The following is a 57671-nucleotide window of genomic DNA, read 5'->3' on the forward strand; positions in this document are numbered from 1 at the left end:
CTTCTAAGCTATCAAGTATTTTAGTCTGCACTTACACTCTCTTTACTGGTAGGTAATTTTGTAATAACTTTTGTCAATATAAGATTATTTGCCAAAACTATCTCTCCGCCATCAGCAGTAGCTAAACGAGTATATAAAAACCCAATTGAACTTACCACGCCTACAATTCCACCAAAATCAACATTTTCACCAACCTCAAAAGGCTTACTAAATGCAAGCATTATTCCAGAGGCAATTATGTTATATGAACTCTTCAAAGAAATCGAAACACCGAATACTATACCAGTTAGCATCCCTGTAATAGGTGAGATTGGCACACCCAGCCTAGCTAACGCAACGACTATCACAAGCATTAAAAACACAATATTTACAAAACTTGCTATCAACTGTGAAACTGTTGAATCATATTCCTTAAGAATTTTGTAGACAAATGACTTAATATATTTTGAGGCAATATAACCCAAAACTAAAATAATTCCCGCTACGACGAGATTAACCCATAAAGAATCACTAATTTCCGCTACTATCATTTCCTTCTTCCCTTATATATTTTTTTGTTTTAGTAAGCACTAGTATAGCAAACACGCTCAAAACTATCGAGATTGAAGAACAAATCATCTCTTCTACTAGTACATCATAACTGTGTTGAAATGTTAAAGCACGAAACATAAATACTATATTATGAACTATAGATAATGCCATGCAAATTGCAAATGCAGAAATACATATTGTAAACCTATATAAAAATGCAGATATGGTAAACAATAATAAAAGTGGATATACATAAATATGAAGTATATCTATCGATAATTGGTAAACATTCGCTACACAATCAGCATCATAGTCTACTGTTGATAGGTATATCAACCCAAAAACTATGAAAGTCGCAAATAATATTGGACTATCCTTAGAGAATACTGTAGTTGAAAAGGCTAGATAGCGTCTCTTAGAAAATAACAATCCCAATATAGTAATAATAGCTGCACCAGAAATAAAACCATCATATGAGAATGTATTTTGTAGAAATATATGATTAACAATATGTCCGTAAATAGCCAAAGAACTCAAAAAGCCAACAAGACAAAACCAAAACGGAATATCCCAAGCTTTTCTTTTAACTACGATAAAATATAATATCACACATGAAGAACACAAAAAAAATGTCAGTATCAATCTTATAAAATCATCTGCAACCATTAGACTATATTGAGTCTCACACATATATTAAAATACCCCCTTCAATCTAAGTAATAAGTATACACCTGTTGCAATCGAACAACCTATCACAGGTCCAACAATCGGCACCCACGCATAGCCCCACTGTGAAGAGCCTTTACCTTGTATTGGCATAATAGCATGAAAAAGCCTAGGACCGAAATCACGAGCTGGATTTATCGCATAGCCTGTAGTACCTCCAAGTGACATACCTATCACAATAACCACAAACGCAACAGGTAGACCACCTAAAGCACCCATATCTATAGGGTAAGCAGTTACAACACTTGGGTCTCCCACATGCATTACCACTCCGTGCATTGTCAGTATAGCAAACACAAGTACAAAAGTTCCTATAATTTCACTGGCTAAATTTGATGGTAAATGCTTGATAGCTGGTGAAGTGCAAAAAGTTGCAAGCTTTAAATCAGTATCATCAGTAGCACTATAATGCGGATAATACACTGCCCATACTAAAGCTTGCCCAAGCATAGCTCCAAGTATTTGGCTAACTATAAAAGGTGCCACCCACGCCCAAGAAAATTTACCTGCTAATGCAAGTGCAATAGTTACAGCTGGGTTTAGATGAGCTCCACTTATAGGACCTGCAACAAGCACCCCTAAAAATACTGCCAACCCCCATGCAAATGTGATAACTATCCAGCCACTATTGTGCGATTTAGTTTTGTTCAACACAGCTCCAGCAACTACTCCATTACCAAGAAGTATCAAAATCATTGTACCGATTAGTTCGGCTATGCAAGCTTCTAGCATTTGCGCTCCTTATTTATACAAACTATCCACATCAAAATTCTCGGCAAACTTTTTAAATTGAGCGACTTGCTCTTTTTGCCAAGCTCCGCCTTTGCCTAATTCATTTGCGATTAGCTCTGCAACTAGTGGTGCAGCTTCAATACTTGCTTTAATGTCTAAGAATGCTGCTCTAGTTCTGCGAGCAAGTACATCCTCTACAGTCTTTGCTTTTTCTACTCTAGCTTGGTAAATAACTTCTGCTTGATAGTAAGGTAAATCTTCATGCAATAATTCAAAGTTATTTAGTTCCTTTTGAATAGTTTTAACTTCATCAGCCATACTACCGTATACACTCAAAGGATAACTCTCTTTTGTTTCGCAAGCATCTACAAGCAGCTCATCTGAAGTCTTGGATATTTTCTGTGCTATCTTGCCACTCTCGATATGATCAAGTACATCTTGCCCCATGCGTCTGAAAATAGTCCATTTACCACCAACAACTGTTATCAAACCATTATCTGACTCGACGATCTCATGCTTACGCGAAATCTTAGCAGAATTTTTAGCTTTCTTAGGAGAAACTAATGGTCGTTGCCCACAATAAACTGATTTAATATCATCAACTGTAGCCTTTTTTTTAGCATACTGATTGAATGTCTCTAAGATAAAATCAATCTCTGACTTTTCTGCTCTTGGCTCTAAGCTTGGGGTTTCTTTTTTAATATCTGTAGTACCAATTATTAGATGCTCATGCCATGGTAATATAAACAACACTCTACCATCATCTGTCTCTGGGATTAAGATTGCGTGTTCTGTTGGGAATTTCTCACGAGCTAAAACAATATGCGTGCCTTGAGCAACAGATACAAATTTATGAGACTCTTTACTTTTTGCAAGACTAATAGTTACATCACTAAAAGTACCTGTAGCATTTATAATATGTTTAGCAGTAAATTCTGTAGTTTCACCACTCAAAGTATCTTCTGCTTTTACAGTATCGACCTTGCCATTTTCTGAGCTAGTTATGCTTTTGACTTTACTATAGTTAAGAGCTGTGCCACCCTTAGACTCAAATGTCTTCATCAAAGAAACTAGCAATCTAGTATCATCAAATTGTCCATCATAATACACAAGACTCTTCATAAGCTTAGAGTCATCTATGTTTGGTAGTTGCGCTAAAGTTTGTTTCTTGTTGAGATTGTAACTTTTGCCTATCTTGTATTTACCTGATAAAAACTCATATAGTTTTACACCAATAGTGTATTTGATGGTTTCAAAATAACTACGCGTTGGTATAAGGTAAGACTGTCTATTTGTAAGGTGTGGAGCATTATGTAAGAATGAATATCTCTCTTCAAGCCCTTCTTTCACCAAAGCAAAATCAAAGTTTTCAAGATAGCGTAAACCACCATGTATAAGCTTTGTAGATTTGGAAGAAGTACCTTTACCAAAGTCCTGAGCTTCTAAAAGAAGGGTTTTATAGCCTCGTGAAACTGCTTCTACAGCACAACCAAAGCCTGTTGCTCCACCACCAATTATTATTATGTCGTAATTGTTTTTCATTTGTTTATTATTTTCCGTTATATCCGATCATTTTAAAAAGAGTCTTGTCATTCCCACAAAGGTGGGAATCTCTATAATTCGGCTCAAGGCAATTCTAAATATAGATCCTATGGTCAATCCATAGGATGACAACCTTTTTGTATTACTCAGCCCAAGCCATACTTCTTTGTACTGCTTTTTTCCAGCCTTTATAATCGTGAGTTACAGTATCTTCATCACGCTCTGGCCTGAATACTTTGTCTGTAGTTAATATAGTTTTTAGTTCTTCCTTGTCTTTCCAAAAACCAGTAGCAAGACCAGCTAAAAATACCGCTCCAAGACCTGTAATCTCATTAATCTTCGGTTTAGTGATATTTGACTGTAAAATATCTGCTTGGAATTGCATTAGGAAACTATTCTGTACTGCACCACCATCTACGCGCAAACCTTGTAAATCAAGACCCGTGTCTTTTTTCATACAATCAAGTACATCTTTTGCCTGATATGCAACCGCTTCAAGTGCTGCTCTGATGATATGCTCTCGCCTTGTATCTCGAGTAATACCCACAATAGTGCCTCGAGCATACATATCCCAATATGGTGTCCCAAGACCTACAAAAGCTGGCACTAAATACACACCATCTGTAGAGTCAATTTTTGTCGCATAGTACTCACTATCTTCTGCAGAACGAATAAGTCCTAGCCCATCACGAATCCACTGAATAACTGCGCCAGCTATAAATACACTACCTTCAAGTGCATAAGTTGGCTTACCATCTTCTGCCCATGCAATAGTTGTAAGAAGTCCCGCATCAGAGAAAACTGGCTTGTCGCCAACATTCATAAGCGCAAAACACCCTGTACCATAGGTATTTTTTGCCGAACCTTTTTCAAAACAACAGTGTCCAAAAAGTGCTGCTTGTTGGTCTCCTGCAACACCTGCTATAGGAATCCTTGCCCCACCTAAAGTACTTTCATGAGTATAACCAAAATCACCACTTGAAGATCTAACCTCTGGTAACATTGATTCTGGAATACCAAGATGTTCTAAAATTTTCTTATCCCACTTAAGCGTATTGATATTAAAAAGCATAGTTCTTGAAGCATTTGAATAATCTGTGGCGTGAACCTCACCTTTTGTTAGGTTCCAAATTAGCCAAGTATCAATTGTTCCAAATAGCAAATCTCCATTTTCAGCTTTTTCTCTAGCTCCTTCAACATTGTCCAATATCCATTTAACTTTTGTCGCAGAGAAATAAGCATCTACAAGTAAACCCGTGTTTTTGCGTATATATTCGGCGAACTCTTTATCTTTGTTTATTTCATCACAGATACGAGATGTTCTACGGCACTGCCATACAATTGCATTATATACTGGTTGACCGGTATTTTTATCCCAAACAACAGTAGTCTCTCTTTGGTTTGTAATACCTATAGCCGCAATATCTCTAGGAGAAACTCTAGCATACTCTAATGCTTCTCGAACAATACTACTTTGAGATGCCCATATCTCCATAGGATCATGCTCTACCCAACTACTTTGCGGGTATATCTGGGTGAACTCTTTTTGAGCTATCTTTCTTATGTTACCTTGCTTATCAAATATAATTGCTCGTGAACTAGTAGTTCCCTGATCAATTGCTAGAATAAATTTTTCTGACATGAAATTACCTTTTGAATATTGTATAAACTATATAGATTATATAACTATGGTCTTAAAAAACCGAATAAAAAAAATTATTTTATTGTTTTTCTTCCTTAATAAAGAAAGCAAGTAGTAACGATATAGCCATTAATATCGGCAAAATTAAAAGAGCTATCTTAAATGATTGAAGCTCCCCAAAGCCATAATCTTTTAGCGTTGAAACCATAAACCCAACAAACGGCTGTAATACAGCCCCGCTTAATGGAATAAAAAGATTTACTATTGCTAGGCCTGTAGCTATATACATTGGACTAACTTGAGAGCGTAAAATTGTGAAATTAAGCACATGTACAGCCTGCATTCCACCCCACAATACACAAAGTAGGCACATCAAAACTGGATTTACATGAAGGTAAACAATTGCAATAACTATAAAAAACCCAAGAATAGATGCTACGATAAGTAACAACTTTTCTTTATTGAGAATAGTTGCTATCACTCCCCACAATGGGCTAAATATAGCAATGCCCACAAACACCATAGAAGCAGCAAGACCTGCATATTGCTCAGAGTAGCCATCTAAACTCAAAAACCTATAACTCCACAAGTCAGCAAAAAGTGCTGTTGTACCATAGATTGTAAAACAGAAAAAACCATTTAGTAAAATCTGTTTGATTTTAAATACAACAGGAATATCTTCTACTTTAGTGTGTGTATCAGCCAAAATATCTGTGTCTTTTTGGTTATGAGGCTCTTCTCTTGGAATGAAGAGAAACACACAAACAAATAAAATCATCGATACAATGAATATGCCAGCCATAATCACTTGAATACTATAATGACTTGCTAATATTACAAGAGGTAATCCTGTCAAAGTCCCTGCTCCATACATAAGCATTTGAGTAGCACCAGTAAACATTGGGAATAGTCTTGATGGAAGCCAAATAGCTATAGCCTTTAATGAGCATAAAAATGCAAATCCTGCGCCAAATCCAGCTAAAACTCTGTATAGTATTAAGTACTGCTCAGATGTGGAAAGTGTAGCTACTAGTAAACCCATAGAAAACAAAAATGTACTACCGAGCATCACCTTTTTGATACCAAACTTATCTATAAGAATACCCGCGGGTAATTGTGATGCCACATAAGCCCAGTAAAATGCCGAACTAAAAACTCCTATTTCGCCTGGTGAAAGACTATACGGAGCCATAGAATAGCTGTGAAATAGTGAATTACCTGATGCTCTGACTATAAATTCAAGCGCATAAAAAAATGCACATAAAAACCAAACTATAAAGCCTATCTTTGTAACCTTTTGCATTTAAGCTTCCAATCAATAAAATATTGTAGTGATTATGCTGTAAAAACTGGTATATGTAAATAATACTAAAACCTAAAAATTCCACTCAAACCCAGCTTTCAGCATTTTAGAACCCTGATATTGAGCTCCATCAAACCCTGAAAACATATTTGTATTTTCTGCCATCTCTCCAGTGAGGTTATATTGTTCCTCAAAAAGCAGTCCAAAACTATCTGATACATTATATCTAGCTCCAGCTCTAGTTCCAGCAAAAGCGGCGATACGATCTCCTGGATCATATACTCCGCCTGTGTTATTTAACTCATAAGGTGATGCCCCTAAAACTGTACCACCATAAAGCTCAAATTTGTCATCCAATATTTTCTTAGTAAGTTTTGTTTCTTGGGTATAAAACTTAGAACTTTTAATTCCACCACTAGAACCTTTTGCAACCAAATTAGTTGAACTCGTATAACTATCAAGAACCAAATCATCAGCGATATCAACACCTTCAGAATCAACATCACCCATAAATATTGAAGAATTGTCTCTATCTATAACCTCATTACCTCTTTCATCACTACTACGATAAAAAGAATTATTTCCTGAAAGATAATATTTCCCAGTTTTAGGATTGTAATTATTCTCACCAAATCCATTTGCAAAAAATATAGTTACAGAAAATAAATATATAATTTTTTTCATGAAATCCCAATTACTCCAATATTAGAGATAAGTTATATTATAAAACATTAATCATGAAAATAAATTTTTTAGACAAATTAAATAGAAATATTAGATGACAATCGGCATAAAGATTATCGATTAATAAAAATTAATTAGACAAAAATACTTTAAAAAGATAAGTTTAAAGATAGTTATTACTTTAGTGCCTTTATCTTATTATGCACAAGATTAGAATATTTTTCATACTACTTATTGGAATAAGCTTTTATTGTTATGAGTTTTTTTTAAGAATTCTTACAGGAGCATATCAAGAACAAATAGTAGAATATTTCCACATTCAGAGTCATATTGGGTTTTCATTTCTAGTATCAAGCTACAACATTACATATTTACTTATGCAGATACCTGCTGGAATACTGCTTGATAGATTTGGCAGTAAGAAGGTCTTAATCGTAGCTACACTAATCTGTGGGATTGGTAACATATTATTTATTGTAGGAGGTTTTGAGCTAGCTATAGTTGGTAGATTGCTTGTAGGTATCGGTTCATCATTTGCTTTTATTGGTGTATTAAAACTAACCCTAGAGAACTTTGATAGCAAACATTTTGCACTAGTAACAAGTATTATCATCTCACTAGGCACCCTTGCTGCTGCTTTTTCACAAAACATTAGTGTCTATATTTCAAACTATGATATTTCATGGTTAAGTATTTTCATCTACTCCGGTGTATTTGCTATACCTTTAGCAATACTATTTCAAATCTTACTACCAAAACAAAACCAGTCTATACAGATGATGCCAAACTTTTCAAAGATATTTACTATAAGTAAAAAGTTATTGGCCAGTAAACCTTTGTGGAGTAATGCTACATGGGCAGGTCTTGTTTATATACCTACCGTAGTGCTAACATCTCAGTACGGTGTGCTTTATTTCAAGAACATTTATGGTTTTGACACTTTTTATAGCGCCAGTTTAATTACTGCTTTATTTATGGGTTGGGTAGTATTCTCCCCACTAAAAATTGTCTTGTGTGAAAGATTCTCTACAACTAGAATAATTAACATCTCTATGCTTTTAGCTATAGCTGTTACTATAATTTTTAGCTTGGGATTACTAAAAAATCATGTTTTGATTATAACTTTTTTATTTGGAGCTTTTTCAGCTTCTCAGGTATTAGTCTGGTACTACTTTGGTAAGATTTGTCCAAAAAATGTTGCAGCTGTTGGAATTGCAATCACAAATATGATAATCACACTAGTAACAGAATTAGGCCAATTAAGCACTGGTGCTTTTATGGACTTAGGAAATAAATTAAACATCAGCAATAGCACATCTATATCAATAACTTTTATGGTGTTTTTCATATTAGGGTTAGTTATGCTGACATATATGACTAAGAAATATATAAAAGACTAGCTGTTCATTTTATTAAAAGATGTAGCTATATCTAATATTTCATCAAGCCTTTCATCAGTATCTGCAATTACTAAAATCATGATTTTCTGGTTTAAGTCCAAATTACCTATACAGGTAATAATCACACCTTCTTCATCACCATACTTATAATCAATACCATTTGCTTTAAGATAATCATAGTAATCATTAATACCAGCACCTTTTGGAACTGGAACATTATTATGACCAACCCATGGTTTACTCTCACCATTGCGTAATTCATGAGCTAAAAACCCAGCATATATAGCGCCTGTTTGGCGAGCATTTACTTCTAAAACATAAGGCACTATTTCTCCATTAATCTCCCTTATTAGAAGATCAACACCCATAACACCTCTAGCTCCCATGTCGCGTAAAATCTCTGTAACTTGATCACAAACCTTTATCACCGCAGGTTCATCACTAAACTGTGACTTATACTTGTTACCTAAGTGAGTTTGACCATCAAGCATTTGATCACTTAGTCCCAGGCAAATATCCTGTTCTTTAGTATCGCCTATACATACTTGGAATGCTGGTGATCCTAGATTGTCTAACCACGGATCTATCATAAACACCTCTACCCTATGCATTAGCTCAAGAATATCTTTTAACTCTTTCTCACTCTCAAACCTATGAATCCCATATCCTGAGCAAGCTCTAGGCATTATTACTGCACACTCATATATACCTTGGTTCTCAAACTTTCTGTACATTTTAAGAGCTTTTTTAACATAATTGTCTGTTATAGTTGAAACTATATTTACACTTGGGACTAAAATATCTTTTTCATGTAACATTTGTCTTAAAAAAGATTTATCATTTAAAAATAAAGATAATGACTCTTGTAATCCATATTGTTTAGCGTATTTTATTCCCATAAGCTCAATTGCTGTAGCCGATGTGAATGGCACTAAACTTGTATAGCTTCGATCACTAAATTCTGGAATCTGATCTGCGTAACTCATAACTACAGTTGAAAAACTATGGCGTCCTACACCCTCTAGATATATAAAATTTTCGTCTGTAATATAATCTAATCCAATATCTGAGAAATAATCCAGCATCTGAGTAACTTCATGTTTAGCTGTATCTGGAAGGATTATCTTATGGTCTTTTGCTAAAAGGCAAAGTGTACGTGTAACATAACTACTTACAAATGAACTAACTAAGTCTGCACCATATATATCAGTGGTGTTAGGTATATGAATGGCTTTTTGCCCCCACATCTTTTCAGCTATTGTATTAGTGGTTTTTATGCTCATTTCTCACACCTCTTTTAGTTTTAATAAATCACGTGCTTTGACAACAGAGCTAGTAAATATGCTTGCCATAATTTCCAGCTTACCATCATCTATTTCTAGATTAGCAATGTCATAGTCTTCATCTTCGGTAGTAACTCTTGAAACTAAGTCTTTAGGGATATCAATACATACCGCTGATAACTCACATACCAAGTAATGTGCCACCAAATGCTCTGCTAAAATATATGGCTTATCAAACTGAACCATTATATCTCGAGCCTGAATTTCTCTATATAAACTCTTAAGAAGTTCTGTTGATGCAAAAATACCATTCCTTGCATCTCCACTAAAAAGTTCTATACTTCTTTTTTCTCCATCTTTATGACTATTTTTGTATAAGCTTATATATTTTAAAAGGTTATCTGGTGTTTCACTTATAGCCTCAGAATATCTCTCTTGAACCACATCTGGTGAATAGCTTGACATTGTATGTAAATCAATAGCTAAAGCATTATAGTTTTTTGCAACTGCTACTACATGGCATAGTTTAGCCATATATGCCTCATACAAATTCACTAATGATTCCTTAAGGTCGGGATGCTTTTCATAGTCAACGATGTTGCGAATACAGTTTGGATATAATCTACCAGCATCTAGCACTGACCTTGGAAATGACGGCTCAAACACAAGTGTACAAATACCATGCTCACGAAAAAGTTTGGCAGCTATTTGATGACTTAAAGTATGAGTCCCAAAGTCATACTCTATCGATAAAAAATCTTCAAAATCTTTTTTCTTCAAACCTACTTTATCGATAAGCTCTGGATAATCAACCTCAATAAAGTTTTTACCAAGCTCTGCATGAGGACAAGTGATTAAAAGATCGAATCTCAAATCCTCTCTTGTATAAAAAGACAATGTCGATGCTTCATAGTGCTTAGTATAAAATGGGGTATTATTTCCAGTCATATAAGATAGTGTCTCAATTTTTATTATTTCAGCTAACTTAAATTGATTATAACAACTATAAAACTAATAATAAATTTTAAAATTATCTATAATACAAACATACAAATATCTAAAATATAAAAAACATGGCTATAAAAAAGAAAAAAGAAGGATCAATACTGAGCTTTCTAGTAGTTTCATTTGCAAGTTTCTTTGCTGTTTTTATGTTAGTAATATCAATTTTTAGTTTTTATCAAATAAAGCATCAAAACGATGCCTTATTTGATTATCAACTAAAAACTGCTGCTCAAGTTATTGAGACTATTTTAAAAGTCTATCCTTTAGAGGAGCATGAAGATGCTAAACATATGATGATTGATAAAATTTCGACATCATTCCTAAATATTAAAAACTACAATCAAAGTGTAGGCTTTATTGTGTATAACCGTAAACAGAGAAAGTTAATTCTTAAAACATCCAACCTTCCTGTATTTAGAAAAAATTATGATGGAATTACTTCAACAACTGGGTTTGAATGGGTTTATACTGATAGCGATGGCAACCAAAAACACTGGTATACATACAGCTTAAAAACAGATAATGGTAATTTCATCACAGTCTTTGCTAATAATGCAGTAAAAGATAAAATTTCTCGACAAATAATTCTCAAATTTGCAGTGCTTCTTGCATCCACTTATATAATATTAATTGCTTTTATATATTACATACTAAGAACAGCTCTTCATCCACTTGAGCGTATAAATCGTAGAGTTGGACGCATAAATCCACGTAAAAATGAAAAGTTAGATGATGACATTGTCCCCTATGAGATTAAACCTCTTGTTGAGCAAATTAACTCTTTGATAAGCAAGTTCCACCAAACTCTTGAACGAGAAAAGAGGTTTTCGGGAGATGCTGCACATGAGCTTAAAACACCGATCGCTGGTGTAAAGACTCTTGTCGAGATAGCTTTAGGTTCTGATGATATCGATGAAATAAAAGTCAGATTAAATAGAATTAAAAGCTCAACAAATAGATATTCTCACATTATTGACCAGCTTTTAACTTTAACTAGAATTCAGCCAAATGAGCAAATCACTTTTGCCAAAAAGCTAATGATAAATAAAGTACTTGAAATACTTATTGCTGAAAATGCCATAAAAGCTATAGAAAAAGACATAGAAATATCTTTCCACCCTAGTGAGCATGATATTTACTGCTATAGTAATGACTACCTGCTTGGAATTCTCTTTAAAAACCTGATTTCAAACGCAATAAAATATACTGAAAATGGTGGTCTTGTTGAGGTTTATTCTCACCTTGAAAACAATGAAATAGTTGTCGAAGTCAAAGATAACGGAATTGGTGTACCTCCAGAAAATATTAATCGAATCTTTGATAGATTTTATCGTGAAACTGGAACGGGAGAAGAAGGTAGTGGTCTTGGGCTTGCTATTGTCACAGAGATTGTCCGACTACATCATGGACATATAGTAGTTAAGAACAACCCAGACAAAGGCATAACTGTAACTGTTAGAATACCTGTTGAACATAATAATATAGTAGACGAAGATGAAAACCTACAAGATAATCTAAAGTAGGGGGAATATAATAAAACTCTGTGTCATGATTTATTAGTCACATATTATTACACTAAATCCAAATCATCTTTCAACCTCTCCTTAAAATAACAAATTGGTCAGAATATAATAGGGTTCTTAAGAATAGAGATTGTATTGATTTTTGGTTAATTGATGATGCTAATCATGTGATTCAAAAGAATATTAGGAAATAAACTATATGCTAGAGAACTAAGCAGATAAAAACTTTTGTTCGTGTAATATAAGTAGATAAACTATCTATATATTTAATAGAAAAATATGAAAAATATATTACTGGTTAAAGAAAGTAATGCCAATGAAACTAGAATTGCTTTATTACCCCAAGATATTCATATATTAGTAACAAAAGGGCTAAATATATATGTGGAATCAGGAGCAGGAAATGGGGTTAATATAGATGATTCTGATTTTAAAAAGGCCGGAGCTACAATTAGAGAGTCAAAACTGCAAACCCTTTTTGAAAATATAGACATTATAGTGCGGGCTAAAAGAGCTAATAGCGATAGGGAGCTAGAAGAATTAACATATATTTGTCCAGGAACAATCATTATTGGAACACTAGATCCAAAAGAAAAAGATAGCAATCATTTAGTAAAATATAAAAAAGCTGGTTTAAAAGCATTTAGCTTAGATTACTTAGAAACAGAAAAAGGTGACCCTCTTAATCTTTTAGAGAAAATGAGTAAGCTTACGGGAGAGCTAGCTTTAGAAGATGCAATAACTAAATCTAATAAGATCAATAAGATAGTAATAATCGGTTATGGTATCGCAGGAAAATCTGCTTACACAAAAGCTCAGCAGCTAGGCTATGATATTACAGTATTTTGCACTCAAAAAGTTGATGCTTTAGCTATTAAACAAGATAATAATAAAGCATTCTTATTAGATAAAAGTCTAGACAAGTTAGAAAATAATCAGAGGACAATTTTAGTAGAAATTATGGATGCCGATATAGTTATTACTTCAGCAAGGTCTAAGTTAGGCGCGCCTCTTTTTATCACACAAGAAATGCTTCAGCAACTAAAAGATATTATAATAGTTGATTTAGCAATATCAGATGGAGGTAACGTTGAGGGAAGTAAACATGATAGAGATAGAGTTTTGGAGAATGGTGTTATAATTTCAAACGTTAGTGGGTACCCTAAAAAGAAACCTCTAATATCTAGCCAGCTTTGGAGTGAAAGCTCAAGATTGTTTCTTGAGAAACTTATTATGGGTAAAACGCCCATAATAGCTAGTGCGCGAGTAGTTTAACATAAGCTTCTATTAAAAAGTAAAGTACTCACTCTATGCTACAGTTTTCCTCAGTTTTGTTGCAAAAAACAAAATTCGCCACTAAATATATTTATTTATAAAATATGAACAAAATACAGCAGCATCAAGTTAACTAATTAATTTGTAAAAAAATTTTTTGGCTAGGGAATGTAATAAACTCTGTGTCAGGATTTATTAGTCACACATCATTGTATTAAATCTAAACCCAATTTAACTACGAAATAGTTAGACTCCAATTTGGCATAGGAATAGTCCATTTTTTCTCAGCATTCATAATTTCTGCATATAACAGTTTATCTTTCAATCTCTCCTTAAAGTGAATAGTAGGCTATTATCGTTAGAAAATCATCTTTAGTTTTTGTAAGAGTTCTGTACAGATTCAATAATATTGGTTGTATATAATCTTTTTAATCAGTTGAGTATATTTAAAATATTACAAGTATCTTTCTAGAGCTTTTTCAATATTATCATCATCAAATCTAAAGCCATTTCCTAGCAACCTCTTAGGTTTGATGTTTTGACTAGAAAGTAAAAGCTCTTCGCCCATCTGACCAAACATTAGTTTTATCATAATCTCAGGCATCGACATTACAAGCTTAGCTTTAGTAAGTTGTTTTATAACTTTGACCATATCACTATTAGAAGTAGCATTTGGTGCTGTGAGATTGAAAGTTTGATATTTAGAGTGATTATTTTCTATAACGAACTCAAAAGCTTTTACCAAGTCGTGTATGCTGATCCAGCTCATAAGCTGCTCGCCGTTACCAAACTTACTTAGCACGCCTAGCTTAGCTGTCATTGTCATTTTATCTAGCACTCCGCCATCACCGATAACCACACCAAACCTTAGTATAGAATATTTCTGTAATTTAGATGATTTCACTGTTGCTTCCCACTGATTTACAATACTTTGACTAAAGCCTTGTTCCGTAGTGTTATCAAAATATTCATCCTCATTTTGAGGCTTTGTGGAGAAGCTATAAAACCCTATTGCACTAGCATTTATAAGCCATATATCCTTATCTCCAATAAGCTCGATAAGTTTTTGGGTTGGTTCAATTCTACTAGAGATAATTTTATCTTTTACTTTATCACTCCAGCGTTTCTCCCCTATATTATAGCCACAAAGATTTATCACAATATCAAAGTTTGAAATATTATATTCATTTAAATCCTGCCAAACTATAGTGTTTTGATAGCCTTTTATGTTCTGCTTTGTGCGCGAAAGTAAAGTTAAACTATACTTTTCAGAAAGTGCTTTAGCCAAGTTTGCACCAACAAATCCTGAACCACCTGCAATTAGTATCTTCATAACATACCCCTTTTTAATTTAAAAACAAATACTTCTTATTACTTAATTATAAGCTATATAAATATTTTAAATATTACAATGCGTTAATATTACTGTGAGAAAGTTGCAATAAGGCTCTCATTATAAGAGAATATGTCTAGCTAACAAACATGGAAGGATAATCACATGGATTGGGTGGAAATTTTATCAAGAATACAGTTCGCATTTACAGTGAGTTTTCATATTCTATTCCCGGCATTTAGTATCGGACTCTCAACTTTTTTGATGATTTTTGAAGCACTCTGGCTAATCACAAAAAAAGAGAAATACTTACTCATAGTTAAATTCTGGACTAAAGTTTTTGCACTAACCTTCGGGATGGGCGTAGTTTCAGGTATTGTGATGGAATTCCAGCTTGGTGCAAACTGGGCTGGATTTGCCAAAACTGTTGGGCCTGTATTAGGCTCATTATTTACTTATGAAGTGCTTACTGCTTTCTTTATAGAGGCTGGCGCTTTGGGGATTATGATATTCGGCTGGGGCAGAATTAATAAATACATTCACTTCTCAGCAAACTTTGTTATTTTTGTTGGTGTAACACTATCTGCATTTTGGATACTATCAGCAAACTCATGGATGCAAACTCCTGATGGTGTGAATTTTGTAAACGGTCAGTTTGAAGTTTATAGTTGGTATCATGTGATATTTAATCCATCTGTAATACCTAGATTTATTCACATGCTTATCGCTTCATATCTAAGCACTTTAATGGTTATACTTGGTGTTAGTTGTTACTACATGCTTATAGATAAGTTTCATTTATTTGCAAAAACTTGTATCAAATTTAGTTTATTGACAATGCTATTCCTAAGTTTTGCTCAGCTTTTTGTCGGTGATGAGGTTGGTATAGAAGTACACAAACATCAGCCACTTAAAACTGCAGCAATGGAAGGTGTATGGGATACTCAAGAAGGTGCACCATTAGTACTATTTGCCTACCCAAGTGAAACCCAAGAGAAAAACCTCTTCGCAATTGAGATACCAAAACTTGCATCTTTAGTAAACACCCATGAACTAAACGGTGAAATGCTGGGATTAAAATCTGTAGCAAAAGAAGATAGACCTTTAGTTGCTGTAGTATTCTATAGTTTTAGAATTATGGTTGGAATTGGATTGCTGATGGTATTTATAGGTGTTGTTGGCTCATTACTTCTAGCAAAACAACGAATATATGGGCAAAAATGGTTCTTATGGTTATGTAGGCTTGCAACGCCTTTAGGTTTTGTTGCTATTATCACAGGATGGTTTACGGCTGAATTTGGTAGACAGCCATGGGTAGTTTACAATCTTGTTAAAACTCAATACTCAGTTAGTGATATTAGTGCATGGCAAGTAGCTTTATCTTTAGGTTCAATATTTGTTGTTTACTTTATTATATTTGGATATTTTTACTTCAAATACTTAGTAAAACTTATTAAAGCAGGTCCAGGAACGAATGGGGAAGAAAGGATGCCGTACTCATATTTCCAGTCTGTTGAAAAAACAAGCAAAGATAAGGAGTAAATTATGGACTTAGGATTAATTTGGCTCGGTATAATAGCTTTTGGTTTACTTTTATATGTAATACTAGATGGTTTTGCTCTTGGAGTTGGCATACTCTTCCCATTTTTCAATTCAAACCAAAGAGATATTGCAACAAGTGTACTTTTACCTACCTGGGATGGTAACCAAACTTGGCTAGTACTATCATTAGCTTGTTTCTATGGCATGTTCCCAATAGCATTTGCTTTTATATTTCCAAAGATTTATATGTCTGCAGTGCTACTTGTAGTAATGTTGCTGTTTAGAGGTATATGTTTTGAATTTAGGCTTAAAGCTTCAGAGGAAGGTATCAAAAACTGGGATAAGCTATTTTTTATATCATCAATTACAGCTACATTTTTAGAGGGCTTTATCGTTGGTGGCCTTATAGTTGGCTATCCAAAAGACTCTGTCACTTATGGCTTAATTTTTCAGGTTTTAACAGGTATTACACTTATAGCAGGTTATGCTTTACTTGGAGCTACTAGGCTTATCCTAAAAACAGAAGGAGCACTTTTTGAAAAAGCTAAACTGTATGCTAGAAAATCTTGCAGAATACTAGCTATACTAATGTTGGTTATTGGTCTTATGACTCCTCTATATATCACATTACCATTAGATAATATTTACAAAATGTTTATATTAGGTGAGTTTTTTGTACTTACAATAATCAGCTTTTTTATACTATGGAAAATCATAGACTCTAAGATTCATGCTTTACCATATTGGCTAGCTGTTACAGTTTTTATACTTACTTACCTAAGTATGCTTACGTTAATGTTCCCTTATGTAATACCTTATCACTTAACTTACATGGAAGCTCAAGCTAGTCAAACTACCCTACTATTTACGCTAATCCCAGCAATTATAATGATACCTTTACTACTACTTTACACAGGTTATGCATACTTTGTATTTAAGGGTAAAGTCAAAGAAAAACTGAGCTATTAGGGAATTTATGCAAAATATTGTAATATTTGGTATAACAGGTGCAATTGGAAATGCTGTATTAACAAAACTTTCTAAAACTTACCCTAATGCTAATATCTACGGCATATCTCAAAAACCACCCGCTTCAAAACTTGCTAACATCAATTATTTACAGTCTAATTACTCAGATGAAAAAAACATTGAAGCTTTAGCAGATAACTTTGATGAAAATTTAGACTTAGTCTTTGTAACTACAGGTATACTTCATACAGACACCATATCACCTGAAAAATCGCTAAAACAAATCTCAACTACAAATTTTGAACAAATCTTCGCAGCAAACACAATATTTCCAGCATTAATAGCTAAGTACTTCACACCTAAACTAAACAAAGCATCAAAATCAGTATTTGCTAGCATATCCGCTCGTGTAGGTAGTATTTCTGATAATAGACTTGGTGGTTGGTATGCTTATAGAATGTCTAAAGCTGCATTGAATATGTTTACAAAAACAGCAAGTATTGAACTCGCTAGAACCAACAAAAACGTTATCATAATAACCTTACACCCCGGTACGGTAGATAGCGGATTATCTAAGCCGTTCCAAGCTAATGTGCCTGATGGCAAACTTTTTACACCGACTTATTCTGCTAGCAAACTTATAGAGGTTATTGAAAGCTTAAAGCTAGAAGACTCAGGAAAATGCTTTGATTGGGATAATAAAGAAATACAACCATAAAAACATTTACATATGCATGGATGTCATTTACAATACAACATATTTACAAATATAAATATGTAAATACATGAAAGAAACCATCTCTTTTTTAAAAGTCATCTCCGATAAAAATAGGCTACGCATACTATACTCTTTGCAAGACAAAGAATTATGTGTGTGTGACTTAATGGACTTCATACCGCTGACACAAGGAGCCTTATCAATCCAACTCAAAAACCTATCAAAAGAGAGTCTTTTAGAGTCAAGAAAAGATGGAAAGTGGATTTTTTATAAGCTATCCAAAGAAATTAAGCCTTGTTATAAAAAAATACTGGATGAAGTTTTCAAAGAGATAAACGATGATGATGAAATAAAGCAACTAAGCAAAATCAGGAGAAAATCATGCAAAAATTAAGTTTTTTAGACAGATATTTAACACTATGGATTTTTATAGCGATGGGGGCTGGTATAGCATTAGGGCATTTTGTACCTCAAACTCAAGACTTTATAAATCAGTTTAGTTCTGGCTCAGGAAACTGGTTAATTGGGCTTGGACTAATAATCATGATGTATCCACCTCTAGCTAAAGTTAAATACTCAAGCTTACCGAAAATATTCGAAAATAAGAAAATTCTAGGTTTATCACTAGTACAGAACTGGCTAATTGGCCCTATACTTATGTTTATCCTTGCTATTATCTTCTTCCATAATGAGCCTGCTGTGATGACTGGGCTTATCATGATTGGTTTAGCTAGATGTATTGCTATGGTGATTGTTTGGAATGAGCTAGCAAATGGTGATAATGAATATTGTGCTGCCCTTGTAGCATTCAACTCTATATTTCAAATTTTACTATATGCTGCATACGCTTATATATTCGTTACAATTATACCTAAAATGCTTGGGCTAGAGTCACAAGTAGTTAACATTAGCATGAGTGATATAGCTAAAAATGTAGCTATATATCTTGGTATACCATTCTTAGCTGGTGCATTAACAAGATTTATACTCATAAATAAAAAATCTGAGCAATGGTACAATGAAGTTTTCATACCTAGAATATCTCCATTAACATTAGTTGCTTTACTTTTCACTATACTTCTTATGTTTGGAACTAAGGGTAATGAAATTATCGAACTACCACTTCAAGTTATAAAAATTGCTATTCCACTAGCTATATACTTTGTACTAATGTTTTTTATATCATTTTGGTTATCATACAGATTTAAAGCATCTTATGAGCAATCTGTAGCCTTAAGCTTCACCGCAGCATCAAACAACTTTGAACTTGCAATAGCTGTATCAATAGCTGTGTTTGGCATTGGCTCTATGCAAGCATTTGTTGGAGTAATTGGACCACTAGTTGAAGTACCTGTACTTATATCTCTTGTAAATGTATCTCTATGGATTCAAAAAAAATATTTCAGAAAGTAAATTTTAATCAATCTTTAAATATAAGACTATATCCTTAACCTTTTTATTCTTCACTTTATTTATCGTCAATGAAAATTTTTCATGCTCATAGTGAGCACCTGTTCTTAATGGCTCATTTATCAACAATGGCAATAAGTCTAAAATATTATCCGCATCGTATTCAGATAAATCAACATCTGCTAGTTTTTCAATCGCATAAACAGGTGCATTTGTTTTTATTAGAAATTTATTTTTTGATAAAACAATCCAAGGCTCTTTCACTAAATTAAATTCATCTGACATTCTACCTAACAATATACTCAAAAGATTATCAAGTGTGATAAAGCCGACCAAATCATTACTGTTATAAACTAATGCAAAATGTGGTTTACCTTGCTGAAACTTTCTAAGTACATCAATGAGCTGATCATGATGAGAAACTTTTAAAACAGCTCTTAAAACTTCGTCTTGATGATAATCTTCGTTAAGTTTAGACAAAATATCTTTAGTATGAATAATCCCAACAATATTTGTAGGGTCACCTCTATAAACAGGGTATCTGGTAAAGAGATGCTCTTTAATAATATTTATTTTAGCATTATTGTCCGTATCATAACCAAGACTAACCATATTTTCAACAGGTTGCATTGCATCAACTGCTTGTAGTTTTGAAAATTCAACCATTCTTAAAAGAATATCTCTATGCTCTTCTCTTAAGGGTTTTTTGAGATGACTACTTTTCAAAATAAGCTTAATCTCTTCTGCAGTATACTCAAAATCTTTATCTGTACGCTTATCTAATCTAAAAAGCTTTAACAAACCATTTGCTGTAGTATTTAAAACCCAAATAAAGGGCAACATAACCCAGTAAAATACATATAAAGGAATACAGGTTACTAGCGACCATTTTTCTGTTTGGCGTATTGCCATAGATTTTGGCATTAACTCACCAATAACTATATGTAAAAATGATATAATCAAAAATCCAATAGCAAAAGCTATAAGTCTTGTAAGCTTTACCGACTCAACTCCAAGACTAGACAGTAGTGGTTCTAGGATTTCTGAAAATGCGGGCTCTCCAATCCAACCTAATGCAAGAGATGCAAGTGTTATACCAAGTTGGCAAGCTGACAGATAAGTGTCTAAACTTGAATGAACTTTATAAAGAATTCGACCTCTCAAGCCTTTTTTCTTTTTAAGAACTTCAACTCGCGAGTATCTCAATTTAACCATCGAAAACTCAGCGACAACAAAGAAACCATTCAAAATCACAAAAGCAAATGCTATTGCTATAAAAAGAAAATTATCGTACTCGAGTGTCATTTATTGGTTTTTAAAACCTAATCCTTACATAAAATGATAAGTATATAATAACTGATTGTTGCTAAATTATTAACTAAAGTTACCGAGAAAAAAGTGTCAATAAGCTAGAGTTTCTGATTTATATCTTCAATCTCAGCATTACCCTTAGTTGTATTGATAATTTCTTGAATAAATTCAAATTTATCTATCGCATTAATTTTAACTGTCATTGTAATGAAGATATCATAACTTTGACTCACTATTTCAGCATCAAAATGCTTTATAACAGTCTCAACACTTGCTGTCTCTGTATAATCATACTTTATACAAACACTACTACATGGTTGAACCTCTATAATCTCCGCTGACTCTATAACCTTTTTTGTAGCCTGTCCATAAGCTCGTATCAAACCACCAATACCTAACTTAGTACCACCAAAATATCTCACGATAACAACTAAGACATTTGTTAAATCATGTCCTTGGATATGGGAGAATATTGGCTTGCCTGCAGAACCACTTGGCTCACCATCATCACTAAACCTAAACTGATTATTATCTGCTAGAGCATACGCCCAGCAATGATGATTGGCTGTAGGAAACTCTGCTTTAAGCTTGTTTATATGATCTAAAGCATTTTGCTCAGACTCAACTTTAAACAAATATGCTATAAAGCGAGATTTTTTAATTGGCTCGATTTCAAACTGAATATGCTTAGAGATAGTTTTATAACTATTCATAGAAATATCAAAACCTATGCGTCTATCTCACCAGCACCTTGTCTTGTTATCTCATAAGGTAGCTCTAGCATATTTACAACAGTTGTAGACTCATAGCCACAGTACTCTGACTCAACAGTCAAATCAATACTGTTCATAATCTCATCATCTAACTCGCTACAATCAGTAACCACCAAGTCATTACCAGGTAAGATAAAAGAACTGACTACTAAAGGCTCACCTAACTCATCAGCTATTGCCTGAGCAATATAATGATCACTAACTCTTATACCTACAGTATTTTTTGATTTTGTTACAAGCAGTGATGATACTTTTTTAGTTGCATTTAGTATAAAAGTAAAAGCACCAGGTGTATAGCGTTTTAAAAACCTATACGCATTATTATCAACTTTTGCATACTCTGAAATTTCAGACAAATCTTTACAGATAAGAGTGAAATTATGTGAACTATCTAAGTCGCGTATCTTTATGATTTTATCTATACCCTTTTTAGACTTCATTTTACAAGCTAGTGCATACCCAGAATCTGTAGGGATAGCTATCACACCATTTTTATCAAGAACTTCAGCAACTTCTTTTAAAGCAGCGGAATTATTACCATAACTATAAATTTCTATTAATCTCTTCATAATCTCTATAACAAACGTTATACTTTTAGCACATTATACATTACTTAAATAATTTAGCTAATTATGAATAAAATGATCAGTGACTTACTGCCTGCTATAGTTTTTTTTACCGTCTATAAAATGTATGACATATTTTATGCTACAGCCGCATTAATCATAGTAACTCTTGCTCAAGTAATTTGGGAATATATAAAGTATCGTAAAGTTGCTAAAGCACAAATTTTGGTTGCTATACTAGTAGTAATCTTTGGTGGTGCCACTTTATATTTCCATAATGAAGAGTTTGTTAAATGGAAGGTTAGTATAATAAACTGGGTTATGGGTTTTGGACTTATAATCTCTACTTATATTATGAAAGAAACTCCAATGGAGAAGTTACTTAAAGACTCCGTTGAGCTTTACGCCCACAAATGGAAAATCATCAATAACATGTGGGGAGCTTACTTTGTTTGTTTAGGGACACTTAACCTTTTTATAGCAATGTTTTTTTCAACTAATACATGGATGAACTTTAAAATGTTTGGTCTTCTTGGTTTAACATTTGCATTTTTGATCATACAAACTATATATTTATCAAAACATATGAAGAATTAGTTAGCTTAAGCTATAATTACAAATAAAATATTTCTAACAACTTTAAAAAAATATACTATGAACCAAGAAACAGAAAAACCAAAACAAAAAAAATGTCCATATAAAAAAATATTTGGAAATACCTGTTTAGTAATAATACTAGCTATATTTTGTACACTTGAGATTGCAGTTCTAGGCTTAATATTTGCAATATTTTTAGTGGTATATATCGCAATACTTATAGCTGGTGCGTGCTATCTATCTTATGTTTCTATTAGAAATATAATAAAGCACTACTCAAATAAAAGTTCTACACAAGATTAGCTGCGTAAGTTCTCGCTCCTATAAGACCTACATCGGTATTTGTAATTATATGAACAGGGAAATCTTTCATCATACTAGACATCCTACCCTTATCTCTAAACTTATCTAGAAACTTACCTTCTTTTATTTGCTCAATCAACCTTGGTGCAATACCTCCAGCGATATAAAGGCCTCTAAATGGTAAGCTTGTCAAAGCAAGATTTCCAGCTATAGATCCATAAATACTTAAAAACATATCTACAGTTCTTAATGCTGAAGGTTCTTGATGCTGAACTGCATGTTTAACTATTACAGCAGCTTTATCTGAATCTGAAACACTAAAAAGTTCCCTTCTAAGTCCCATGCATTCAGGCTGACTATATAATGGGTGTTTAACTACATACTTATGGATATTATATATACCATAACCACTACAAAATCTCTCGGGAGATATACGGTGAAATGTCTTTCTTAAAAACTTAAAAAGTTCTACCTGCTCATCATCAACTGGTGAAAAATCAGCATGCCCTCCTTCAGATTTATAGACTCTAGGCTTATGATTTTTATCATAACTTACCAAACACATTCCTAAGCCAGTGCCGGCACCAACTACAGCACACAAATTATCCTCATCATATTTACCCTTTTGAAGAGTGAAAATATCTTTTTTTCTATCTAAACTTTCAATCCCATAGCCAATAGCTTCAAAGTCATTTATCACTTTAACTTTCTCACGAGCTATACCGAGACCTTCTGCAATGTATTGCTCTGAAACAAGCCAAGGAAGATTAGTAACTTCTACTTCACCATTTGAAACAAAACCTGCAACTGCAAGACAAACTGAATCAATCTTATCTTTTAGATCAATCTCTTTCAGAAAAGTAGATATAACATCTGTTAAACAGTTAAAATTTGCGCCCTTATACTTTCTTATAGCTAAACTTTTAGTCTTTTTATTCTCAAGAATTGATACTTCTAATCTTGTATTAGTCCCACCAATATCACCAGATAAAATATACATAAATTTACATCCTTTCATTTTCGCCATCTAGCCAATACAAACATAGGATATTCTGCTATAATGACATAACAAATTATTACATAAGCTTTAGTTTAAATGTCTAAAGAAAATAAAACAACAGATTTTGGCTTCTCAGAAGTACCTTGGGAACAAAAGCAACAAAAAGTAGCTGGAGTATTTCACTCTGTAGCAGCAAAGTATGACATTATGAATGATTTAATGTCATTTGGTATTCACCGTATTTGGAAAAAGATAACTATCTCTAAAGCTAGTGTACGTAAAGGCGATAGAGTACTAGATTTAGCTGGCGGTACTGGCGATTTAGCTTATAAGTTTTGCCAACAAGTTGGCGATGAAGGCAAGGTTATTTTAAGCGATATTAACTCATCAATGCTAGAGGTTGGTAAAGAAAAACTTACTAATAGAGGTTGTGTTGGTAATATCGAATATGTACAAGCAAATGCGGAAAGCTTGCCTTTTCCTGACAACTATTTTGATTGCATAACAATCTCTTTTGGCTTAAGAAATGTTACAGATAAGGCAAAAGCACTAGCTTCGATGTGTAGAGTATTGAAACCAGGTGGTAGGTTACTAGTGCTAGAGTTCTCTAAGCCTATAGTACCAATGCTTTCTAAAATATACGATGAATACTCATTTAAAGCTTTACCATTTATGGGTAAAATCATCACTCAAGATGCTGAAAGCTACAAATACTTAGCTGAATCTATCCGTAAGCATCCAGACCAAGAAACTCTAAAGCAGATGATGTTTGATGCTGGTTTTGACAATGCAGAATACCAAAATCTAACAGGTGGAATAGTAGCATTACATACAGGATATAAATACTAAAGTATGATTGAAACTATCAATAAAGCTCTAACTTTATTACCAAAGCTAGACCCTCAAGTGCCAGCCCTTTTACTACCATTAAACGGTAAACCTCTTAGTGTACATATCTCAGATTTAGATTATACAATCACTCTTGAAGTTAAAAATCAAACTCTAACAGCAAATACACAAACTAGTAAAAATCTTTTAAGTGGTAAATTAGCTTTTATTATCGAACTTGTATTTAATAAAAACCTTCAAGAACTAATAATGACTGATAAGCTAAATTACGAAGGTAGTTTAAAAGATCTAAAAGAGTTCTATACATTTTTTGAGGCTATTGATATTGATATTATTTATAAAATATCTCAAGCGACAAGCCCAGAGTTTGCCAATATAGTAGCAAAACCTTTCACAAAGGCTAGAGAATATCTAAAAACCTCGCGTGGTGAAACTCTTATTGATATAAAAGATTATCTTACAGAAGAAAAAAAGATTTTAATCTCTCAAAATGAGATAGATATTTTCTATCGCGATATAAAGGAGCTAAAACAAGCTGTAGATAGAATAGAAGCAAAATATAAACTACTACAAGGCCAGCTCAATGATTAAGAAATTTTTTAGACTAATCTATATTTTTTATATCATTAACAGATACTGCCTACTTAATGAACCAGTACGAGCAACTAAAATTAAAAGCTTAAGATTAATACTACTGTTAAACCCATTTTACTACTCCCTAAAAATGCGTAGACTCAAGCATGGTGTACGACTAAGAGAAGCTTTAGAAAAACTCGGTCCGATATTTATAAAATTTGGACAAGCACTATCTATTCGTGCTGATATACTACCACCTGAAGCGATTAAAGAAATTGCTAAGTTACAAGACAATGTTCCTGCTTTTGATAGCAAAATTGCAATTAAACAAATACAAAATGCCACAAGAAAACCACTTGAGAAAATTTTCAAATCATTTGATGAAATCCCTCTTGCTTCTGCATCAGTAGCACAAGTCCATAGTGCAACGCTGCACACAGATGAAGAAGTTGTGGTAAAAGTTTTAAGGCCAAATATCGAAAAAATTCTTAAAATCGATACTTCATTAATGCTTATCGTTGCTAAAACGTTAGCCCTTTTTAATGGCATTAAAAGGTTTAAACCTGTTGAAATTGTAGGTGAAATCAACCAAAGTTTCTTTGATGAGCTTGATCTTGTTCGTGAGGCTTCAAATGCGTCTCAACTTCGTCGTAACTTTGAAGGTAACCCTATTCACTATATCCCTAAAATTCATTGGGAGTATACTAGCTCTTCTGTAATGGTGATGGAAAAAGTCGGTGGCGTAAGCGTCTCAGATATTGATACTCTTGATAGGCTTGGCGTAGATCGCAGGTTATTAGCAGAACGAGGAGTTCAAATATTCTATAGCCAAGTTTTTAATGATTGTTTCTTTCATGCTGACATGCACCCTGGCAATATGTTTATTGATGTCACAAACCCAGCTGATCCGAAATATATCTCCATAGACTTTGGTATAGTTGGTACACTTAATCGTGATGATCAACGCTACCTAGCAGGTAATTTTCTAGCATTTTTCAATCGTGACTATCGTAAAGTCGCAGAACTTCACATCGAATCAGGTTGGGTGCCTGCTGACACTCGTGTTGATGTACTTGAGTCAGCAATTAGAACTGTATGTGAGCCAATATTTGAGCGACCTATGAGTGAAATATCGCTAGGCTACACTCTAATGCAACTTTTTAATGTTGCTCGTCGCTTTAAGATGAATATTCAACCACAACTTACGCTTTTACAGAAGACTTTATTTCACGTAGAAGGTTTAGGTCAAAACCTATGTCCTGAGCTAAATATTTGGGACACCTCTCGCCCAATTCTAGAAAAATGGATGAAAGAACAAATGGGCTGGAGTGGCTTTTATAAAAGAACGCGTGAAAATATGCCTAGAGTAAGCGACAAACTGCCAGAATTACCACAGATGGTATTTGATATATTGCAACAAACTCAAAACAACCTAAAAAAAGAACCTAGTACCCAACACACTAATGTTGAAACTAAAAAATCAAAAAAATGGTCTTTAATACTTGGTGTTACATTACTTGGGCTTGGCTCCTTTTACGATATCTATGATAATTTAAATATTTTAATGAGTTTGCAAAACTTTATGGAGCAAAATCACATTGCCCTGAGTGTAAGTGGCTTTGGATTATTAGTTTATTATATATTCAAAAAAGGAAAGTAGAATGTCTGACTGTATATTTTGTAAAATTATTGCTGGTGAAATACCATCTAAAAAGGTCTATGAAGATAAGGATGTATTAGCATTTCATGATATAAATCCATCTGCTGAAGTACATATTTTGGTTATTCCAAAAAAACATATAGCTAGCTTAAACGAGCTTGAACCTAGCGATGAAGAAATGATGGGTAAGCTGATGCTAGCAATTCCTAAAATAGCCAAAGAAAATGGCTTAAAAGGCTTTAAAACTCTTTTTAATACTGGTAAAGAAGGTGGCCAAATGGTGTTTCATATTCATGCTCATATCTTGGGTGGCAAAATGAGTATCAAACTACCTGAATGAAGATAGATTTGCTATAGAGCATGGCCTTTATGAAATTTTCTCATGATACAATCTTCATACAAATACCGAATCTATCCTGCAATTATGAAATTAAAATATTTACTCCCATTAATCTTTCTTACTTTTGGGACGACTATTGCTAACCCAGTTCAACTTTGTGACAAAACTTCTTGTTTCTTGATCAACCCAGCAACTTTAAAGGTTGATTTAAAATCAAACTCTAAGAACTTCCCGGTCTCAGTAGCTCAAACTGAAGAAAAATTCGACATAAAACTTCAAAATAAACAAGAATTAGTCTTTGATCGCAATAATGTCAGAGTTGATTTCAAACTAAACAATGGCAGTCTTGATGTTAGCTTCTCCAACATTATAAAACTAAAAGGAACAGATAATAACTCTATTACATTCCCAATTATTAATAACTCAGACTCTTTCTTACTTCCAATGTTAGAAGGACGATTCATTCCGACCACAGATCCAAAATGGATTAATTACCTAACTTCAACTACAAATGAAAAAAACTCATTAACAGGCCTTGCAAACCTATCAATGCAATTCCTAACAGCAGGTTTTGGAGATTCAGTTCTTTACTACCAAATTAACAACCCCTTTGACAATAATTTTTGGTTTACTGGAAAAAATAGATTAGGCTTAAGCTTCTCTCATACATTTAATATTCTCAATGAAAAAAGATCATTTAGTTTTACAATTAAATTATTAAAAAATGATCCTAATGTGATCGCTAACACATATCGTGAACATAAAATAGCTGAGGATAAATTTGTAACCTTAACAGAAAAAGCTAAAATTGCTCCAAATGTTACCAAGCTATATGGCGCTCCCTTTATTTATCTATGGGGTGACGAATTAATTGGAAATAAAAATGTAAATTGGCGTAAACTCCATATATTTATAAAGCAACAACTTGCGAGTAAAACTTATAATCCCACAAAATACTTCAATACTTTACTTAAAAGATCCTCAAATAATATTTTAGAAAACTTTGCCAAGCAAAAATGGGTATATCCAGCTTTAGAAGCACAGCTTGATGATGCTTTTAAATCCCTAATTGCCGATCCAAAACTCTGGAATAAAAAAGCATTTGCTTCTACTAAATTAAACACCATAGCAACTTCTTTACTTAAAGAAAAGCAAACATCTGCTGAAATCATCGAATTAAATAAAAATCTTATTCAATCAGCCTATAGCAAATATATTGAACCTGTTAAATTCTGGGGTAACGGTGTTTCTTTAGTAATGTTAGATAATCTACAAAGTATCGGCTTAAAAAATGCTTGGCTTGGGTTAAATGATATCCAAGATGGAGTTTACCATGCAAACGTTGTTAAACAAGCTGTTGATGATGGTTACTTGATTGGTCCTTATGACTCCTATAATTCTCTACAACAACCTGGTAAGGGTTCTTGGTCAACAGGTATTTTCCATGATAAATCACTATATACAAAAGCCGCTGTAATAAAACAAAACGGAGAATACAAGACTGGTTTCTTAGGTAGAGGTCATAGTCTAAACTCTTCATTTGCAAAGCCTGAAATGAATTTACGCCTAGATGGTGCTATAAACAAAGATAAAACTCCTTTTAACTCTTGGTTTTTCGATACAGATGGTGCTGGTGATCTTAATAATGACTTTTCAACTGAGCACCCATTGAGTAAAAGGCAAGATGCTCAAAATAGGTTAGATCGCATGCAGTGGGCAGCTAATAAATATAAGCTAGTTGTTGGTACTGAAGATGGTAAAGATTATGTAGCTCCTATCGCTGTATTTGGTCATGGCTTAGTTTCTCAAGGAATATGGGATAAAGATATGCGTCGAAATAAAAATTCAAAATATTATATGGGAGGGTATTGGTCTCCTGATGGTATCCCAGATCGTTACGGCAAGCCAATACCATTAAAACCACTTTTAAGCTATATATATTATAATCCTAGTTTTGAAGTCCCCCTTTTTCAACTAGTTTATAATGATAGTATAATTACATCTGATCACTGGGAATATGCGACTTTTAAATTCCCATCTGAAATAAAAAACAACATATTAAAAACTTTTCTCTACAACTATCCACCACTATTGCATTTAGATAGGAAAGCATGGTCTGAACAAAAACCTCTGTTGAGTAAGTACCTGCCTGTTTGGTCTAAATGGCATAAAATCTTAGTACAACAACAAATGACTAGTTTCAGCTACCTAAGTAAAGATAAACTTCTTCAATGCACGAAGTTTTCAGGCGACGTTACTGTAATTGCAAATTTTGCAAATACATCTAGACAGTACCAGAAAATAAACGTTCCAGCAAAAAGTATTGTTATACTTGAAAAAAATAAAATTAAACAACGATTCACAGCTGCTAGTTTTTAGTTATTTAACCTGCCCTGACTAGCGTAACTACCGAAATCTTCTCAATATCACTACCAACTTTTATAGCCTCTATAAACTCTTTCAAAGTCGAGCCTGTTGTAAATACATCATCAAAAACTATAAGATGCTTTGCAGTGATTGGTTTTGTAAGCTCGAATACTCCAGCTATCTGAGCTACCCTTTGGGACTTTGATGATTTTGATTGTGGTTTAGTATATCTCACTCTCTTATAGTCTGTAAAAGTCGTTCTTATAGCTAGTTTATCAGCAATACTTTGAGCTATAACCTCTGCCTGATTAAATCCTCTATACAAGTAGCGTAAACGATGACTTGGCACCACAGCTATAGCATCTACAGTATCTAAATGCTTACTTGCAAACTCACTCCACCACTTATCAAAAAGCTTTTCAAAAACTGGTACGATAAGTAAATCTTTATTAAACTTAAGCTTCTGTAGTAAAAATTTCATTTCCACCGAATAACTAGAAAGATAATAGTAGTCATACTCGACATCTAGCTCTACTTGCTCTTTTGTTAAATGCAGGTTACTCGCCATATCATCAAAACAGTAATTACAAATCACTTCATCTGAACTTTGATGACATAACAAACAATTTTGCTTTGTGAATTTTTGGACTAATGATGATACAAAACTTAAAAAACTCATTTTGTTTTATATTTTAAAACCCCTTTATCGACTAATGTTCCTAAACCTTCTGGTTTAGAAAATATATAGCCTTGAACATACCTATAGCCCAAGCTTTCAACCAAATCTAAGGCTTCTTTAGTTTCAACTCCTTCTACTATCAACTTCATATCCATTTCTTTAGCTATGCTGTTTATTGACTCAAAGATACTTTTGCTTCCAACCACTCCCTGCATCAGTTTATCTAATAATGACTTATCAAGCTTTAATATATCAAAGCCACCATCCATTAATCTTCCAAATGATGAGTAACCAGTACCAAAATCATCAATAGCTAGTAGTATATTAGACTTTTTAAACATCTCTCGGGCTTCTGTTATTTCTCTTTCTGTAAATGACACGATTGATGATTCTATAATCTCAAAAACAATATCGCAGTCAGTTGATAGATTTTTTCTCTTTTGAGAAACAATATCTACCAAATCTTTAAGATGTCGCGCAAGATTTATAACACTAGGAGAAATATTTATAGAGATTTTAAAATCTTTTGGTAACTCAACTTTTTCTAAGTCTAAGAAGGTTTTATTAATTACTAGCTTATTTAGTCTATCTGCTAGACCGTTTCTCTCAATTAACTCAACTAAATTACCAATATTAGTACCACTAAAGGCTTTCGTTGAAGACCTAGCAAGAACCTCAAAACCTATAGCCTTAGATGTCTTTAGATCATGAATAGATTGGTATGTAACTCTTATATTTCCACTATCAACAATATCTTTAACTGCATGATCAAGTATTATATTTTCATAATACTCATTTTTAATATTTTCATTAAAATAACAAATATCCAAATTTCTTTTCTTAGCAGCACTCATAGCAAAATCTGCATAAGTACGTAAATTTTTATTGTCATATTGGCTTGAAACCACACCTATGTGAGTAGCCACATTTATCTCTGCACTATCTACCTGTATGGTTGTGTTGATAATGCTCGAGACTCTCTCAGCAATTTCTTTAAGCTCTGTTTGTGACTGTACATTATTACAAATTATTGCAAATTCATCTCCATCAAGTCTAGCTAATACATCTTCTCTTCTGATACGAGAGCTTTTCTTTAGCAATGCTGCAATTTTTTTAAGCACTTGATCCCCAGCACTATGCCCGTAATAATCATTAAGATCTTTAAACCTTTTAATATCAATAAGTATTAGTGCAAAACCTTCTCCCTTCTGTAAGAAATTTTCTATGGAATTATTTAATGCTTTTTCAAAATAAAACCTACTATTACACTCTGTAAGGAGATCTATATTCACTATTTTTTGTAGCTGTGAAAACTTCACTCTATCAGTTACATCTACACTGATACCATCGATATAATTTAATTCACCTTTATAATCATTTGAATAATTAGCAAACATCCTGATTGTTTTTATCTCAGAATTACAATTAAGTTTAAGGATAATATCAAATAACTGTTGTTTTGAAATAATCTGTTCTATAGCATTCCTAAACTTATTCCGATCTTCTGGATGGATTAACTCTATCCAATAATCCAATGAAACACTTTTATCTTTTGTTACTTTAACCCCAAAATATTCAAAATGCTCAACACTCCAATAAAATTTATCTTCCATAGCATTATATACCCAAGAAGCGTAGCTTGTAGCATCTATAGCATTGTATTTGGATTGCTCACGAGTTTGCTGAGTTAAATCTTGTATTAAGCCTACAAAACAAGGCTCATCTGTCTCTATTTCACTTATAGAAATTAGTAGATTTAAAAGGGATCCATCTTTTTTGACACCTGGCAGCTGAAGTGGCTGACCAAGCACCCTAGCCTTGCGAGAAGTGATATACCTGTCAACACTAGCATTATGGTTTTTAGCAATATCTTCAGGCATTAGCATTTTTATATTATGATCAAGCAGTTCACTCTTTTCATAACCAAAAATTTCACAAGCTGTACTATTAGCAACTTTGATATTTTTATGCTTATCAATAACTAATATTCCTATAGTTGCGTTATCTAAAGCAATAAAACTATCAATTATAGCTTGTGACATAAATTACTCCCATCTATAAACGATCTATGTCAATTTCAACAGGCACACTATTAATATTATAATCTGAAGGAATTTCTTCTGTAGGTTTGACAATTATTACGACCTTAGATTCTACTTCATCAAATATACTAGTACTATCTCTATTTACTTCGGCAAAAATAGGTTGCGAATCAACTTTACCAGAAAATTCAACACCATCCTGAAAACGAATTGTAACAGCAGTCCCTCGATGTACATAAGAGAGATATTTAGAGTCTAAATAAGCTCTGATATAAGGTTTACTAAATAAAGATAACATAGCTAGCTCTTGTCCTTTTTGAACAAACTCACCTTTATAAACATATGCCTTATTAACAACAGCTCTGATATTCATTTTTATATCTAAACTATCTAATTTTTTTTCTACAATAGCTTTCCTAAATTCAAGATCCCTAATATCTTTTTCATACTCACTATCCTTATCAAGACTATATTCTTGCTTATCGACCTTTACTCTTTCAAGTTCCATTTCTGCATCATGCAAAACCTGAGAGGATTTTTGCAAATCAACTAAGTTTATTACTTTTTCTTTACGTAGATCAACCATAGCTTCATAAAACTTTTTATTTATATCAACATATTTTTTTGAAGTATTATACATATGATTTATTGCACTAAGATCTTTATTATAGAGCTTTTCCTGCATACTTTCTATTTCATGAATTTGATCGTTAATTTCTTTAAGTTCAGTCTCAAGAAGAGGAGATTTTAGTTTAAAAACTTGCCCGCCTTTTTTAATTATCTCACCATCATGAATAAAGTTTTGTTCCACGAAACTATCTTCATTCGCTCGAATAAGGTATTTTTCTGTAACAACTGTTCCATGAGCGACAATAAACCAACTGCCACTAAAAATCAACCATACGATATAAACAAGTGGAGCTACAACTACAGCTACAACAGAATACCATTGCCATTTAGCTATATTTTTTCGTACAGGTGATCTCTCAACCTGCGACAATAACTTATTTTTAGGCACTTTAAACTTCATGCTGTAAATTTCACCCTACCTTTTTATTAACCCATGTTGGTGCCATAGTGCTATCTTTATGAGACTTAATAAAAAACTCACTAAATGTTGCGACTGTTGCTACAAATTTTAAAAACACAGAATAAAATGGCATCACAAACAATACATACCAAAGCTTAGCATCTTCTTTTTTTCTCTCTGATACTAACAATATAAAAGTAATAAATAAAGCAAAATTTAATACTAAATAATATATATATACTGCAACATATACAGGCACTATCACATGCACTGGAAACATAAAGGCTGTATAAATCAAACTTATTACGATAACTATAGGCTGCACAGCATGAAAAAATAAACCAGAAAACAAGGTAACAAAAAAAGTTTTCCAACCTAGATACCTAGGCAACAACCTTTTGAGGTGTCGACGAATATATATAAAATAAGTATCTCCATCCCACCTCATTCTTTGTTTAATAAGCACCCAAACTGACTCAGGTGCATCTGTATGCGAGACACTATAAGGTACATGCTTAATCTTAAGATTCTTATGCCGCTTAAATAAAAATTGTAACCTTAATGTCATATCTAGATCTTCTGCTGATCCGTTACGCCACAAAGTGGTTTTTTTAAGTAATGTTCTTCTAAAACAACCAAATGCTCCAGAAATATTGTTAACACTGTTAATATTACTTAAAGCTATCTTCGACATTTGAATGCCTAACATATACTCTATACCTTGGCACTTTGTAAGAATATTTTTCTTAATATTTCTAACTCTTATAGTTCCTGAGCATCCTATAACATCAGAGTCTGCAAATGGTTGCACCATATTACTAACCATATCATTATCGACTGAAGTATCTCCATCAAGCAATATTACTAAATCTCCAGTACTAAGCCTAAAACCTAGATTTGATGATGATGCATGTCCACCTCTTTGCCATTTTGGTACAACTTTTAAAGTTCTCTTACTATTTGGCTCAAATGTTTTTTTATAGTTCATTGCAACATCAAGAGTTTCTTTATTTACATCTGCACCATCGATCATTACTAAAACTTCGATATGTCCTTTATAAAATTGTTCTTCTAAACTTTTCAGAGTAATTAAAATATCTTTGCCTTCACTGTAAGCTGTAATAATACAGCTTACCTTAGGATAATATGGTTCTTTTTTATTTGGTGTAATTAACTGATGAAAGTAGCTACCTAAAACACTTAAAAAAATAAAAAAAGTATAGGGAGTTTCTACAAGCAATACTACTACAAATACAGATAAAAAAAGTTCTTTAGGGTTAGAGAGTAAGCCTAAAACATAATTATATAAAATATACAACTCTCCCATGCTGCTTAATCCTTATTGGCAAGCTCAATCAACAATATCTTAGCATCATGAACAACTCCTAAGTTTTCCGATGAAAATGCTTTTATATTAGTCATATCTTCAGCATTTGCTCCTTCTGATACTCGAATAGTATTGAGTTTCTCCAAGACTACCATTGCACCATCTATTGGCGTATTTGGAAGCCATATCCAAACTGTTTGACCATTTATTCTTGTAAGCATATCTGTTTTTCGTAAAACAGCTTTAAGGCTTTTTGAAACGAGTACTATTTCATCAACACTAACATTATCAGAGATATTTATCCTCAATAATGAAAATGCGTATGATTCATCCCTTTTTTGCATGAGAGATGACCATTCTATAAAGTTATAAAAAAATTCAGGGACTATATAGTTTATATTATCAAAAACAGACATCGCATAATTCAAACCGACACTAATAAAATGCTCAGCTTTTTGAGTTAATTCATAATTATGAACACTCATTTTTTTTAGTTGTTCCGTATCACACATGTTATCACAATCGATACATTCAGAAATAACATTAGGTTCTAAAAAACTAAAGTTACAACTCTTACAGTAATAATTTTCCAAAGGTTTATCGTAATCTTGACCAATATGTTTAAGTTTTGTATTACAGTGTGTACAAACATATTGTTCATTATGTAGAAACTCTGATTGAGGACCCATATTTCCACAAGTATAACAATGTATAAAGTCAGTCAAGAGAATATTTTCACTTTTACAATCAGGGCACTGTTCAGAATAAAGTATTCGTGCAGAATCACACTTTTGGCAGCAAAAATAAGATTTTACAAATTTTTTTATCTTTAAAAACTCATCTGATTTTAAATCACCAATCCATTCAGCAACATTAGTGTTATCAGTATGGAAGACCTCTATCAATGGAAAACTATAAAATGATTTAGATGCTTTATCTACTGAAGCATCTAAAGATTTCAACCCTTTTCTAGTATACAGATAAGTTAAGAATCTTGTCTGCCAGTCTTTTATCATCCTTTTACTATCAATATCTACTAGGGTTTCTTTTTTAATGGTTAATTTTTCACACACACTATTTAATTCTTCAACGCTCGAATATAGCGCATCAACATAAATTTCATAATTTTCAACAACACTAAATACAGGTAATAAATAAATCTCCGCTGAAGATCTGATTTTATTAACAATATCAATCAGCAAATCTTTTTTCTGCAAATTTAGGATCAATACTTGAATATTATTTGTTTGTATTTGACTAACCACATCTTCTTTTAGGTTAAATTCATAAATCTTAGATCCTGTTGAAGTTATCTCATTTTTAAGCTCAGAAGCACCTTTAAAATCAAAAGAGCCAAATACTCCAATATTAAAACTCATAAACTCTCTATGAAAACTAGCATATATTTAATTAATAAACTTATAAGTTTTAAAGGCAAATGTAAATAGATATTTAGGCTTTCAGATCTATATTAACAGCTCCAACACCAATATAGCTAAACTGCTTATTCAAGCAAGTACTGTAATATTCATGACAAAAGAAGAGTGGGGAGGAAATTATTATCACTTTTTTGACAATAAATCATAAGTGGTATACTCTATTTCAAAGTTCCTTTCTACACATAAAAATAAATGTTTAACTATATTTTTTTTAATCAACGACTCAAATCAAGTCGTAAATATAACACTTCATTTATAAAAAATGAAATAGCCCTAAGACTCCTGAAAAGGTTAGAATTTATAAACCTTAATCCTGAGAATATCTTTATCGACGGTTACCAAGATGAATCTTATATAAGTGTTCTAAAAGATAGGTTTCCTGAAGCAAATATTTCTAATGATTTGCTCCAAAAATACGACCTAATAATATCAAACACTACGATTCATCTTAACCCTAACATTGCAGATAAGCTTGATCAGTACTATGAAATGCTAAACCATGAAGGGATTCTTCTGTTTTCCACTTTTGGTGATAATAGTTTTAGCTCTATAAACTCAGCTTTTTCAACAGTAGACAATCTTCCTCACACAAATGCTATGATAGATGCTAAAACATGGGGAGGCATGCTTCAATCAAGCTCCTACAAATCTCCTGCTATAGAGAGTGATCTAGTTACTTTCACCTATGAAAACACGAATGTATTGTTTAATGACATTCGTGAACTTAATGAGCCTTTAGCAGATACTAAAATGCAAACCTCTCTAACAGGCAAAAACAAATGGCAAAGTTTCATAGCCGAACTAAAAAACAATCTTCAATTAGAAGTCGAAGCTTTATATGGCTATGCTGTTCGCAAAGATTCTTCTGACTTAAGACCCAAAGCGAATCCAAACAGAGTAAGTCTTGAGGATCTTAAAAAACAAATTGCTGATTTCAAAAAAGGATAAAAAGATTAATAACTAAAATTATGTACTAAATTTAACAATACATAATTGGCATAGTAGATAAATCACGCCACTCTTGATCAGAACATTTAGTAGGCTTAGCTAATGGCTGACAATATGTTCTCCATGTGCCCCCGCCATATTTTTTCAAAATTAAGCACTTTTTAAAGCGCTTTTGTTCACCATTAAAAAGACCAACTGTCATAATCTCTTCAAGAGGAAAACCATCTGCCATTTTATATTTGTAAGTATTTTCATCACCATCTTCATCCGAACCATCAGCAGACTCAAACATGCCATCTATTTTTTTGTCAGCTTTAAGTGCATCTAATAACCCTTGATAAATATTCTCTCCATCTGAATCAGAATCTAAATCCCTAGCCTTACTATAATCTATAGCCATTGAATTATTTTGTTCATGTAATTTTTTCTTAGCATCATCTAACTGTTTTATTTTTATTATTTTTTTAGGCTCTTTTTTTGGTGTTACTGCAACTTCCTCAACATTCTTCGTTAATGCATCAACTTTATCTTTACCAATTATTTTTTCAGCTTCAGCTAAAAGATGTTGGTAATCGTCTTCATAATTTGAAAGCTCACCATCTAGTTTATCAGAATCAATCTCATAGTCATCAGTATATGACGTATCTATATGAGTCAATAGATCCTCATACTTCTCATCATAACTATAGCTACTATCTTTTTCATCAGGCTGTAAACCACCAGTATTTGTAGTCTTTTTACTTATTAATCCAAGTTTTTTATCAGAATGTTCTCCCTGATAAGCTTCACTAGCAACACCCAAACCAATGCCTACAAGTAAAAATAGCGATATTAGAATAGTTTTTGTCATCTTTTTCATAAAAATAAATTACCTAAAAGAAGTATAGTAAATTTTGAGCATATAGCAACTATCGAATAGCACCATCAAATTATAATTTGTTCCTCATGCAAGCATATATTATAATGCTTGGAGACTTGTTCTTTAATATACTCAATTAAAGCTATAATATCCGATCCTTTAGCATGCCCTCTATTGACTATAATACCTGCATGTTTAGGAGAGATTTGAGCATCACCAATTGTTTTACCTTTAAGCCCTAATTCTTCAACCATCACACCCACTGGCACATTTGCTTGAGGCCGCTTAAAAACACTCCCTGCTGTTGGTTTTTGGGGTAAGTTTGCAAGCCTTCTTGAGTATATATCATCAAGTTTTGCTTTTATTTGGTTTTTAGGCTTTTTCTCAAACTCAAGCTCTGCTGATAATATACAAATATCATGATTGTTTTTAAACATCGAATACCTATACCCATATTCAATGTCAGCTTTTTGATACTCTCTAATTTTTTTAGTTTTTAGATCAAGTACTCTGACACTTTTAACAAGAGTATATATTTCATCACCATAGGCACCAGCATTCATTATCAGGGCTCCTCCAACACTTGCTGGCACATCATAAAATGTTTCAACCCCACTCAACCCTGCTTGATAAGTTGCTAAAGCTAAATCTTGTAATAGAACTCCAACTTCAACCTTTGCACTATTACCCTGTATTTTTAAATTATTAAATTTTTCACAAAACACTATAAAAGCTATCTCATCTTCGTATCTCTCTTTAGAAAAAATAATATTACTACCATTGCCTAGAAAAAATAATTTATCGTGCTTTTTAGCAATCTCAATAACCTCACTTTCTGAACTTGGAAAATAGACATGCTTAGCAACAGCATTAATTCTATATGTATTATATTTTTCTAAAGATATATACTCTGACATCATAATCCTACTCTATTTCACTCAGAACTTCTATTTTCATAAAATGCGACATATTTTCAACAAGATTGTTATAACCTCTAAATATTTGATGTGCATTATTTATAGTTGAGGATTCTTCAAGTAATGAGCCTGCCATCAAACATGCCATCCCTGCTCGCAAATCCTTAACACTCATTGTAGCTGGCCGAATTTCACTCAGTTTCTCAATAGGATTTATTCTTATAAGGTTATTATCTATCGATAAATCAAATCCCATTTTTCTTATTTGATACACATAATTTAGTCGCTCTGGATATACCGTGTCTTGAATAGTACTCGTGCTATTAGCCATCAGTAACATAATGGCATATATAGGCTGTAAGTCTGTAGGAAAATGTGGAAACGGTGCTGCGATAATATCTACACCATTTAGCGAGCTGTTTTTACCATAAAATTTAATTAAACTTTTATCACTGTCATACTCCCATTTAGCTCCAGCATTTGTAAGCTTTTCTAGGGGTTTTTTAATATTATCAGTATCGCCCGTGTTAATGTTAGTTATAGTAACATTTGTTTTATACAAATATGCCATCGTAGCATAAGTCATTGCCTGAATACGATCATAAATAATCTCAAACTCACAACCTTTAAGCTTTGTAACTCCATCAATCTCAACTTTACGACTATTTGTATCAAAATTTATATTTGCTCCACACTTATTTAAATAATCAATAAGCGTAACAACCTCTGGCTCAAGAGCAACATTTTCTAAGATTACTTTAGAGCTTCCAATTACAGCATACATGATGAGATTCATCGTAGCGCCAACAGATGGAAAAGGCATTTTGTATTCTGCATTTTTTTCTTCTTTATAGATAACCTCAATAAACTCATCACCTAAAACCACTTCAGCACCTAATGCTTCAAGCCCTTCAAGATGTATATCAAAAGGTCTTTTTTCACTAAAACTACAGCCTCCTGGAAAACCAATTTTTACACGACTCTTTTGCTTTAGCATCGCTCCTAGAAGCATTAGTGAACAACGAGTTTTTGATGTTTGATTACCACATAACTCTAACGTATCCTTTGTGATTTTACTTGTATCTATAGCTACATTTTCACCTTTCTCAACAACTTTAGCGCCTACACTTTCTAAAATCTCTTTAGCTCCTTTATAATCAAGTAAAGTAGTTGGAACATTTGAAAAAACTGTTTTTGAAGCAGGAATTAAACCTGCAAAGATAAGATGTAATAGGGCATTTTTAGCCCCACTAATATTAATAGTTATATCGTCAGCTATATTATCTAGCTTTTTTACTCTTATTGCTTTCATCTTTTACTCTCTTTGGTTTTCTATCTGCATAAGGGTTTTCAGATTGCTTAAATTCAAATGCTATTGGTGTACCACGAAAATCTAATGCTTCACGATAAAAATTCTCAAGATATTTCTTATAAGAATGAGGTAGTTTAACAACCTGATTACCATGAATAACAATCAATGGAGGGTTATGACCCCCTACATGAGCATACTTCAACTTAATACGAAACTTACCAACTACTGGAGGGTTGTGCGCATCAACAGCTAGTTGCATCAGCCTAGTAGCATCTGCTGTAGTTATTTTCCTCGTTGCGCAAGCATAAGCTGTTTCTATTGATTCGAATATATGTCCAACATTTGTACCATGTAACGCTGATATAAACAAAATATCAACATAATCTTTTAAGAAAAACAGTCTTCTATCTAATTCTTTCTTAACAAAGGCACGATCTTCTTCGCTCATACCATCCCATTTGTTGACAGCCACAACTATTGCACGACCATTTTTAACTGCGAAATTTATTAGGCTTAAATCTTGCTCAGAAAGTCCTGCTCTTGCATCAATCACAGCTACTACTACATTCGAGTTTTGGATAGCTTTTAAAGTTTTGATAACTGAGAATTTCTCAAGAGTCTCATTTATACGACCTCTTTTGCGCACTCCTGCTGTGTCAATAATTGTGTATTTTTTACCATGTCTATCAAATGGAATGCTAACACTGTCAATCGTTGTACCTGGCATATCATACACAACAACTCTATCTTCACCAAGCATACGGTTTGTAAGAGTTGATTTACCTACATTTGGTCTACCAATTAATGAGAAGTGAATACCATGGCGTTGCTCTTCGCGATGTTCTTCTGCTTGAGTGTAATCTTTATAGTATGCATCAAGTGGTTTTTTCAGGTACTTATCGATTAATTTCTGTGTATTTCTACGGTGAGCTGCAGAAATAGCAAAAACCTTGTCAAAACCGAAGCTATAAAAATCAGACATCGCAGCATCTTCTTCAACACCATCAACCTTGTTGACTACTACGACTACTTTTTTGTTTTTTTGACGCAATAAATCAGCAACATATTCATCACCGCTTGTAACACCTGAGCGACCATCTACAATAAAAAACACCAAGTCCGCCTCATCGATAGCCATTTCTGATTGTCTTGCCATAAACTCATCAAAGCCGACATCATTATCAGAAATACCACCTGTATCCACTACAAGATAGTCAAGATCATCATATTTCGCTTGACCATATTGACGATCTCGTGTAACACCCTCAAAATCAAAAACAAGAGCATCACGCGAGCTTGTCATTACATTAAATAAGGTAGATTTTCCAACATTGGCTCTACCTACAATCGCTACTAAAAAAGACATTCAGTTTATTCTTAAATTTTTCTTATTTATATACCGTAATAGTACTCTATTTGGGTATTTTTATAAAGTAATATTAAATCAGACAACTATTTCACTTCAATTTAAAATGTCTATCTGGCAAATATAATGACTCAATAAACTAAATATGGTATCTTAGTACAAAAGATAATTACTAATATAAAACAATGAAAATTACCGACAATAGCTTCGTTAAAATGCACTTTAAATTTCGTTTGAAAGATGGAACCATAGCTGAGGATACTGAGAATTATAACAGACCTTTTGTATTTCAAATGGGTCAAGGATGCTTTACCGATAAGGTTGAAAATGAACTTATAGGTTCTGAAATTGGTGACAGTAAACGAGTCGTGTTAATGCCAGATGAAGCTTTTGGTGAAAAACATCCTTCTAGTATCTACTCTGTCCCTAAGAAAAGATTCCCTAAAGATATGGAGCTTGAAGAAGGTTTAATAGTTTCTTTCAGTCAAAAAGATGGTTCAAAACTTCCTGGTCTTATTACTGAAATCGAAGAGTTTGATGTAACTGTGGATTTTAATCACCCATTATCTGGACAAATAATAGTTTTTGAATCTAAAATCTTAGAAGTTGCTGAAAATGAGGGAGAAATAAGTGAAGATATTATTAGCTAATCCTCGTGGTTTTTGTGCAGGAGTAAGCAGAGCAGTTGAAACTGTTGAAAAAGTACTTGAGGTTGAAAAAACTCCTGTCTATGTGAGACACGAAGTTGTTCATAATAAGGTTGTTGTTGACTCCTTGAAGAAAAAAGGCGTAACTTTTGTAAAAGAGATTGATGAAGTTCCAAATGATTCAGTCTGTATATTTAGTGCTCATGGAGTATCTTTAAAAGTAGAAAGTGAAGCCGCAAAAAAAAATCTAGTACTATATGATGCAACATGCCCACTAGTAACAAAAGTTCATAGAGGCGTAAGACAAGCTAGTAACAATGATGCTGAATGTGTCTTAATAGGGCATAAAGGGCATCCTGAAGTACAAGGCACTATGGGACAATATCGTAGTGCTGAAGGAGCTATTTACTTGGTTGAAAGTGAAGAAGATGTCTCAAAACTACAGATAAATAATCCCCAAAACCTTTACTATGCAACACAAACCACCCTTTCGGTTGATGAAACACAAGGGATTATAGCTAGTTTAAAGAGTAAATATCCTGCTATAAAAGGCCCAAAAAAAGAAGATATTTGCTATGCAACTCAAAATCGCCAGACAGCTATCAAATCGATGTTAAAAGAAATTGATGTACTTGTGGTTGTTGGATCACAAAACAGCTCTAATTCAAATCGACTTAGAGAACTTGCAAGCAATGAAGGTATTGATGCTTATCTAGTTGATAATGTTTTAGATATAAATAAAATTTGGTTTGATAATAAAAAGTCTTGTGGTGTGAGCGCTGGTGCATCAGCTCCTGAATATTTAGTTCAAGATATTATTACTAAAATATCTCAAGTGTGTAATGGCAATGTTCAGGTTGAAGACTTTGAAGGTATTAAAGAGGAAGTTTACTTCCCACTGCCAAGATTATTAAAACAGAAACTTGTAAAGGTGTAAAATGCAAAGATCTATTCGAGGTGCTACAACTATAAACAATGATAGCAAAGAACTAGTTATAGATGCTACTATAGAGCTTTTAAATGAAATTATCTCCAGTAACTTAGTGGATTCTAAAGATATTGTAAATATCATATTCACGACTACTAATGATATATCTTCAGAATTTCCAGCTGTTGCTGCCAGAAAAATAGGCTTAACAACTGTCCCATTACTAGACTGTCAACAAATGAAATGTAAAAATTCTTTAGCTCTTTGCATTAGAGTCATGTTGACTTATAATACAAATAAAACTCAAGAAGATATACAGCATATTTATCTTCGAAAAGCTAAAAACTTACGACCAGACTTATTAAAATAAAAGGATTCCTATGTGGTTATTAGAAAATATTGATATGAAGAAATCTAAGTACATCCTGCCTAGCTTGTTTACCAGTGCAAGCCTACTTTTTGCTTTCCTAGCAATTATCTCAGCCTTTCAATCACACTTTGTATCTTGTGCTGTTTATATGCTTTTAGCTGGATTTGCTGATGCTTTTGATGGCAAAGTTGCTAGATACACCCACACTCAGACTGAATTTGGTGCTGCATTAGACAGTCTTGCAGATGTTGTTTCATTTGGAGCTACTCCTGCTTTAGTGATGTACTTTTGGAGCCTTCATAGACTAGGTTCAGTTGGTGCAGCAATAGCATTTTTGTATTTATTGGCAGTTGCTCTTAGATTAGCGAAATTTGATACTATGTCTATTAAAGATATAACAGAAGATTCTGCTATAGAAAGAAGAAAGTATTTCTATGGAATGCCGTGCCCTGCTGGAGCAGTAGCCATATCAGGCCTTATTTGGCTAGGACAAAGAACATTTATTGGGCACTATGATTTCATTACTGTTAGTTTAACGGTATTTACAGCTCTTTATTTAGCGTTTGTGATGATTAGTGATATCAAGTTTAGAAGCTTTAAAGATAGTGATGGCAAGGGTAATATAAGTAAACTCTACGTAGTTTGTTTCATGCTGATCATTCTAATGCTTTTCACTATGCCTGAGAAATTACTGTATTTACTAATGATGGGCTATGCTCTATCAGGACCTATAACACACTATAGACATAAAAATAAGACAAAAAATAATGATCTAAATGAAGCATCAAGCGTTGATGGTAAAAAAATTGTTGATATAGAGCCTTAAAAGCTTATTCTCTAACAGTAAATTCAGAACCATTATTTGGATTTCCTTGATTATTTTCTATTTCTGCTGCTACTCCTCCAGGCTGCTGTAAAGGTCCAGGTTCTGTAGAATCCATGTTTTTCACTGATGAGGGAGGAGTTTGATAACCAAATGAATCTCCACTCTCAGTAGTACAAGATACAATTGCAAAAACAACTATTAAAAACATTAATCCTATTATTTTTTTCATATAACTTCCTAAAAACCATAAGGTGAATACTAAAATAATACCAAATATGTATCAAATGTAATAGCCAAATATAAATGGATTATTTGTAATAGTCTCCCTCAAAATGACTATCAATCTTTTCAAGTAGGTATTCATATAGTCTAGGTGCAACTTCTTTTAGATATTTATTTCTCTCCAAAACTTTTGTTTTAGAAACATTAAACTTTTTCCATGTTCCACCAGCATTAGAGAAACTTTGAAAAGCAGGTACTATTCTGTCTATAGCATTAGCAAATTTTGCATCATTTGTTTTTGCTTCTTCATATTCAACCCAAATATCTTTAAAATGTCTTTCTTGATCTTTAGGCAATAAATTAAGTAATCTATCTAAAGCCTTTAACTCATTAACTTGTTGCTCTGCTAAGACGGCATTTGTAGCAAAAGCAAATGTATCTCCCGCATATATTTCAACAATATCATGTAAAAGAAGCATCTTTGTCACATGAGCAATATTAATCTCAACACTAGCATACTCACTTAAAATATTTGCTACTAAAGCTACCTGCCAACTATGCTCAGCCGTATTTTCATTACGGTTATTATCACATGGGATCCAAGTTTTTCTATAAACTGATTTAAGTTTTTCAAGCTCCGTTATAAACTTGACTTGTTGGTCTAAATTATTCAAAGGTTATGCTTCCATAGTTTAAACATTCCATCTGCAACAATTCTATTTGCTTTAGCTGTAGGGTGACAATAATCCCAGCATAAGTACTTCTCTGGATCTGCTATTATCTCAATATCATACTGAATATTACCTAAAGAATCAGCACCTCCATAACTATCCACACATACATCTGTAGTATTTTCTAAGCCATATTTATCTGGATTATCACCACAATCATTAAGTAAAGTATAAAAATCAAAAAGTTTAATATTTACGTTAGGAAAAATTATTTGTAGGTCTGCTATTCTATTACGCAACAAGCCATTCTGTAGATTGATATTCACCTGTAAGTATGATCTAAAAAATTTACCAACCCAGTTAGTAAGATAATCCTTATAAGCTGGGGCTCTTGTTACATCTGGAATATTCCAGACAATTATATTTTTTGCACCCATCTTAATAGCTTTTCGAGTTATTTTACGCAAGTCACGAGCTACTCTTAATTTCGCTGTAACATTTATGTATGGAATTTCAGTATAAATAGTGAACATGAAGTTGTTTGCCCCACCATTTATTACAACAAGGTCATCTTCTTTAAAACGCCCCTCTTCATTTTCATACCTTGTAAGCTGCTCAGAAACTGGGAATGCATGGTTTTTAAGTAAAGATGTTGGATTTGAACCATGAGTAAAAGCTCCACCGATAGCGTAGTTTTTATGATCTACAAACTCCACACCCTGATCTTTAGCTATTAGATTTGCTAAAACTTCTGTTGATACCAAACCATTTGAGAATCTACCGTCATGATATGGCTTTCCAGGCACACCAAGGGTTTTAATAACATTACCTGTATCTAATAAACTATCACCAAACACTACTAATCGCTTAATATCCATAATCATTCCTTATATTCAAAAAAGTTAGCCATCCAGTGGCCTATAACTAAACTATTATCTCTAATTCTTAAGCTCTCTAATGCATGCTGGAATTCATTTTTAATATCATCTTGATACTCTTTTATTAAAGCATGATTATGCACTTTTAACATCTCAGGGTGTGCTTGTATTCCAAATATCTGATTATTAACACAAAACATCTGCACCTGACAATAATCACTTGTTGCTATAAGCTCAGCCTTTTCAGGTAATCCTACCACCATATCCTGATGATAAAAAAGTAAGCTTAAATAGTGATGGTATGGTTCCATCCAAGGCTTAGTAGCTGTAACTTCAACATTTCTTACACCAACTGCAAAACCCTTTTCTGAACGTTTAACAGCCCCACCTAATGCTTGGGCTAATATCTGATGCCCAAAACATATCCCTACTATTTTTTGCCCATTTTTGTATATCTCTGTAATTACAGATCTTAATTTTTCTATCCATGGTAGATTATCAAAAGCTGTTGCTTTACTGCCTGTTATTATAAAACCATCGTATATACTATAGTCTTTAGGATATTGCCCTTCTGTAACATCATAGGTATCAAAATCTATAATAAGCGAAAGCCTAAAAAATAAATTAGCAAACATTTCTGGGTAATTTCCACCAGCAACACCTCGGCGGTGTTTAGGAATATGATCTGTTTGTAATATAGCTATTTTCATAATTTACTTTATCAGTGCATCAAATAATAACTGTTTAAATTCATCAGTTATTTCAAATGAATAAGTATAAGACTTAGATCCAGCTCTAGCACCTTTTATTCTTAAGATATTATCATCTTTAGATATGTTTTTTATACTAATAATATCCATTTTTTCATTATCAATAACTTCTGCTTTTCGCTTCCAGTTATCTCTATATCTAGTAATCGCCGACCTATATGATCCAGAAATTTTATTTGCTAAAGCTTTTTCTACAAACTCATGAGCTCCCTCTGGCATCTCTTCAGCAAATTTCTTTAACTCATAAAGAGTTCTAACATCCTCAATTACGCCATTATCAGCTAATGCTCGAATATCATCTTTAGCATCTGCTATTTTTAAACGCATAGAAATCCAACTAGCTTCACGGCCAAGTACTTTCGCTATTTCCGCTTTTTTTACATTTTTTTGCTCAATCAAATCTCTTAACGCATCAGCCTCTTCAAAAGGTGATACTCCTTCTCGCTGATCATTCTCTAAAAGCTGTAACAAAAGTATACTAGCATCACTTTCTTCTTGGCGAACAATACAAGGTATAGTTGCTAATCCGGCTTGCTGTGATGCTAAATATCTTCTTTCACCTGCAATAATATAATGCGTACCATCATTTTTCTTTGCAGTTACAATAATTGGCTGTATCACACCATTTTCTTTGATACTTGCAGCTAATGACTCAATATTCTTAAAAGATTTCCTTGGCTGATTAGCATCAGGTTTGACAAGACTTAATGGTAGTTCAAAAAATTCGCCAACTCTGCTTGCTTGCTCATTAAGTTCTTGTAGTTGCATTGCACGAAGAATATCCTTTTTTTCTTGCCCTACAGTATCGTGAACTTGTTTATTAACTTTTCGATTTGCTAATGAAATTTTCTTTGCCATTTATTTATCTCCAAAAAATTCTACGACTTCTCTAGCAAGCTTTTTAACTTGAATATGTACTTTAGAACCTTTTGCGTAATGCCCAATATACTGACCTTCTGATTCTGCTTCGATAAATTTCACACTTTGTGAAACATAGCTTTCAAAAAAATGTCCATCCGCCTCAAAAAAATCCATCAAACTTTTCGACATATTAGATTGCATCTGCACTCGATTTGCAAAAAATCTGTATGGTTTATCAGCAGTTAGAGCAAGATCTTTAGCCTCTATAAGTCCAGACAAATCCATACCACTTGGTGAACATGGAATCACTACCAAATCTGATAATAAGGCTGACTTTAAAGCTGCGGTCTGAAAATTTGGTGGCGTATCAATAACTATAAAGTCTAGTTCAGGTTTTAACTCTTTAACTTTCTCACGAATATTTTTCTCATCAAGATTATAAACAAAACTAGTATCTTCACTATTTTTTGTCATCCACATATAAGCATCTGGCTTATCTTTGTCCATATCTATAATTGCTACTTTATATTTTAAGTCACTAAGACCACATGCAATATTTATCGCAGTTGTTGTTTTACCTGACCCGCCTTTTTGTTGTAGCAACGAAATTACTTTTGCATCTTTTTGCATTTTGAAACCTTAAAACCTGATAATTTGTTTTTCTAACATTAGATTAATTACAGAAATTATAATCTATATTTACAAGCTATAAAACTAACTTTTGTATATTAGCTATTGAAAGCTATAGTATTTTCTTATATTTTATAAAAGAACCGTATAAAGTTAGAACACTCTTCTTATAATTTTGAATTCTTAAGGCAAAAAATTAAATGGCAAAAAATTTAGTAATCGTGGAGTCTCCTGCAAAGACTAAGACTATCAAAAAATATCTTGGCAATGATTTTGAGATATTGGCATCTTTCGGTCATGTTCGTGAAATTCCATCAAAAAACACCTCAATTGATGTTGATGATAAGTTTAAAATCAAATTCACAATCAATGACAGAAGTAAAAAGCATATAGATGCTATAAAAAAAGCAGCAAAATCTGCTGACAATATATATCTTGCTACCGATCCAGATAGAGAAGGGGAAGCTATATCTTGGCATGTTCAAGAAGTTCTAAAAAATGCAAAACTTTTAAAGGATAAAACTGTCTATAGAGTTACATTCAATGAAATCACAAAGTCTGCTGTTTCAACTGCTATAGCAAACCCAAAAGAATTGTCTATGGATCTAGTAAACGCTCAAAAAGCTCGACAGGCTCTAGATTTTTTGGTTGGTTTCAACTTATCTCCACTACTTTGGAGAAAAATCACATCTGGTCTTTCTGCTGGCCGTGTTCAAAGTCCTGCTTTACGTATGATTGTAGAACGAGAAATTGAAAGAGAAAATTTCATAAAAAAAGACTACTGGAGCTTAACTGCAGAGACTTTTAAAAAAAGAAAAATTCTAGCAAACCTAACAGAGTTTAATAATAACAAAATAGAACAGTTCTCATTTACAGATGAAAAATCTGCTGAAGATGCTAAAACAACAATAATCAAAGATGCAAACGGTGAGCTAACTGTTGATGGAATTACTGAGAAAAAATCTCGTAGAAATCCATATCCTCCATTTATAACATCTACACTTCAACAGGAGGCTTCTAAAAAGCTAGGTTTTAGTGCAAAAAGAACAATGTCTACAGCACAAAAACTTTATGAAGGTAAAGACTTAGGTGATGGCGAATCTGTTGGTTTAATTTCATATATGAGAACAGACTCTACAAATTTATCAAACGATGCATTAGATGACATCCGTGGCTATATTGAATCAAAATATGATAAAGGTATGCTACCAGCTAAGCCTAGAGTTTTTAGTAAAAAATCACAAAATGCTCAAGAAGCCCATGAAGCTATCAGAGTAACTGCAGCAAATAGAACACCAGCTGAAATGAAAAACTATCTTACAGCCGATGAATTTAAGCTTTATAGCTTAATTTGGAATAGAACTATAGCTTGTCAAATGAAGCATGCCACCTTAAATAGTACTGCTGTTGATCTTATTACAGAAAATAACAAACATAAATTTAGAATTACAGGTACTGTGATTGTTGATGCAGGTTTCTTAAGCCTTTATAATGTCGAGAAAGATGAGGATGAAAAAGACTCAGATGAAGAGCAAACTTTACCAAAATTTGAAAAGGGTGAAAAAGTTAAGCTTAAAGATATTATTACTAAAGCTCATTCAACAGAGCCTCCTCCAAGATATACAGAAGCATCTTTAGTAAAAGCTCTTGAAAAGCATGGTATTGGCCGCCCTTCTACTTATGCGTCGATTATTTCTACTTTACAGCAAAGAGAATATGTAGAGCTAGAGAAACGCCGTTTTGCTCCTACAGACAAAGGTCGTGTAGTAAACAAATTCTTAACAGAATATTTTAAAAAATATGTTGAATACTCTTATACAGCAGGCCTTGAAAAAGAACTAGATGAAATAGCTCACAACAATAATGATTACCTAAGTGTTCTAACAGCATTTTGGGAACCATTTAAAGCTAGAATAGACAAGATCGCAAAAGAAGTAGATCGTAAAGATGTAGTTGCTGAAGAGTTAGATGAAGATTGTCCAGAATGTGGTAGTAAACTATCTTCTCGTTTAGGTAAAAATGGTCGATTTATTGGTTGTACAAACTACCCTACGTGTAAATATACTCGTAGAGTTGATGCTGACGGTAACGAAGTTGAAAAAGAAGAGCCTGTAGTTGTTGAAGATAGAAAATGCCCTAAATGTGAATCTGATTTACATATTAAGCAAGGTCGTTATGGTAAGTTTATTGGTTGCTCAAACTACCCTAAATGTAAACATATGGAACCCCTAGAAAAACCTAGAGATACAGGTGTGACTTGTCCTAAATGTAACAAAGATACTATCGTTGAGAAAAAATCTCGTAAAGGTAAAGTCTTCTACGCTTGCTCAGGATTCCCTAAATGCAAGAATGCTTATTGGTATCCTCCGATTAAAGAGTCTTGTCCTAAGTGTGATTCTCCGATACTTCTACACAAAACTACTAAAAAAGATGGTGAGCAAAAAGCTTGCCCTAATGTTGGTGAGTGCGGATACGCTGTCCCTTGGGAAGGTGAGTAGTTTCACAAACCGATAAATAATCTAATTATCTAATCACTAAAAACTCGTACTAGTAAAAGATATTGATTCAGTAGCAAAAGCCTTTTGAGCTTGTTAAATTTTTGCTACTTATTGTTTAAGGAAATTGAGGCTTCGACTATACTCAGCTATCTTGTTTCTTTTATTAATACTTCTGTTAGTAATTTTCTTACCAAGAAATATCCTAATCAAAAGCACTTTCAATATCTTCTAAGCTCTTTCCAGCTGTTTCTGGTACAAACCTTTTTACAACCCAGAAATAGACACTTGAGCATACAAACAGCACTAAAAATAGCATGTTATAACCAAAAATCTCACCTACTCTCAAAAAATAACCAATAAAATAGAATGAGAACAACATCGAAATAATGCCTGCCATAAAAATACCGATCATTCTCACACGATTTGGTAATAGCTCATTTATAAGAGTAACAATTACACCACAAGGCCCAAAAGCTAATCCAGAGATACAAAGAGCTAACATTAAAATCGCAACGATATAACTATATTCAAAAACCGGTAAGCTATAGACTACAAATAAAAATAGCATACTAAGTAACGCTAGTTTAAGCCCAAAGAATATAACCTTTTTTCGCCCCCATCTATCGATATATAAAATAGTAAGTATGGTAACTAAAAAATTAATCCCTAATAAAAAGAAATTAGTGAAATGAGCCACACTAAGGTTTGAAGTTAATGGAACTATAAGCATTTCTGATGAAAATACTATAAAATTAATTCCTGTAAGCTGGTTTAATATTAAAAGAACTGTAACAAGCATTACTGGCCAAATATCTTTACCTATCAATAACTTTTGCAAAAAACTTTTTGGCTTATGATCTCTTAAACTCACACGAATATCATCAATATGTTTTTTAATTTCCTCATCGCTTAGACTAGTCTGTGTTTTTTGAATAACCTCATAAGCATCATGAATGCGTTTTTTAAGAACCAACCATGTTGGGCTAGCTGGAAGTAAGCAAGCCATTATTAACAAGATTATCGAGAATGATAAAGTAAGGAAAAGATACTCTCTCCAAGTTAAAGCCTCTTGAAAGAAAAATACTATCAAACCTGATAAACACATTCCAGCAGTCCATAAAAGCTGAAATAATGCAACATATCTACCTCTTTTTTCTGGCGGCGCTATTTCTGTCATATATACGGGAAAAGCATAAGTACAGAGTAGTATAGCAGCTCCCTGTAATAGCCTAGATGCAACTAAAACCTGATAACTTTCCGCGCAAACAAACATATATGTGCCGACAATATACATAATTACAAAAAAGAGAATAACTACTTTTCGACCAACTTTATCAGCAGCTAACCATACTAATTTTGCTAAAATACCGCCTAAAAAAACTAGACCAAGCAGTATAGATAATTGGTGTGAATCAAGTTTAAATTGATGTCGGATTTCATCACCAATACCTCCAACAATTGCCAAAGCATAACCACCTATGACCGCAGCTATAAGATATACTGTCAAAATATATTTAAAACTATACCTAAAATCTAAATTTAGCTTCATGATTTAGTTCCCACTTTTAAGTCTTTATATATTGAATCAATCAAATACGCATACTTACCTGACTGAAAAGTCTTACCACTAAAAACTCTCGGATAAATAATTGGTGAATGTACACTGTTTGTCATAATGACTATGCTAATTTTATTTACTGGATCAAATATAAAACATTGTCCCGTAAAACCGGTATGTCCTATTGTTTGGTTGCTACACAACTCTCCAAAAGAATTTCTAGTCCTACGGCCATTAGCTGTCCAAAAACCTAGAGCAAATGTTTTATCTATAGCACATTGCTCACTAAACCTTGCTACAGTTTTCTGTGAAAATAGTTCATTATCTTCAAAAAGTAATTTTGATAATTTACTTATATCATCAATAGTTGAAAAAAGCCCTGCATGACCGGCAACCCTACCCATTGAGTAGAGTGCTTTCTCATCATGCACCTCCCCTCTTAAAGTATGTGTTTTTATATTTGCAAACTTAGTATTACCTAAGTTTGTATGTCCATCAAGCTGGGTTGCTACAATCTCATTACTCTTATAACCATTATCAAGAGGATCAAAACATGTATTTTTGAGGTCCAACTTTTCATATATATGCTGCTCAACAAACTTATCTAAGCGCTGATTAGTAATAGTTTCAATTACACATCCTAGTATCTTCATTCCTATATCACTATAAATACAATACTTGTTTGCTGAATGTTGTGGTTTCATTTTAGTAGTTAAAAACTTTACAGTCTTACCCCTATCTTGACTAAAAAGTTCTCCTGCTTCATTTTCATCATAAAAATTAAATGCTGGTGCTAAGCCTGACTTATGATTAAGTAAGTCACGACAAGTTGGGATATAATTAGTACCTTCAAATTTAAAATTACTTATATAGCCATCTATTGGTAAGTCTAAATCCACTAAATTTCGTTCATATAAATACATCAATGCATAAGTTGTAGCAAAAATTTTAGTCAAAGAGGCTATATCAAAAAGCATATCCTCTTTTAAAGCCTGTGGACTATCTAGCTTTTGCCCACACTTATCATACTTATAACTAAACCCGTGACTTTTTTGGTATATATTTTCTCCATGATGGCATATATTCACAGCTATCCCGCTGAAACCATAATCGATATCATGATTAATTATTTTTTCTAATTCTTGAAATTGCACTAATTTGGAAACATTAGTTTTATGATAATAGACATTATAACTATAATGTAATCAATTTTATAATAAAATATGTGAAATATTTTAAGTGCTGACTCGGCCTTTCCACGGCACATGCATCAATCGTTACCGTTGCTTCCTTCCGGATCTGGCGGGGTTCACAATCTATCATTGCGTGGGACCAAGACAGCAAGCATTATAATACTAGACAAATAATGAAATTACAAGGCTCTTCTAGAGCACTTATCAAAGTTTTCGTAAAACAAAAAAACTTAAATCAATCTAATCAACGAATGAGATTTATTCAGCGACATTTTTATAGTAAAATAAATTTTAAAATCTGTAAATATATTAGAATATGAAGAAATTCTTACAAACAGCTTCTATCTTTGCTCTGCTATCAGCTCTAATTAGCTGTAGCACTCCCGAAAAAAGCCCTCTCACTTTCCCAACCATTGAGCAATGCTCTGTGAAGCTTATTGATTCAAAAGAGTCGTATATCTGCATACAAGAGCAAGAAGGTACTGATCTAATAGAAACAAGTGTTAAGTTTGACAATAATAGCTTCACACTTGATGAAGAGTCTAAAAAAATATTATATAAGCTCTTTGCTTACCTAAAGTTAAGTGGTAGTCCAGCAATTACGATTCGTGGCTATACAGGGAAGGTCGATTCAAAACTAATACATGATAAAGAATTACTTGTAGAGCATGACATTCGCTTATCTAAAAATAGAGCTGTAAGTGTAAGAGAATACCTCGTGAACAAAGGTCTTAATTCAGAAAGCATAACTATTAAAGCTCTTGGTTACCAAGACCCTATAGCACCTAATGACTCTAATGAAAACAGAGCTTTAAATCAGCGAGTTGAGATTACAGTTAAGAGTAAACTACTTGAGCAAATAGACAATATTGAGGGTAGCCTAAAACATGTAACCCCTTCAAACTACAAAAAATTCTTCTCTAATGTTTATCTACTAAATGAAGACCAAGATAAAGACATAGCTCAAATCTATGATAGTCGAGAGAAGCGTCCAGTACTAGCTAATGGCTTTAAGATATTTGCAGATAAGGAATACCCTATAAACTTCAATAATGAACAATTTATAGTGGTCACAAAACCAAAGCTACTAGAGTCCTTTAATGAAGATAAAAAGGTTTACCGTCTAGGCACTGCTAGCTATGATTATACATTCAAAGGTATCACTGCTTTAACAATAAAAAATCTTTCAAGAGAAGCAAATGTTGGAGACTATATTGCCCCAACAGACCTTATGTCTAAGCCACTCCCAGAAAAAACTTTTAGAATGAAAAGCAAAATAACAGGTAATGTGATGGAAGATGTAATGAATACAAATACTTTCTCATCGACCTATAATACTGTATTAATTAATAAAGGTACTGCTGATGGCTTAAAACTTGGGGCAGAAATGCTCTTATATGAGCCAGAATCTCGTACCGATGGTTTTCCAGTTCCGCCTAAATTTACAGGGTATGGCTTTGTTTATCGTCAATCTGAACATTATTCTCTTGTTATCATTATAAACTCCCTACAAGAGATTAGCAGCAAATCTATGGCTACAACTATCTTATAATGCATAACTCCTCTAAAATAGCCCTAATACTTTCATGCACTCCCTACTTTGGGCCAAGAAAATTTATCTTAGCACTAGAGAATTCGATAAATTTTAATGAACTTATAGAAAACCCAAAAAGCTTTAGAAAACAACTCGCTTTAAGAGATATAAGTATTGACTATCTAACCAAAAAAAAATATTTAACATATTTAGATAAAGCAAATAAATGGTTAGAAGATTCAAACCATAATATAATTTCATACTTTGATGATAATTATCCTAGTGACTTAAAAGAGTTATCTGACCCTCCAATTCTTTTATACTGTGTTGGTGATATTTCATTACTTGAAAATATGCAATTGGCAATCCTAGGCTCAAGAAATTATTCTACTTATGGTAGAAATGTCACAGATAAAATCATATCTAATCTGGCTGAATCTAAAATCACTATTACTAGTGGTTTAGCTTTTGGTATTGATACGCTAGCTCATCAGCAAGCCTTAAATAATAACCTAAAAACTATCGCTGTAATTGGTACTGGTGCTGACATCATTTATCCTTCAAATAATAGAAAGTTACATTCACAGATAGCAACAAATGGATTGATAATCTCAGAGTTTCAGCTCGGTGTTGGACCATTAAGGCATAACTTTCCTCTAAGAAACAGAATAATCAGTGGTTTAAGTAAAGGTGTTTTAGTTGTTGAGGCAGCAGCAAAAAGTGGTTCCCTAATAACAGCAAATCTTGCATTAGAGCAAAATAAAGATGTTTTTGCTGTTCCTGGTAGTATATTTAATATTACTAGCGAAGGTTGCAATACTCTTATCTCGCAAGGAGCTAAAGTTGTAACTGGTGCTAAAGATATAATTTCAGAGTTATGTGCTCATGAATTAACAATCCAAGAAGATATTTTCATTAACACACAAGCAAACAATCTTTCAGAGCAAGAGAAACTAGTGTTTGACTCTATTGATAGCAAGCTAACAACTATAGATAATATTATCAACACAACTAAACTAAATTATTCTGAAATAACACAGATTCTTTTTGAATTAGAAATGCAGAACCTTATCCAATCAGCTCCTGGTGGATATACCAAATAAAACCTCTATTTTCGGACCTAACAATGAGTATCAAAAAAATAAATTCCTACTTCCAGCTTAAAGAAAACAACTCATCTATTAAGCAAGAGTTATTAGCTGCTATCGCATCTTTTTTAGCTATTTCATATATTATTGTCGTAAACCCTAAAATCCTGGCTGCTACAGGAATGCCCACAAATGCATTAGTAACAAGCACTATCTTAGTATCTGCCTTCGGTAGTATTTTAATGGGAGTTTTTACGCGAAATCCTTTTATAATCGCTCCAGGTATGGGAATGAATATATTCTTTTCATTTACTGCTGTTAAGATATACCACTTACCTTGGCAAACTGTTTTAGGTGCAACCTTCTGGTCTGGAATAATATTTAGTTTATTAGTGATTTTAAATGTACGAACTAAAATAATGCTAAGCTTACCAAAGTCTATAAAGCAATCATTAGGAGCCGGTATAGGGCTATTTATAGCTTATGTTGGCTTAATAAATAGCGGTTTTTTAACTTCTAATGGAGGTATGCTGACACTTAGTGAAATCTCAACCCATACAATCTTATTCCTAATTTGTTTATGTACACTACTGATACTCCATATCAGAAAAGTTCCTGCAGCAATCATTTTAGTCATCATCTTAGGATGTACTATAGCCTTACCACTTGAGCATTTTTCAGGACAAGAAATCATAACTTTACCTAATCACATTATTAGCTTTCCAGACTTTTCACTATTTGGTCAAATAGACTTTTTAAATGGATTGAAATTTGCAATATTGCCAACTATTTTTACATTTTGCTTCTTAAGTTTATTTGATGGTACTGGTACAATATCTAGCCTTTATGGGAGTATGAATAAAGAACATAATCATAAAAGTAAAGAGCTTAAAAAAACTTTCCTTGTTGATTCAACATCAGCATCATTATCTGGAATTTTTGGCACAAGCCCAACAACTGTTGTAGTTGAATCTGGCGTTGGTATCGCTCAAGGTGGTAAAACTGGACTGACTGCAATATTTGGCGGCTTGATGTTTTTACCATTTTTATTTCTATCTCCACTAATAAGTGCTATCCCGATAGAGGTTATATCTCCGGCTTTAATCTTGATTGGAATC

Annotated in this window: 56 protein-coding genes and 1 other RNA gene (2 of these 57 running past the window's edge); 24 read left to right on the forward strand and 33 right to left on the reverse strand. The window is 33.1% G+C overall.

The genetic code is table 11. The features are described from left to right. The 8 genes from FLM55_RS04115 to FLM55_RS04150 form a co-directional block, all read right to left on the reverse strand. Window positions 1–31, reverse strand: the start of a protein-coding gene (locus FLM55_RS04115) for an ATP-dependent RecD-like DNA helicase (RefSeq protein ID WP_178948170.1). It extends 1394 nt beyond the left edge of the window; only the first 31 of its 1425 coding nucleotides appear in the window; it begins with the start codon at window positions 29–31; its stop codon lies beyond the left edge, outside the window. Beyond that, window positions 21–530, reverse strand: coding sequence for a mechanosensitive ion channel domain-containing protein (locus tag FLM55_RS04120; RefSeq protein WP_256868922.1), 510 nt, complete (start codon window positions 528–530; stop codon window positions 21–23). The genes FLM55_RS04115 and FLM55_RS04120 overlap by 11 nt, the downstream gene beginning before the upstream one ends. Next, window positions 511–1221: a hypothetical protein gene (locus tag FLM55_RS04125; RefSeq protein WP_178948171.1), complete on the reverse strand. Its 711-nt coding sequence runs from the start codon at window positions 1219–1221 to the stop codon at window positions 511–513. Before FLM55_RS04125 ends, FLM55_RS04120 begins: the two co-directional genes overlap by 20 nt. Window positions 1222–1224: 3 nt before the next feature. Next, window positions 1225–1989: an MIP/aquaporin family protein gene (locus tag FLM55_RS04130; RefSeq protein ID WP_178948172.1), complete on the reverse strand. Its 765-nt coding sequence runs from the start codon at window positions 1987–1989 to the stop codon at window positions 1225–1227. 9 nt (window positions 1990–1998) lie between these two features. After that, the gene (locus FLM55_RS04135) at window positions 1999–3531 is read right to left on the reverse strand and encodes a glycerol-3-phosphate dehydrogenase/oxidase (RefSeq protein WP_178948173.1); all 1533 of its coding nucleotides are present in this window, start codon (window positions 3529–3531) and stop codon (window positions 1999–2001) included. 142 nt (window positions 3532–3673) lie between these two features. After that, entirely contained in the window at window positions 3674–5173 is a 1500-nt protein-coding gene (gene glpK / locus FLM55_RS04140) for a glycerol kinase GlpK (RefSeq protein WP_178948174.1), read from the reverse strand. Between the two features lie 79 nt (window positions 5174–5252). Then, a complete protein-coding gene (locus FLM55_RS04145; RefSeq protein ID WP_178948175.1) occupies window positions 5253–6476 on the reverse strand; it encodes an MFS transporter in 1224 nt (407 codons plus the stop codon). Window positions 6477–6548: 72 nt separating this feature from the next. Then, a complete protein-coding gene (locus FLM55_RS04150) occupies window positions 6549–7160 on the reverse strand; it encodes a hypothetical protein (protein WP_178948176.1) in 612 nt (203 codons plus the stop codon). Window positions 7161–7360: 200 nt separating this feature from the next. Here FLM55_RS04150 and FLM55_RS04155 point away from each other — a divergent pair, with 200 nt between their 5' ends. Further along, entirely contained in the window at window positions 7361–8560 is a 1200-nt protein-coding gene (locus FLM55_RS04155) for an MFS transporter (protein ID WP_178948177.1), read from the forward strand. On the opposite strand, the gene FLM55_RS04160 is transcribed toward FLM55_RS04155, so the two are convergent. Together FLM55_RS04160 and FLM55_RS04165 are read right to left on the reverse strand one after the other, a co-directional pair. Continuing rightward, complete coding sequence (locus tag FLM55_RS04160) at window positions 8557–9843, reverse strand: ATP-grasp domain-containing protein (protein WP_178948178.1); 1287 nt, start codon at window positions 9841–9843, stop codon at window positions 8557–8559. The two genes, FLM55_RS04155 and FLM55_RS04160, sit on opposite strands and share 4 nt — an antisense overlap. Before the next feature lie 3 nt (window positions 9844–9846). Beyond that, entirely contained in the window at window positions 9847–10791 is a 945-nt protein-coding gene (locus tag FLM55_RS04165; protein ID WP_178948179.1) for a hypothetical protein, read from the reverse strand. Window positions 10792–10916: 125 nt separating this feature from the next. Here FLM55_RS04165 and FLM55_RS04170 point away from each other — a divergent pair, with 125 nt between their 5' ends. Beyond that, window positions 10917–12371 carry a HAMP domain-containing sensor histidine kinase gene (locus tag FLM55_RS04170; RefSeq protein ID WP_178948180.1) on the forward strand — a complete coding sequence of 485 codons (1455 nt, stop codon included), beginning with the start codon at window positions 10917–10919 and terminating at the stop codon, window positions 12369–12371. 279 nt (window positions 12372–12650) lie between these two features. Then, window positions 12651–13646: a hypothetical protein gene (locus FLM55_RS04175; protein WP_178948181.1), complete on the forward strand. Its 996-nt coding sequence runs from the start codon at window positions 12651–12653 to the stop codon at window positions 13644–13646. A gap of 454 nt (window positions 13647–14100) precedes the next feature. Here the strand turns inward: FLM55_RS04175 and FLM55_RS04180 are convergent, their stop codons facing one another. Next, entirely contained in the window at window positions 14101–14979 is an 879-nt protein-coding gene (locus FLM55_RS04180; RefSeq protein ID WP_178948182.1) for a TIGR01777 family oxidoreductase, read from the reverse strand. 165 nt (window positions 14980–15144) lie between these two features. Between FLM55_RS04180 and FLM55_RS04185 the strand changes: the two genes are divergently transcribed. The 5 genes from FLM55_RS04185 to arsB all read left to right on the forward strand — a co-directional run bounded on the left by FLM55_RS04185 (window position 15145) and on the right by arsB (window position 19621). Next, on the forward strand, window positions 15145–16521 hold the full coding sequence (locus tag FLM55_RS04185) for a cytochrome ubiquinol oxidase subunit I (RefSeq protein WP_178948183.1): 1377 nt from the start codon (window positions 15145–15147) through the stop codon (window positions 16519–16521). A 3-nt stretch (window positions 16522–16524) separates the two neighbouring features. Continuing rightward, window positions 16525–17490 carry a cytochrome d ubiquinol oxidase subunit II gene (locus FLM55_RS04190; protein WP_178948184.1) on the forward strand — a complete coding sequence of 322 codons (966 nt, stop codon included), beginning with the start codon at window positions 16525–16527 and terminating at the stop codon, window positions 17488–17490. A 7-nt stretch (window positions 17491–17497) separates the two neighbouring features. After that, entirely contained in the window at window positions 17498–18208 is a 711-nt protein-coding gene (locus FLM55_RS04195) for an SDR family NAD(P)-dependent oxidoreductase (protein WP_178948185.1), read from the forward strand. 67 nt (window positions 18209–18275) lie between these two features. Next, a complete protein-coding gene (locus FLM55_RS04200) occupies window positions 18276–18602 on the forward strand; it encodes a metalloregulator ArsR/SmtB family transcription factor (RefSeq protein WP_178948186.1) in 327 nt (108 codons plus the stop codon). Beyond that, window positions 18590–19621, forward strand: a complete 1032-nt coding sequence (gene arsB / locus FLM55_RS04205; RefSeq protein ID WP_178948187.1) for an ACR3 family arsenite efflux transporter — start codon at window positions 18590–18592, stop codon at window positions 19619–19621. The genes FLM55_RS04200 and arsB overlap by 13 nt, the downstream gene beginning before the upstream one ends. Window positions 19622–19624: 3 nt before the next feature. Here arsB and FLM55_RS04210 read toward each other — a convergent pair whose 3' ends face one another. From FLM55_RS04210 to FLM55_RS04220, 3 genes are all read right to left on the reverse strand, one after another. Next, complete coding sequence (locus FLM55_RS04210; RefSeq protein ID WP_178948188.1) at window positions 19625–20923, reverse strand: hemolysin family protein; 1299 nt, start codon at window positions 20921–20923, stop codon at window positions 19625–19627. Between the two features lie 104 nt (window positions 20924–21027). Next, window positions 21028–21642, reverse strand: coding sequence for a YigZ family protein (locus FLM55_RS04215; RefSeq protein WP_178948189.1), 615 nt, complete (start codon window positions 21640–21642; stop codon window positions 21028–21030). Between the two features lie 14 nt (window positions 21643–21656). Continuing rightward, window positions 21657–22271: an L-threonylcarbamoyladenylate synthase gene (locus tag FLM55_RS04220; RefSeq protein WP_178948190.1), complete on the reverse strand. Its 615-nt coding sequence runs from the start codon at window positions 22269–22271 to the stop codon at window positions 21657–21659. 63 nt (window positions 22272–22334) lie between these two features. On the opposite strand from FLM55_RS04220, the gene FLM55_RS04225 reads away from it, so the two are divergent. Further along, the gene (locus FLM55_RS04225) at window positions 22335–22865 is read left to right on the forward strand and encodes a septation protein A (RefSeq protein WP_178948191.1); all 531 of its coding nucleotides are present in this window, start codon (window positions 22335–22337) and stop codon (window positions 22863–22865) included. A 57-nt stretch (window positions 22866–22922) separates the two neighbouring features. Then, complete coding sequence (locus FLM55_RS04230; RefSeq protein ID WP_178948192.1) at window positions 22923–23168, forward strand: hypothetical protein; 246 nt, start codon at window positions 22923–22925, stop codon at window positions 23166–23168. Here the strand turns inward: FLM55_RS04230 and glk are convergent. Continuing rightward, window positions 23155–24168 carry a glucokinase gene (gene glk / locus FLM55_RS04235; protein ID WP_112869405.1) on the reverse strand — a complete coding sequence of 338 codons (1014 nt, stop codon included), beginning with the start codon at window positions 24166–24168 and terminating at the stop codon, window positions 23155–23157. The genes FLM55_RS04230 and glk overlap by 14 nt on opposite strands. Window positions 24169–24264: 96 nt before the next feature. Here glk and ubiE point away from each other — a divergent pair, with 96 nt between their 5' ends. The 5 genes from ubiE to FLM55_RS04260 are packed head-to-tail and all read left to right on the forward strand — an operon-like array spanning window position 24265 to window position 29972. After that, entirely contained in the window at window positions 24265–25017 is a 753-nt protein-coding gene (ubiE, locus tag FLM55_RS04240; protein WP_178948193.1) for a bifunctional demethylmenaquinone methyltransferase/2-methoxy-6-polyprenyl-1,4-benzoquinol methylase UbiE, read from the forward strand. A gap of 3 nt (window positions 25018–25020) precedes the next feature. Beyond that, window positions 25021–25608 carry an SCP2 domain-containing protein gene (locus tag FLM55_RS04245; protein WP_178948194.1) on the forward strand — a complete coding sequence of 196 codons (588 nt, stop codon included), beginning with the start codon at window positions 25021–25023 and terminating at the stop codon, window positions 25606–25608. After that, the gene (gene ubiB / locus FLM55_RS04250) at window positions 25601–27253 is read left to right on the forward strand and encodes a ubiquinone biosynthesis regulatory protein kinase UbiB (RefSeq protein ID WP_178948195.1); all 1653 of its coding nucleotides are present in this window, start codon (window positions 25601–25603) and stop codon (window positions 27251–27253) included. Before FLM55_RS04245 ends, ubiB begins: the two co-directional genes overlap by 8 nt. 1 nt (window position 27254) lies before the next feature. Further along, window positions 27255–27593, forward strand: coding sequence for a histidine triad nucleotide-binding protein (locus tag FLM55_RS04255; protein ID WP_178948196.1), 339 nt, complete (start codon window positions 27255–27257; stop codon window positions 27591–27593). 42 nt (window positions 27594–27635) lie between these two features. Then, the gene (locus tag FLM55_RS04260; RefSeq protein WP_256868923.1) at window positions 27636–29972 is read left to right on the forward strand and encodes a glycoside hydrolase; all 2337 of its coding nucleotides are present in this window, start codon (window positions 27636–27638) and stop codon (window positions 29970–29972) included. A 4-nt stretch (window positions 29973–29976) separates the two neighbouring features. On the opposite strand, the gene FLM55_RS04265 is transcribed toward FLM55_RS04260, so the two are convergent. The 5 genes from FLM55_RS04265 to FLM55_RS04285 are packed head-to-tail and all read right to left on the reverse strand — an operon-like array spanning window position 29977 to window position 36417. Beyond that, a complete protein-coding gene (locus FLM55_RS04265) occupies window positions 29977–30639 on the reverse strand; it encodes a ComF family protein (protein ID WP_178948197.1) in 663 nt (220 codons plus the stop codon). Beyond that, window positions 30636–32681, reverse strand: a complete 2046-nt coding sequence (locus FLM55_RS04270; protein ID WP_178948198.1) for a bifunctional diguanylate cyclase/phosphodiesterase — start codon at window positions 32679–32681, stop codon at window positions 30636–30638. Before FLM55_RS04270 ends, FLM55_RS04265 begins: the two co-directional genes overlap by 4 nt. 13 nt (window positions 32682–32694) lie before the next feature. Next, on the reverse strand, window positions 32695–33711 hold the full coding sequence (locus FLM55_RS04275) for an HlyD family secretion protein (RefSeq protein ID WP_178948199.1): 1017 nt from the start codon (window positions 33709–33711) through the stop codon (window positions 32695–32697). A gap of 10 nt (window positions 33712–33721) precedes the next feature. After that, window positions 33722–35038, reverse strand: a complete 1317-nt coding sequence (locus tag FLM55_RS04280; protein WP_178948200.1) for a glycosyltransferase — start codon at window positions 35036–35038, stop codon at window positions 33722–33724. A gap of 5 nt (window positions 35039–35043) precedes the next feature. Further along, window positions 35044–36417 carry a hypothetical protein gene (locus FLM55_RS04285; RefSeq protein WP_178948201.1) on the reverse strand — a complete coding sequence of 458 codons (1374 nt, stop codon included), beginning with the start codon at window positions 36415–36417 and terminating at the stop codon, window positions 35044–35046. 252 nt (window positions 36418–36669) lie between these two features. On the opposite strand from FLM55_RS04285, the gene FLM55_RS04290 reads away from it, so the two are divergent. Continuing rightward, window positions 36670–37425 carry a biotin synthase gene (locus tag FLM55_RS04290; RefSeq protein WP_178948202.1) on the forward strand — a complete coding sequence of 252 codons (756 nt, stop codon included), beginning with the start codon at window positions 36670–36672 and terminating at the stop codon, window positions 37423–37425. 31 nt (window positions 37426–37456) lie between these two features. Here FLM55_RS04290 and FLM55_RS04295 read toward each other — a convergent pair whose 3' ends face one another. The 4 genes from FLM55_RS04295 to der all read right to left on the reverse strand — a co-directional run bounded on the left by FLM55_RS04295 (window position 37457) and on the right by der (window position 41879). Continuing rightward, on the reverse strand, window positions 37457–38284 hold the full coding sequence (locus FLM55_RS04295) for a hypothetical protein (protein WP_178948203.1): 828 nt from the start codon (window positions 38282–38284) through the stop codon (window positions 37457–37459). A gap of 65 nt (window positions 38285–38349) precedes the next feature. Next, entirely contained in the window at window positions 38350–39201 is an 852-nt protein-coding gene (gene murB, locus FLM55_RS04300) for a UDP-N-acetylmuramate dehydrogenase (protein WP_178948204.1), read from the reverse strand. Window positions 39202–39208: 7 nt separating this feature from the next. Continuing rightward, entirely contained in the window at window positions 39209–40513 is a 1305-nt protein-coding gene (locus tag FLM55_RS04305; protein WP_178948205.1) for a UDP-N-acetylglucosamine 1-carboxyvinyltransferase, read from the reverse strand. Next, complete coding sequence (gene der / locus FLM55_RS04310; protein WP_178948206.1) at window positions 40482–41879, reverse strand: ribosome biogenesis GTPase Der; 1398 nt, start codon at window positions 41877–41879, stop codon at window positions 40482–40484. The genes FLM55_RS04305 and der overlap by 32 nt, the downstream gene beginning before the upstream one ends. A 185-nt stretch (window positions 41880–42064) precedes the next feature. On the opposite strand from der, the gene fkpB reads away from it, so the two are divergent. Genes fkpB through FLM55_RS04330 form a run of 4 tightly spaced genes read left to right on the forward strand, consistent with a single transcriptional unit; the run spans window position 42065 to window position 44650 of the window. Continuing rightward, window positions 42065–42529 (forward strand): FKBP-type peptidyl-prolyl cis-trans isomerase, encoded by a 465-nt coding sequence (gene fkpB, locus FLM55_RS04315; protein ID WP_178948207.1) that lies wholly within the window; start codon window positions 42065–42067, stop codon window positions 42527–42529. Then, complete coding sequence (gene ispH / locus FLM55_RS04320) at window positions 42510–43463, forward strand: 4-hydroxy-3-methylbut-2-enyl diphosphate reductase (protein ID WP_178948208.1); 954 nt, start codon at window positions 42510–42512, stop codon at window positions 43461–43463. Before fkpB ends, ispH begins: the two co-directional genes overlap by 20 nt. A gap of 1 nt (window position 43464) precedes the next feature. After that, complete coding sequence (gene aroH / locus FLM55_RS04325; protein ID WP_178948209.1) at window positions 43465–43824, forward strand: chorismate mutase; 360 nt, start codon at window positions 43465–43467, stop codon at window positions 43822–43824. A 10-nt stretch (window positions 43825–43834) separates the two neighbouring features. Further along, on the forward strand, window positions 43835–44650 hold the full coding sequence (locus FLM55_RS04330) for a phosphatidylcholine/phosphatidylserine synthase (RefSeq protein WP_162699177.1): 816 nt from the start codon (window positions 43835–43837) through the stop codon (window positions 44648–44650). A gap of 4 nt (window positions 44651–44654) precedes the next feature. Here FLM55_RS04330 and FLM55_RS04335 read toward each other — a convergent pair whose 3' ends face one another. The 6 genes from FLM55_RS04335 to FLM55_RS04360 all read right to left on the reverse strand — a co-directional run bounded on the left by FLM55_RS04335 (window position 44655) and on the right by FLM55_RS04360 (window position 48682). Continuing rightward, entirely contained in the window at window positions 44655–44879 is a 225-nt protein-coding gene (locus FLM55_RS04335; RefSeq protein ID WP_178948210.1) for a hypothetical protein, read from the reverse strand. Window positions 44880–44958: 79 nt separating this feature from the next. Continuing rightward, complete coding sequence (locus FLM55_RS04340) at window positions 44959–45546, reverse strand: HD family hydrolase (RefSeq protein WP_178948211.1); 588 nt, start codon at window positions 45544–45546, stop codon at window positions 44959–44961. Then, window positions 45543–46424, reverse strand: coding sequence for an SGNH/GDSL hydrolase family protein (locus tag FLM55_RS04345; RefSeq protein ID WP_178949064.1), 882 nt, complete (start codon window positions 46422–46424; stop codon window positions 45543–45545). The genes FLM55_RS04340 and FLM55_RS04345 overlap by 4 nt, the downstream gene beginning before the upstream one ends. Further along, a complete protein-coding gene (locus FLM55_RS04350; protein WP_178948212.1) occupies window positions 46424–47131 on the reverse strand; it encodes a homoserine O-succinyltransferase in 708 nt (235 codons plus the stop codon). The genes FLM55_RS04345 and FLM55_RS04350 overlap by 1 nt, the downstream gene beginning before the upstream one ends. A 3-nt stretch (window positions 47132–47134) precedes the next feature. Further along, the gene (locus FLM55_RS04355; protein ID WP_178948213.1) at window positions 47135–48049 is read right to left on the reverse strand and encodes a ParB/RepB/Spo0J family partition protein; all 915 of its coding nucleotides are present in this window, start codon (window positions 48047–48049) and stop codon (window positions 47135–47137) included. Beyond that, window positions 48050–48682, reverse strand: a complete 633-nt coding sequence (locus FLM55_RS04360; protein WP_178948214.1) for a ParA family protein — start codon at window positions 48680–48682, stop codon at window positions 48050–48052. It lies immediately after the preceding gene. Window positions 48683–48882: 200 nt separating this feature from the next. Between FLM55_RS04360 and topA the strand changes: the two genes are divergently transcribed. Continuing rightward, the gene (gene topA / locus FLM55_RS04365; RefSeq protein ID WP_178948215.1) at window positions 48883–51180 is read left to right on the forward strand and encodes a type I DNA topoisomerase; all 2298 of its coding nucleotides are present in this window, start codon (window positions 48883–48885) and stop codon (window positions 51178–51180) included. 202 nt (window positions 51181–51382) lie between these two features. Here the strand turns inward: topA and FLM55_RS04370 are convergent, their stop codons facing one another. The 3 genes from FLM55_RS04370 to ffs form a co-directional block, all read right to left on the reverse strand. After that, window positions 51383–52729: an MFS transporter gene (locus FLM55_RS04370; protein WP_178948216.1), complete on the reverse strand. Its 1347-nt coding sequence runs from the start codon at window positions 52727–52729 to the stop codon at window positions 51383–51385. Continuing rightward, window positions 52726–53892 carry a serine hydrolase gene (locus tag FLM55_RS04375; protein WP_178948217.1) on the reverse strand — a complete coding sequence of 389 codons (1167 nt, stop codon included), beginning with the start codon at window positions 53890–53892 and terminating at the stop codon, window positions 52726–52728. Before FLM55_RS04375 ends, FLM55_RS04370 begins: the two co-directional genes overlap by 4 nt. 87 nt (window positions 53893–53979) lie before the next feature. Then, window positions 53980–54077: signal recognition particle sRNA small type (gene ffs / locus FLM55_RS04380), an RNA gene on the reverse strand. Between the two features lie 170 nt (window positions 54078–54247). On the opposite strand from ffs, the gene FLM55_RS04385 reads away from it, so the two are divergent. The 3 genes in view from FLM55_RS04385 to FLM55_RS04395 are tightly spaced (at most 23 nt apart) and all read left to right on the forward strand, a layout consistent with a single transcriptional unit that may run on beyond the window. After that, complete coding sequence (locus FLM55_RS04385; protein WP_178948218.1) at window positions 54248–55483, forward strand: OmpA family protein; 1236 nt, start codon at window positions 54248–54250, stop codon at window positions 55481–55483. Next, entirely contained in the window at window positions 55483–56568 is a 1086-nt protein-coding gene (gene dprA, locus FLM55_RS04390) for a DNA-processing protein DprA (protein ID WP_256868924.1), read from the forward strand. The genes FLM55_RS04385 and dprA overlap by 1 nt, the downstream gene beginning before the upstream one ends. A gap of 23 nt (window positions 56569–56591) precedes the next feature. Next, window positions 56592–57671 carry the 5' portion of an NCS2 family permease gene (locus tag FLM55_RS04395; RefSeq protein WP_178948219.1) on the forward strand. The gene runs 237 nt beyond the window's last position, so 1080 of the gene's 1317 nt are visible here — the first part of the coding sequence; the start codon lies at window positions 56592–56594; its stop codon lies off the right edge, out of view.

The sequence above is a fragment of the Francisella sp. Scap27 genome (genome assembly GCF_013394105.1).
Lineage (GTDB): Bacteria > Pseudomonadota > Gammaproteobacteria > Francisellales > Francisellaceae > Francisella > Francisella adeliensis.

What these genes read in the sequence shown, in the direction of transcription:
- FLM55_RS04230 (WP_178948192.1), top strand. Translation starts at nt 22,923, where the DNA reads ATGAACCAAGAAACAGAAAAACCAAAACAAAAAAAATGTCCATATAAA.
- FLM55_RS04260 (WP_256868923.1), top strand. Translation starts at nt 27,636, where the DNA reads ATGATACAATCTTCATACAAATACCGAATCTATCCTGCAATTATGAAA.
- FLM55_RS04290 (WP_178948202.1), top strand. Translation starts at nt 36,670, where the DNA reads ATGTTTAACTATATTTTTTTTAATCAACGACTCAAATCAAGTCGTAAA.
- glpK (WP_178948174.1), bottom strand. Translation starts at nt 5,173, where the DNA reads ATGTCAGAAAAATTTATTCTAGCAATTGATCAGGGAACTACTAGTTCA.
- FLM55_RS04225 (WP_178948191.1), top strand. Translation starts at nt 22,335, where the DNA reads ATGAATAAAATGATCAGTGACTTACTGCCTGCTATAGTTTTTTTTACC.
- arsB (WP_178948187.1), top strand. Translation starts at nt 18,590, where the DNA reads ATGCAAAAATTAAGTTTTTTAGACAGATATTTAACACTATGGATTTTT.
- FLM55_RS04280 (WP_178948200.1), bottom strand. Translation starts at nt 35,038, where the DNA reads ATGGGAGAGTTGTATATTTTATATAATTATGTTTTAGGCTTACTCTCT.
- ubiE (WP_178948193.1), top strand. Translation starts at nt 24,265, where the DNA reads ATGTCTAAAGAAAATAAAACAACAGATTTTGGCTTCTCAGAAGTACCT.
- FLM55_RS04330 (WP_162699177.1), top strand. Translation starts at nt 43,835, where the DNA reads ATGTGGTTATTAGAAAATATTGATATGAAGAAATCTAAGTACATCCTG.
- aroH (WP_178948209.1), top strand. Translation starts at nt 43,465, where the DNA reads ATGCAAAGATCTATTCGAGGTGCTACAACTATAAACAATGATAGCAAA.
- FLM55_RS04255 (WP_178948196.1), top strand. Translation starts at nt 27,255, where the DNA reads ATGTCTGACTGTATATTTTGTAAAATTATTGCTGGTGAAATACCATCT.
- FLM55_RS04350 (WP_178948212.1), bottom strand. Translation starts at nt 47,131, where the DNA reads ATGAAAATAGCTATATTACAAACAGATCATATTCCTAAACACCGCCGA.
- FLM55_RS04190 (WP_178948184.1), top strand. Translation starts at nt 16,525, where the DNA reads ATGGACTTAGGATTAATTTGGCTCGGTATAATAGCTTTTGGTTTACTT.
- FLM55_RS04275 (WP_178948199.1), bottom strand. Translation starts at nt 33,711, where the DNA reads ATGAAGTTTAAAGTGCCTAAAAATAAGTTATTGTCGCAGGTTGAGAGA.
- FLM55_RS04215 (WP_178948189.1), bottom strand. Translation starts at nt 21,642, where the DNA reads ATGAATAGTTATAAAACTATCTCTAAGCATATTCAGTTTGAAATCGAG.
- topA (WP_178948215.1), top strand. Translation starts at nt 48,883, where the DNA reads ATGGCAAAAAATTTAGTAATCGTGGAGTCTCCTGCAAAGACTAAGACT.
- FLM55_RS04170 (WP_178948180.1), top strand. Translation starts at nt 10,917, where the DNA reads ATGGCTATAAAAAAGAAAAAAGAAGGATCAATACTGAGCTTTCTAGTA.
- FLM55_RS04385 (WP_178948218.1), top strand. Translation starts at nt 54,248, where the DNA reads ATGAAGAAATTCTTACAAACAGCTTCTATCTTTGCTCTGCTATCAGCT.
- FLM55_RS04360 (WP_178948214.1), bottom strand. Translation starts at nt 48,682, where the DNA reads ATGCAAAAAGATGCAAAAGTAATTTCGTTGCTACAACAAAAAGGCGGG.
- FLM55_RS04165 (WP_178948179.1), bottom strand. Translation starts at nt 10,791, where the DNA reads ATGACTGGAAATAATACCCCATTTTATACTAAGCACTATGAAGCATCG.
- FLM55_RS04335 (WP_178948210.1), bottom strand. Translation starts at nt 44,879, where the DNA reads ATGAAAAAAATAATAGGATTAATGTTTTTAATAGTTGTTTTTGCAATT.
- FLM55_RS04185 (WP_178948183.1), top strand. Translation starts at nt 15,145, where the DNA reads ATGGATTGGGTGGAAATTTTATCAAGAATACAGTTCGCATTTACAGTG.
- ubiB (WP_178948195.1), top strand. Translation starts at nt 25,601, where the DNA reads ATGATTAAGAAATTTTTTAGACTAATCTATATTTTTTATATCATTAAC.
- FLM55_RS04145 (WP_178948175.1), bottom strand. Translation starts at nt 6,476, where the DNA reads ATGCAAAAGGTTACAAAGATAGGCTTTATAGTTTGGTTTTTATGTGCA.
- FLM55_RS04120 (WP_256868922.1), bottom strand. Translation starts at nt 530, where the DNA reads ATGATAGTAGCGGAAATTAGTGATTCTTTATGGGTTAATCTCGTCGTA.
- FLM55_RS04195 (WP_178948185.1), top strand. Translation starts at nt 17,498, where the DNA reads ATGCAAAATATTGTAATATTTGGTATAACAGGTGCAATTGGAAATGCT.
- FLM55_RS04210 (WP_178948188.1), bottom strand. Translation starts at nt 20,923, where the DNA reads ATGACACTCGAGTACGATAATTTTCTTTTTATAGCAATAGCATTTGCT.
- FLM55_RS04270 (WP_178948198.1), bottom strand. Translation starts at nt 32,681, where the DNA reads ATGTCACAAGCTATAATTGATAGTTTTATTGCTTTAGATAACGCAACT.
- FLM55_RS04135 (WP_178948173.1), bottom strand. Translation starts at nt 3,531, where the DNA reads ATGAAAAACAATTACGACATAATAATAATTGGTGGTGGAGCAACAGGC.
- FLM55_RS04370 (WP_178948216.1), bottom strand. Translation starts at nt 52,729, where the DNA reads ATGAAGCTAAATTTAGATTTTAGGTATAGTTTTAAATATATTTTGACA.
- dprA (WP_256868924.1), top strand. Translation starts at nt 55,483, where the DNA reads ATGCATAACTCCTCTAAAATAGCCCTAATACTTTCATGCACTCCCTAC.
- FLM55_RS04265 (WP_178948197.1), bottom strand. Translation starts at nt 30,639, where the DNA reads ATGAGTTTTTTAAGTTTTGTATCATCATTAGTCCAAAAATTCACAAAG.
- FLM55_RS04245 (WP_178948194.1), top strand. Translation starts at nt 25,021, where the DNA reads ATGATTGAAACTATCAATAAAGCTCTAACTTTATTACCAAAGCTAGAC.
- FLM55_RS04175 (WP_178948181.1), top strand. Translation starts at nt 12,651, where the DNA reads ATGAAAAATATATTACTGGTTAAAGAAAGTAATGCCAATGAAACTAGA.
- FLM55_RS04160 (WP_178948178.1), bottom strand. Translation starts at nt 9,843, where the DNA reads ATGAGCATAAAAACCACTAATACAATAGCTGAAAAGATGTGGGGGCAA.
- FLM55_RS04220 (WP_178948190.1), bottom strand. Translation starts at nt 22,271, where the DNA reads ATGAAGAGATTAATAGAAATTTATAGTTATGGTAATAATTCCGCTGCT.
- FLM55_RS04285 (WP_178948201.1), bottom strand. Translation starts at nt 36,417, where the DNA reads ATGAGTTTTAATATTGGAGTATTTGGCTCTTTTGATTTTAAAGGTGCT.
- FLM55_RS04125 (WP_178948171.1), bottom strand. Translation starts at nt 1,221, where the DNA reads ATGTGTGAGACTCAATATAGTCTAATGGTTGCAGATGATTTTATAAGA.
- FLM55_RS04355 (WP_178948213.1), bottom strand. Translation starts at nt 48,049, where the DNA reads ATGGCAAAGAAAATTTCATTAGCAAATCGAAAAGTTAATAAACAAGTT.
- FLM55_RS04155 (WP_178948177.1), top strand. Translation starts at nt 7,361, where the DNA reads ATGCACAAGATTAGAATATTTTTCATACTACTTATTGGAATAAGCTTT.
- FLM55_RS04305 (WP_178948205.1), bottom strand. Translation starts at nt 40,513, where the DNA reads ATGAAAGCAATAAGAGTAAAAAAGCTAGATAATATAGCTGACGATATA.
- FLM55_RS04150 (WP_178948176.1), bottom strand. Translation starts at nt 7,160, where the DNA reads ATGAAAAAAATTATATATTTATTTTCTGTAACTATATTTTTTGCAAAT.
- FLM55_RS04130 (WP_178948172.1), bottom strand. Translation starts at nt 1,989, where the DNA reads ATGCTAGAAGCTTGCATAGCCGAACTAATCGGTACAATGATTTTGATA.
- FLM55_RS04200 (WP_178948186.1), top strand. Translation starts at nt 18,276, where the DNA reads ATGAAAGAAACCATCTCTTTTTTAAAAGTCATCTCCGATAAAAATAGG.
- fkpB (WP_178948207.1), top strand. Translation starts at nt 42,065, where the DNA reads ATGAAAATTACCGACAATAGCTTCGTTAAAATGCACTTTAAATTTCGT.
- murB (WP_178948204.1), bottom strand. Translation starts at nt 39,201, where the DNA reads ATGTCAGAGTATATATCTTTAGAAAAATATAATACATATAGAATTAAT.
- FLM55_RS04295 (WP_178948203.1), bottom strand. Translation starts at nt 38,284, where the DNA reads ATGAAAAAGATGACAAAAACTATTCTAATATCGCTATTTTTACTTGTA.
- FLM55_RS04180 (WP_178948182.1), bottom strand. Translation starts at nt 14,979, where the DNA reads ATGAAGATACTAATTGCAGGTGGTTCAGGATTTGTTGGTGCAAACTTG.
- der (WP_178948206.1), bottom strand. Translation starts at nt 41,879, where the DNA reads ATGTCTTTTTTAGTAGCGATTGTAGGTAGAGCCAATGTTGGAAAATCT.
- glk (WP_112869405.1), bottom strand. Translation starts at nt 24,168, where the DNA reads ATGTATATTTTATCTGGTGATATTGGTGGGACTAATACAAGATTAGAA.